This is a genomic window from Streptomyces azureus, assembly GCF_001270025.1.
In the GTDB taxonomy this organism is placed as follows: Bacteria; Actinomycetota; Actinomycetes; order Streptomycetales; family Streptomycetaceae; genus Streptomyces; species Streptomyces azureus.
This window is the reverse complement of sequence record NZ_DF968413.1, coordinates 1-49,422: the sequence shown is the minus strand read 5'-3', so window position 1 is coordinate 49,422 and position 49,422 is coordinate 1. Positions and strand designations below refer to the sequence as shown.

Annotated in this window: 44 protein-coding genes, 1 tRNA gene and 4 pseudogenes; 13 read left to right on the top strand and 36 right to left on the bottom strand. The window is 69.3% G+C overall.

Annotated elements, in window-relative coordinates; genetic code table 11:
- The 12 genes and pseudogenes from AOQ53_RS46910 to AOQ53_RS33925 all read right to left on the bottom strand — a co-directional run.
- Positions 1-339: pseudogene (locus AOQ53_RS46910) on the bottom strand (FHA domain-containing protein); the annotation flags it as partial.
- Between the two features lie 32 nt (positions 340-371).
- Entirely contained in the window at positions 372-1,718 is a 1,347-nt protein-coding gene (locus AOQ53_RS33975; protein ID WP_059423186.1) for a vWA domain-containing protein, read from the bottom strand.
- Between the two features lie 100 nt (positions 1,719-1,818).
- Positions 1,819-3,312 (bottom strand): PP2C family serine/threonine-protein phosphatase, encoded by a 1,494-nt coding sequence (locus AOQ53_RS33970; RefSeq protein WP_059423198.1) that lies wholly within the window; start codon positions 3,310-3,312, stop codon positions 1,819-1,821.
- A 3-nt stretch (positions 3,313-3,315) separates the two neighbouring features.
- Positions 3,316-5,988 (bottom strand): serine/threonine-protein kinase, encoded by a 2,673-nt coding sequence (locus AOQ53_RS33965; RefSeq protein ID WP_408055217.1) that lies wholly within the window; start codon positions 5,986-5,988, stop codon positions 3,316-3,318.
- Positions 5,989-6,005: 17 nt separating this feature from the next.
- Entirely contained in the window at positions 6,006-7,340 is a 1,335-nt protein-coding gene (locus AOQ53_RS33960) for a hypothetical protein (RefSeq protein WP_059423185.1), read from the bottom strand.
- 48 nt (positions 7,341-7,388) lie between these two features.
- Positions 7,389-8,426 carry a glutamate ABC transporter substrate-binding protein gene (locus AOQ53_RS33955; protein WP_174523389.1) on the bottom strand — a complete coding sequence of 346 codons (1,038 nt, stop codon included), beginning with the start codon at positions 8,424-8,426 and terminating at the stop codon, positions 7,389-7,391.
- A 29-nt stretch (positions 8,427-8,455) separates the two neighbouring features.
- The gene (locus AOQ53_RS33950) at positions 8,456-9,892 is read right to left on the bottom strand and encodes a hypothetical protein (protein WP_059423194.1); all 1,437 of its coding nucleotides are present in this window, start codon (positions 9,890-9,892) and stop codon (positions 8,456-8,458) included.
- Between the two features lie 163 nt (positions 9,893-10,055).
- On the bottom strand, positions 10,056-10,496 hold the full coding sequence (locus AOQ53_RS33945) for a GNAT family N-acetyltransferase (protein ID WP_059423181.1): 441 nt from the start codon (positions 10,494-10,496) through the stop codon (positions 10,056-10,058).
- 57 nt (positions 10,497-10,553) lie between these two features.
- Positions 10,554-11,963 carry a Cys-Gln thioester bond-forming surface protein gene (locus AOQ53_RS33940; protein WP_078945637.1) on the bottom strand — a complete coding sequence of 470 codons (1,410 nt, stop codon included), beginning with the start codon at positions 11,961-11,963 and terminating at the stop codon, positions 10,554-10,556.
- A gap of 279 nt (positions 11,964-12,242) precedes the next feature.
- Positions 12,243-12,731 carry a single-stranded DNA-binding protein gene (locus AOQ53_RS33935; protein WP_059423176.1) on the bottom strand — a complete coding sequence of 163 codons (489 nt, stop codon included), beginning with the start codon at positions 12,729-12,731 and terminating at the stop codon, positions 12,243-12,245.
- Between the two features lie 361 nt (positions 12,732-13,092).
- Entirely contained in the window at positions 13,093-15,015 is a 1,923-nt protein-coding gene (locus AOQ53_RS33930) for a GTP-binding protein (protein ID WP_059423174.1), read from the bottom strand.
- A gap of 3 nt (positions 15,016-15,018) precedes the next feature.
- Positions 15,019-16,626 carry a dynamin family protein gene (locus tag AOQ53_RS33925; RefSeq protein ID WP_059423172.1) on the bottom strand — a complete coding sequence of 536 codons (1,608 nt, stop codon included), beginning with the start codon at positions 16,624-16,626 and terminating at the stop codon, positions 15,019-15,021.
- 320 nt (positions 16,627-16,946) lie between these two features.
- On the opposite strand from AOQ53_RS33925, the gene AOQ53_RS33920 reads away from it, so the two are divergent.
- Positions 16,947-17,019, top strand: a tRNA-Arg gene (locus AOQ53_RS33920).
- A gap of 181 nt (positions 17,020-17,200) precedes the next feature.
- On the opposite strand, the gene AOQ53_RS33915 is transcribed toward AOQ53_RS33920, so the two are convergent.
- From AOQ53_RS33915 to AOQ53_RS33870, 11 genes are all read right to left on the bottom strand, one after another.
- Positions 17,201-18,595, bottom strand: a complete 1,395-nt coding sequence (locus AOQ53_RS33915; RefSeq protein ID WP_059423169.1) for a tyrosine-type recombinase/integrase — start codon at positions 18,593-18,595, stop codon at positions 17,201-17,203.
- Positions 18,595-18,792: a helix-turn-helix transcriptional regulator gene (locus AOQ53_RS33910; RefSeq protein ID WP_059423166.1), complete on the bottom strand. Its 198-nt coding sequence runs from the start codon at positions 18,790-18,792 to the stop codon at positions 18,595-18,597. The genes AOQ53_RS33915 and AOQ53_RS33910 overlap by 1 nt, the downstream gene beginning before the upstream one ends.
- Positions 18,789-20,153, bottom strand: a complete 1,365-nt coding sequence (repSA, locus tag AOQ53_RS33905) for a replication initiator protein RepSA (protein WP_078945636.1) — start codon at positions 20,151-20,153, stop codon at positions 18,789-18,791. Before repSA ends, AOQ53_RS33910 begins: the two co-directional genes overlap by 4 nt.
- Positions 20,146-20,331, bottom strand: coding sequence for a hypothetical protein (locus tag AOQ53_RS33900; protein ID WP_059423162.1), 186 nt, complete (start codon positions 20,329-20,331; stop codon positions 20,146-20,148). The genes repSA and AOQ53_RS33900 overlap by 8 nt, the downstream gene beginning before the upstream one ends.
- An 88-nt stretch (positions 20,332-20,419) precedes the next feature.
- On the bottom strand, positions 20,420-20,743 hold the full coding sequence (locus AOQ53_RS33895) for a hypothetical protein (RefSeq protein ID WP_059423161.1): 324 nt from the start codon (positions 20,741-20,743) through the stop codon (positions 20,420-20,422).
- A gap of 25 nt (positions 20,744-20,768) precedes the next feature.
- Positions 20,769-20,924 (bottom strand): hypothetical protein, encoded by a 156-nt coding sequence (locus AOQ53_RS43215; protein WP_099054752.1) that lies wholly within the window; start codon positions 20,922-20,924, stop codon positions 20,769-20,771.
- Positions 20,925-20,935: 11 nt separating this feature from the next.
- A complete protein-coding gene (locus tag AOQ53_RS33890) occupies positions 20,936-21,127 on the bottom strand; it encodes a mobile element transfer protein (RefSeq protein ID WP_059423159.1) in 192 nt (63 codons plus the stop codon).
- Between the two features lies 1 nt (position 21,128).
- Positions 21,129-21,323 carry a hypothetical protein gene (locus AOQ53_RS33885; RefSeq protein ID WP_059423157.1) on the bottom strand — a complete coding sequence of 65 codons (195 nt, stop codon included), beginning with the start codon at positions 21,321-21,323 and terminating at the stop codon, positions 21,129-21,131.
- A 19-nt stretch (positions 21,324-21,342) separates the two neighbouring features.
- Positions 21,343-22,008, bottom strand: a complete 666-nt coding sequence (locus AOQ53_RS33880) for a DUF2637 domain-containing protein (RefSeq protein WP_078945635.1) — start codon at positions 22,006-22,008, stop codon at positions 21,343-21,345.
- An 84-nt stretch (positions 22,009-22,092) separates the two neighbouring features.
- Positions 22,093-23,448: an FtsK/SpoIIIE domain-containing protein gene (locus AOQ53_RS33875; protein WP_059423153.1), complete on the bottom strand. Its 1,356-nt coding sequence runs from the start codon at positions 23,446-23,448 to the stop codon at positions 22,093-22,095.
- Between the two features lie 2 nt (positions 23,449-23,450).
- Complete coding sequence (locus AOQ53_RS33870) at positions 23,451-23,804, bottom strand: SCO3933 family regulatory protein (protein WP_059423151.1); 354 nt, start codon at positions 23,802-23,804, stop codon at positions 23,451-23,453.
- Positions 23,805-24,224: 420 nt separating this feature from the next.
- Here AOQ53_RS33870 and AOQ53_RS33865 point away from each other — a divergent pair, with 420 nt between their 5' ends.
- Positions 24,225-25,268, top strand: a complete 1,044-nt coding sequence (locus AOQ53_RS33865; RefSeq protein ID WP_201785094.1) for a tetratricopeptide repeat protein — start codon at positions 24,225-24,227, stop codon at positions 25,266-25,268.
- Here the strand turns inward: AOQ53_RS33865 and AOQ53_RS33860 are convergent.
- From AOQ53_RS33860 to AOQ53_RS42055, 7 genes are all read right to left on the bottom strand, one after another.
- The gene (locus AOQ53_RS33860) at positions 25,252-26,046 is read right to left on the bottom strand and encodes an NUDIX domain-containing protein (RefSeq protein WP_078945633.1); all 795 of its coding nucleotides are present in this window, start codon (positions 26,044-26,046) and stop codon (positions 25,252-25,254) included. The genes AOQ53_RS33865 and AOQ53_RS33860 overlap by 17 nt on opposite strands.
- A gap of 1,376 nt (positions 26,047-27,422) precedes the next feature.
- Positions 27,423-28,967 (bottom strand): AAA family ATPase, encoded by a 1,545-nt coding sequence (locus AOQ53_RS40055; protein ID WP_063889042.1) that lies wholly within the window; start codon positions 28,965-28,967, stop codon positions 27,423-27,425.
- Entirely contained in the window at positions 28,967-30,577 is a 1,611-nt protein-coding gene (locus AOQ53_RS42075; RefSeq protein ID WP_078945632.1) for a restriction endonuclease subunit S, read from the bottom strand. Before AOQ53_RS42075 ends, AOQ53_RS40055 begins: the two co-directional genes overlap by 1 nt.
- A complete protein-coding gene (locus tag AOQ53_RS42070) occupies positions 30,574-31,974 on the bottom strand; it encodes a class I SAM-dependent DNA methyltransferase (RefSeq protein ID WP_078945631.1) in 1,401 nt (466 codons plus the stop codon). Before AOQ53_RS42070 ends, AOQ53_RS42075 begins: the two co-directional genes overlap by 4 nt.
- 921 nt (positions 31,975-32,895) lie before the next feature.
- A complete protein-coding gene (locus AOQ53_RS33850) occupies positions 32,896-33,447 on the bottom strand; it encodes a helix-turn-helix transcriptional regulator (RefSeq protein ID WP_059423147.1) in 552 nt (183 codons plus the stop codon).
- Positions 33,448-33,714: 267 nt separating this feature from the next.
- A complete protein-coding gene (locus tag AOQ53_RS33845) occupies positions 33,715-34,020 on the bottom strand; it encodes a hypothetical protein (RefSeq protein WP_059423145.1) in 306 nt (101 codons plus the stop codon).
- Positions 34,021-34,609: 589 nt separating this feature from the next.
- Complete coding sequence (locus AOQ53_RS42055) at positions 34,610-34,888, bottom strand: hypothetical protein (RefSeq protein ID WP_078945628.1); 279 nt, start codon at positions 34,886-34,888, stop codon at positions 34,610-34,612.
- 78 nt (positions 34,889-34,966) lie between these two features.
- On the opposite strand from AOQ53_RS42055, the pseudogene AOQ53_RS33835 reads away from it, so the two are divergent.
- Both AOQ53_RS33835 and AOQ53_RS33830 read left to right on the top strand, forming a co-directional pair.
- Positions 34,967-35,722: pseudogene (locus AOQ53_RS33835) on the top strand (GntR family transcriptional regulator).
- A gap of 51 nt (positions 35,723-35,773) precedes the next feature.
- A complete protein-coding gene (locus tag AOQ53_RS33830) occupies positions 35,774-36,022 on the top strand; it encodes a DUF7660 family protein (RefSeq protein ID WP_059423141.1) in 249 nt (82 codons plus the stop codon).
- A 380-nt stretch (positions 36,023-36,402) separates the two neighbouring features.
- Here AOQ53_RS33830 and AOQ53_RS48240 read toward each other — a convergent pair whose 3' ends face one another.
- A complete protein-coding gene (locus AOQ53_RS48240) occupies positions 36,403-37,011 on the bottom strand; it encodes a 6TM ABC transporter family protein (protein ID WP_059423138.1) in 609 nt (202 codons plus the stop codon).
- On the opposite strand from AOQ53_RS48240, the gene AOQ53_RS45010 reads away from it, so the two are divergent.
- Positions 36,984-37,208 (top strand): hypothetical protein, encoded by a 225-nt coding sequence (locus AOQ53_RS45010; protein ID WP_167745795.1) that lies wholly within the window; start codon positions 36,984-36,986, stop codon positions 37,206-37,208. The two genes, AOQ53_RS48240 and AOQ53_RS45010, sit on opposite strands and share 28 nt — an antisense overlap.
- A gap of 132 nt (positions 37,209-37,340) precedes the next feature.
- Here the strand turns inward: AOQ53_RS45010 and AOQ53_RS48235 are convergent, their stop codons facing one another.
- Positions 37,341-37,649 (bottom strand): histidine kinase, encoded by a 309-nt coding sequence (locus AOQ53_RS48235; RefSeq protein ID WP_167745794.1) that lies wholly within the window; start codon positions 37,647-37,649, stop codon positions 37,341-37,343.
- A 145-nt stretch (positions 37,650-37,794) separates the two neighbouring features.
- Between AOQ53_RS48235 and AOQ53_RS33820 the strand changes: the two genes are divergently transcribed.
- A complete protein-coding gene (locus tag AOQ53_RS33820) occupies positions 37,795-38,760 on the top strand; it encodes a D-2-hydroxyacid dehydrogenase family protein (protein ID WP_059423135.1) in 966 nt (321 codons plus the stop codon).
- Between the two features lie 80 nt (positions 38,761-38,840).
- On the opposite strand, the pseudogene AOQ53_RS48230 reads toward AOQ53_RS33820, so the two are convergent.
- The 4 genes and pseudogenes from AOQ53_RS48230 to AOQ53_RS33805 all read right to left on the bottom strand — a co-directional run.
- Positions 38,841-38,988 (bottom strand): annotated as a pseudogene (locus tag AOQ53_RS48230) (IS481 family transposase); the annotation flags it as partial.
- Between the two features lie 89 nt (positions 38,989-39,077).
- Complete coding sequence (locus AOQ53_RS33815; RefSeq protein ID WP_059423133.1) at positions 39,078-39,944, bottom strand: tyrosinase family protein; 867 nt, start codon at positions 39,942-39,944, stop codon at positions 39,078-39,080.
- Complete coding sequence (locus AOQ53_RS33810) at positions 39,928-40,311, bottom strand: tyrosinase family oxidase copper chaperone (RefSeq protein WP_408055216.1); 384 nt, start codon at positions 40,309-40,311, stop codon at positions 39,928-39,930. The genes AOQ53_RS33815 and AOQ53_RS33810 overlap by 17 nt, the downstream gene beginning before the upstream one ends.
- 329 nt (positions 40,312-40,640) lie before the next feature.
- Positions 40,641-40,922, bottom strand: coding sequence for a hypothetical protein (locus AOQ53_RS33805; RefSeq protein WP_059423129.1), 282 nt, complete (start codon positions 40,920-40,922; stop codon positions 40,641-40,643).
- Positions 40,923-41,405: 483 nt separating this feature from the next.
- On the opposite strand from AOQ53_RS33805, the gene AOQ53_RS33800 reads away from it, so the two are divergent.
- The 7 genes and pseudogenes from AOQ53_RS33800 to AOQ53_RS33770 all read left to right on the top strand — a co-directional run.
- Positions 41,406-42,617 (top strand): glycosyltransferase, encoded by a 1,212-nt coding sequence (locus AOQ53_RS33800; RefSeq protein ID WP_059423127.1) that lies wholly within the window; start codon positions 41,406-41,408, stop codon positions 42,615-42,617.
- Positions 42,614-44,086 carry an exopolysaccharide biosynthesis polyprenyl glycosylphosphotransferase gene (locus AOQ53_RS33795; protein ID WP_059423125.1) on the top strand — a complete coding sequence of 491 codons (1,473 nt, stop codon included), beginning with the start codon at positions 42,614-42,616 and terminating at the stop codon, positions 44,084-44,086. The genes AOQ53_RS33800 and AOQ53_RS33795 overlap by 4 nt, the downstream gene beginning before the upstream one ends.
- A gap of 4 nt (positions 44,087-44,090) precedes the next feature.
- Positions 44,091-45,449, top strand: coding sequence for an O-antigen ligase family protein (locus AOQ53_RS33790; RefSeq protein WP_059423124.1), 1,359 nt, complete (start codon positions 44,091-44,093; stop codon positions 45,447-45,449).
- Positions 45,446-47,083, top strand: coding sequence for a murein biosynthesis integral membrane protein MurJ (gene murJ, locus AOQ53_RS33785; RefSeq protein WP_059423122.1), 1,638 nt, complete (start codon positions 45,446-45,448; stop codon positions 47,081-47,083). The genes AOQ53_RS33790 and murJ overlap by 4 nt, the downstream gene beginning before the upstream one ends.
- Positions 47,067-47,843, top strand: a complete 777-nt coding sequence (locus AOQ53_RS33780; RefSeq protein ID WP_078945626.1) for a polysaccharide deacetylase family protein — start codon at positions 47,067-47,069, stop codon at positions 47,841-47,843. Before murJ ends, AOQ53_RS33780 begins: the two co-directional genes overlap by 17 nt.
- Positions 47,844-47,852: 9 nt before the next feature.
- Positions 47,853-49,064, top strand: a complete 1,212-nt coding sequence (locus AOQ53_RS33775) for a glycosyltransferase (RefSeq protein WP_408055215.1) — start codon at positions 47,853-47,855, stop codon at positions 49,062-49,064.
- Positions 49,061-49,422 (top strand): annotated as a pseudogene (locus tag AOQ53_RS33770) (lipopolysaccharide biosynthesis protein); the annotation flags it as partial. The gene AOQ53_RS33775 and the pseudogene AOQ53_RS33770, both read left to right, overlap by 4 nt.

Genomic DNA, 49,422 nt, shown 5'->3' with positions numbered 1-49,422 from the left:
GGTGTACGAAGTCGCCGTGTTCGTCAGGAAGTTCCACCGGCACTCCTCGCAGAACGGTGCGCCGCCCTCACGCGGCGTACGGCACTGCGGGCAGAGCTCGGGCTCGGCGTTCGGTACGGCGGACAGGTGCGGAGGGCGCCCGCCGGGCTGTCCACCGGGCCCGCCGGGCCCACCCGGGCCGCCGGGGCCACCCGGACCGCCGGGGGGCGGGAAGCCGTAGCCGCCGCCGGGCGGGGGCGGCGGGGGAGGAGGCGGAGGCACGGCACCCGCCATGCGGTGACCGCAGACCTCGCACCAGTCGTCGGAACCCGACTGGTGTCCGTTCGGGCAGGTCGGCATGTCGGCGCGTCCCTCCTTCGATTCCTTCTAGGTCACTTCTTCACGCGAACAGTCTTGGTGGACCGGGTCTCGAGCGTCATCTCGTCGGCGTCTTCGACCTTCGTCTTCAGTCGCACAGTACCGGTCGCGGCATCGACCACGTCCACCACCTTCGCAAGCAGTTTCGCAGTATCGGCGTTCCCGGAGGCACTCGCGAGCTGAACGGCCCGGCCCAGTTTGGCCGTTGCTCCGTCCATATCTCCCGACTTACGAAGATCCAGCCCTTGTTGGATGACTTGCGCCAGTTCCGCCTGCCCGGTGTAGTGGGCGACCTGGGGGTTGATCGACGTCGAGGCGACCATGTCGTCCGTCCACACGGCACGGACCAGACCCTGCGCGCCGAGGTTCTGGACGGTGCCGTCGGGCTGCGGAATGACCAGCGAGATCCGGGCCGCCAGCATCTCCTGACCGATGTTCGCGGCCGGGACCTCCACGCATACGTGGTAGTCACGGGACTCGTCCCCCCAGGAACCCAGGGGGTAGTCGCCGGCGCGCGGGCCCGCCTCGGTGCGCCGGCCGGTCAGTTCCTCGACCGTGGGCGCGACCTGCTTGACGAACTTCACTGTCGTGTCGACCGGGGTCCACAGCCGCAGGGAGACGTCCGCGACCTCCTTGCCCATCGCCGTCTCCATCATCTGCGTGAAGTCGGCGGCAAGTCCGGCCGGGTCGGCGACGATGTCGGCGGTGCCGAGCAGGGCGGAGGCGATCCCTGTGACTTCTTTCACTTCCCAGTCGGTGCCCACGCCGCGCGCGTCACAGGTGAAGCGCCCCGCGCACGCGTCGAGCGCGGCCTTCAGGTCCTGAGGCGTCTCGTGTTCGTTGCGGCCGTCGGTGAGCAGGATGCCGTGCCGGATGGCGACGTCCGCGGAGGTCAGCAGGCGGTCGGCCAGTTTCAGCCAGGTGCCGATGGCCGTGCCGCCGCCCGCGCTGAGCGAGCGCAGCGCCCGTTTGGCCTGCTCGCGGGTGGTGGCGTCGGCGACCGCGAGGCGACCGCCGCCCGGGTATACCTCCTTGGCCGCATGTGTCCCGCCGATCACGGCGAAGTGCACGCCGTCGCGCAGGGTGTCGATCGCGGCGGCCGTGGCGTCGCGGGCGTTGCGCATCTTGGTCGCCGGGTAGTCCATCGACCCGGAGCAATCGACCATGATCGCCACGGCCGCGGACGGGCCCTGACCGGGCGAGAAGAGGTGGGGCGCCGAGACCGCGCTGCCGATCGTGCCGCCGCCGGTCGCCGTCACCGTGACGATGGCGTTCACTTCGCCGGCGCCCTCCGGCAGGTACTCGTTCTGGTACACGTCCACCGAGAACTGGGGCACGTTCGACTTCGAGAAATTGGCCATGCCTGCTTCGATCCCCCTCGAAAGCCCCCACCGGAGCGGGGTGATGACGGTAGGCGGACCGGTCCCCTCCGGTCCGCTGAGGCATCCCCGTAACGCGGCCTCAGGCCGATCCTGCCCCCTGCGGGACGGCCGGGAACGGCACAAGGGCCACTGTTACGTTGTCGTGGCCCCCGCCGTCCAGGGCGTGGCCGACGAGCACCCGGGCGCTGTGCAGCGGGTGGGCGGCGGCGTCGAGCGGGACGACCCGGGCCATCTCCTCGGCCGCCTCCGCGTAGTTCCACAGGCCGTCGGTACAGACCACGACCACGCCCGGCCGGTCGGGCTTGAACGCGGCGGTGTGCGGCTCCAGTTCGTAGGCGTCCGCGCCGAGCCAGCCGGTGATCGCGTGGGCACGCTCGTCGGCGTAGGCCTCGGCCTCGCTCATCAGGCCCGCGGCGACCATCTGCGCGGCCCACGAGTCGTCCTCGGTGAGCCGGGCGGGGGGTGCGCTCCGGTCGACCGGGACCCAGTAGGCGCGGCTGTCGCCGACCCAGCCGACGATCAGCAGGCCCGATGTGACCACGGCACCGACGATGGTGCACGCGGGGGCGTTCTGGTGCGGGGCGTGCTCACGGGCCGTGGCGGGTTCGGCGGCGAGCGAGTTGACCGCGCGCGAGGCGGCGATGATCGCGTCGTGCATCGCCTGCTGCGGGTGCGTGCCGCGTGGCAAGGCGGCCAGCAGCGTCTCGCTCGCCGCCTTCGACGCCGCCATCGAGGCGTCGTCGGGGCGGGTCGCGGAGGAGACGCCGTCGCAGACGATCGCCACGGAGGCGGGCGAGCCGTCCGGCAGCGCGGTGCTGCCGATGGCGAACGCGTCCTCGTTGCGGTGGTGGCGCAGACCGCGGTCGCTGACCGCGGCCACCGGGCCGGACTCCTGCTCCATGTGGTCCCGTTCGCGCGGCTGGGCGTGGCCGCAGTTCTCGCAGTAGCCGTCGTCGTCCACGCGGCCGGCCCGGCAGGCCACGCAGACCTTGCCGCCGGCGCCCGGGGCCTGGGCCGCCGGGTCGGCGGACACCCGTGGGTCCGGTGCCTGGAGGAGGTACTCGTCGGGCTGCTGTGCCTGGTAGGTCTCGGACTGTGCCGGATATCCGTCGGGCTGTGGGGCGTAGCCGCCGGGCGGCACGGGGTGTCCCTCGGCGCCGCCGGGCGGCACGGGATGGCCCGCGGCCTGAGGCGGATGGTCGAAGCGGACGCCCGCTGCCGGGGCCGGCGGGGCGCCGGGGGGCGGGGGTGTGTCCGGGGGCAGCGTGGAGCCGCCCGAGTCCGTGCCCTGAAGGTCCGTCGGCAGGTGCGCCGCTTGCGATCCGCCCGCGCCGTCCGGCCCGGGGGCGGGCCAGCCCGCGCCGTTGGGCGGCACCGACGGCGGTTCTGGATACGCACCGGCGGCCAAAGCGCCCTGTCCGGGCACCGAGCCGTTCATGGTGATGGTCGGGTTGTCCTCCGGCCGTGCCGGCACGGCGGACAGGTCGTATCCGCACGCACCGCAGAAACGGTCACCCGATTCGAGGGGTTCCTCGCAACTCGGGCAGGCGGACAACTGGGGCATCTGCGACATCAACTACACCCACGTCCGGGGGCGGTAACGATTGGCACGTTCCACCAGGTCGATCCTCTCCTCGCCGCCCTGCGCCAGCCGGGCCAGCGTGCGGTACGAGCGTTCCAGTCCGAAACGCAGGCCCCGCTCGTCCAGGCCGCTGCCGAGCAGCGTCCGTCCCCCGGCGGCGGGAGGGGCGGAACCCTGGCCCCCGGAGAGTACCCAGTCCAGCGCGCAGCCGAGGACTTCGGCCGACAACTGCTCGCGCCGCGCCGGGTCCAGACCGTACGCCTCCAGGGCCTCGACCTGCGCCGCGGCGGACGTGAGGTCCTCCAGGAACGGTACGTCCGAGGCGATCGCCGTGCGCTGCCGCAGCCGCGCCCGGACGGCGGCCACGCGCGCGGCCGTGTAGTGGATGGAGGACTCCGGGACCGACTCCAGCGTCCGTACGGCGCTGCGCCGGTCCCCGGTCGCCAACTGCACCCGGGCCAGCCCGAACGCGGCGCTCACATAGCTCGGGTCGGTCGACCACACCAGCCGGTAGTACTCGGCGGCGTTGTCGAGCTGGCCCAGCACCTCCGCGCACTGGCCCAGCGCCAGCTTGGGCGCGATCTCGCCGGGGAAGGCGTCGTAGATCGCGTCGAAGGCGAGCGCGGCGCCCTCGTCGTCGCCCGTCACCAGCGCGGCCACGCCCCGGTACCAGACCACCCGCCAGTCGTCGGGCCGCTCCCCCTCCAGCGTGACCAGCGCCTTCAGCGCGGCGGCCGGATCACCGGTCTCCAGCCAGGCCCGGATCTGCCGCAGCCGCGTCTCGATCGACGGGGCCGGAGCGGCCGCGAGGGCGCCGAGCAGTTCGGCCGGCGCGGAGGTCATCAGCCCCGCCAGGAAACCGGCGTTGGGGTCGGACGGGTCGACGCGGGGGACGGGGAGGGCGAGGGCGGCGGCGGGGGTGTCGACGGGTTTGACGAGGCTGTGGGGGCTGGGGAGGCTCTGCACGCCACTGTGGCCGCCTCCGGGGCCCGGCCCTGTCCTGGCTCCTCCGGCGCCGACGGGAAGCTGGGCGGCGGCGTGGGGTTGGGAGGGGACACCGGGCAGCACCGCCGCGGTCGCGGAGTGCCGCCGTTTCCGCACCACCCTCGCCCCGAGCCTGGACACCTCACCGTCCAGCTTCGGGAACAACTGCGTGTCCGTGACCCGCAGCTCGGGCCCGAACAGTGTGGACAGGGCGGGCCGGGCGCGGCCCGTCTGGAGGGAGACGACCTCCCGCAGGACGCCCGTCAGCTGCTCGGTCATCTCCTGCGCGGAGGCGAACCGGCGGGCCGGGTCGGGGTCCGTGGCGCGGACCAGGAGGCGGTAGAACGACTCGTACTGCCGGAAGACCTCGATGTGGTCCGGGTCGGGCAGGGAGTCGACGTAGACGTTCGTGTAGCCCTGGAAGTCGAAGGTCAGGACGGCCAGGGTGCGGGCGACGGTGTAGAGGTCGCTCGCGACCGACGGGCCGGCCTCGGCGACCTCCGGCGCCTGGTAGCCGACCGTGCCGTAGATGGCCGACTCCTCGTCGTCCATCCTGCGGACCGCGCCCATGTCGATCAGCTTGAGCTGGTCCTCGGTCTGGATGGCGTTGTCGACCTTGAAGTCGCAGTACAGCAGGTTGCGGCTGTGCAGATGGCCGAGCGCCTCCAGGGCCTCCAGGCCGTACGCGCAGGCCTGTTCCACCGGCAGCGGGTCACGCCTGCCCTGCGGGGTGCGGCGGGCGTTGGCGATCTCCTTCAGCGACTTGCCGCCGACGTACTCCATGACGATGTAGCCGTCGAGGGAACCCGTGCGCTGGTCCAGGTGCTCGACGAAGTTGTAGATCCGCACGATGTTGGCGTGCTCGATCTCCGCCAGGAAGCGCCGCTCGGAGATCGCCGCGGCCATCGCGTCCTGGTCGCCGGTGTCCAGCAGCCCCTTGAGGACCACCCAGCGGTCGGAAACAGCCCGGTCGACGGCCAGGTAGATCCAGCCCAGGCCACCGTGCGCGAGGCAGCCCACCACCTCGTACTGGCCGTGCACGACGTCCCCGGCCTTCAGCTTCGGCACGAACGAGTACGGATGGCCGCACTTTGTGCAGAAGCCCTCCGTACGGCCCGGACGGTCGCCGCGCGCCCGGCCCACCTGGGCGCCGCAGTCCGAGCGCGAGCAGAACCGCTTCCGCTCGGGCACTTCGGGGTTGTCCAGGACCATGGCGCGCGGGTCGGGCCGCGGGATCGGCGGGACCTGGACCAGTCCGGCGCCCAGCCGGCCCCGGGACGAGGAACCGGCTGCGGAGCCGGAGCTGCGCACCGACACCGAGCGGCTCGTCGCCTTGCCCGACAGGGAGCGCGAGAGGCGCCCCGACACCGAGCGGCGGGACTTCGACGACTGGGACGACGTACGGGAACTGCGGCTGCTGGAAGGGGAGCTGCCGCCGCCCCCCGAGCCGCGGGAGCCGCCCTTGCCGCCGGCGGTGATGCCGGTCGGGGGCGACCCGACCATGCCGTTCGACGCGACGACGGGGGCCAGGCCGCAGGTGTCGCAGTACAGTTCGCCGCCGCCCACGTCTTCGTAGGTGCCGCCGCAGGCGGGGCGCTGGCAGGTGCGTTGCGGCTCACCCCGCGTTTCGCCCGGTGACTGGCTCGGCGGTTCGTTCGGTGGTTCGTTCGGTGCCTGACTCACGGACTCCCCCTTGTCGCTCATGCGCCCGGCCCCCTCCGGTCGTCCTCCGGCACGCCCTGGTCCGGCACCCGCGGACCGCCGAGCAGTTCCGCGGCGGCCTGCTGGTAGCGCAGCACGGCCTGTTCGGCGGCGCGCAGATCGCAGGGGGCGCTCCACAGCATGCGGCGCGCCTTCTCGTACCGCTCGACGAGCAGCGTGTCCTCGGCGAAGCCGTGCCTGGCGACCTTCGCCTTGTACGCGTCGAGCCGGCCACGCAGTTCGGCGCGGACCGCCAGGGGTGCGGTGACCGCGGTCAACGACTCGCGGGCCCGCAGCAGTTCGTCCTCCGCCTTCTCCTCAAGCGACTCCAGGAGCGGCGACAGGCGGTGCCACTGTGCCTGTCTGCGGTACTCCGCGGCCGCGGCCAGCTGCTCCTGCAACGCGGTCGGCGGTCCGCTGACGACCGGTACCTCCGTCGCCGCGATCTTCGCGAGGACCTCGCCGCGGGCGGTGCGCGCCTCGGCGAGCGTACGGTCCGCGCGGCTGAGGACGTCCCGCAGTCTGACGATCCGCTTCTCGGCGTCCTGCCGTACGGTCAGGACCGCGTCGATCTCCCGGCGTACGTCCTCCAGGGCGCGCGCCTCACGGTCGTACACCGTCGTGTCCGGCCTGCCGCCGCCCGGGGCCGAACTACCCTCCGCCGGCTGCCAGAACGCCAGCGGGTCGGACACCACCTGCTCGCGCAGCTTCGTGAGCGTGCGGGTGATGCGCTCCAGGTCGTCGCCCGCCGGGTGCTCTCCGGGACGCACCCCGACCGAATGCGCCAGCCGGCGGGTGCGCTGGAGCTCGGCCGCCAGCAGATCGATCCGGGCGGGCAGCGCCGACCAGACCGCGTCGGCCGCGACGACCATGTCCAGGCTCGTCGCGTACAGCTCGTTCATCCGGTCGACGAGGGTGCCGAGCGAGTAGCGTTCGCTGAGTTTGTTCGCCGTGCCGTGCAGGGTCGGGGCGTTGGCCGTCGCGGTGACGCTGCCCGCGACCGTGACCGACTCGCCGTTCAGCAGCTCCGTCAGCTCCACCAGGTCCTCGCGGCTGGACCAGCGGCGGCGGGCGCGGATCTCCCGGGCGGTGCGCAAGGCGTCCGTGTACGCGTCGAAGTACGTCCACAGCAGCGTGATCGACGCCTCCGTGGACGTCCAGCGTTCCTGGGTGACGCCGGTGAGCTCGGCGCCCTCCAGGAGTCTGCGGCCCGCGTGGTCCTGGAGGGCGAGGAGCGAGGTCTCGATCGCCTCGTGCTCCGCGCCGAGCCGCGCCAGCGCACGGTCCACCTCGTCCCGGTCCATCACCGGCCCGGTGGATCCCGTGACGCCCATCGATCACCTCTCGCTGCGGTTGTGCCGGTTGGGGGGGCGGTGCGGTTGTCAGGTCGTGCGCAGGTACTGCGGTGTCGGTGGTTCCGACTTCTCCGAATTCTTGCCCAGTGTCGCCGACAGCCATTTGTCGTACGACGCCTGCCAGCCGTTCGCGGTGTCCTTGCGGTAGTCCACCAGGATCTGGTTGACCCGGCGTACCAGATCGTCGGCGTCCTGCTTCATCGCCACGCCGTAGTACTCGGCAGTGAAGGCGTCACCCTTGAGCTCGACCGTCGGATCCTGTGCCGCCTGGCTCGCGGCGAGCGCGCCGTCGGTGACCACCGCGTCGGCCTCGCCGAGCTGGAGCCTGACCAGGCAGTCGAGTTGGTTCGGGACGGTCGTGGAGATGTCCGTGGTGGCGGGGAGTTTGCCGTCCTTCTTGTCCGCTTCCAGCGTGGAGTACGCCGTGGAGCCCGCCGCCGTGCAGATCCTCTTGCCGGCGAGCGTGTCGTCGTAGCCCTTGATGGACGAGGCCTTGGGGGCCAGGACATGCTGTCCCGTCTTGAAGTACGGCGCGGAGAAGGCGACGTCGTCGATGCGCTCGCAGTTGATCGTCATCGTGCGCACGACCATGTCCACGCGGCCGTCCTGGATCGCCGGGATGCGCTGGTCGGTGGGGATCGCCTTGAACTGGACCGCCCGCGGATCACCGAGTATGTCCTCGGCGATGCGGTGGACCAGGTCGATGTCGAAGCCCTCGAGCTCCGCGGTCTTGCCGCTGTTGGGGTTGCGGTAGCCCCAGCGGTAGCTGTTCTGGTCGACGCCGACGATCAGCTTGCGCTTGTCGCCCTGGCGGTTCTTGATCGCTTGGATGGTGTCACCGTCGGCTGAGGAGGGCGACAGGGTCTGTTTCTCGGGGGCTTCGCAGTCCTCTTCGGCCTTGTCGGCCTTGACCCGGGCCGACTGGGCGACGGCCTGGCCGTCCACGCCTTTTGGTCCGGACAGCGGGACGCACAGTGCGAAGACGGCCACCAGGGCGCAGACGACCGCCATCGCGGCCACCCCGCCCCAGCCCTTCAGACTGGCCCGCAGACGTCGTGCTCGCATGGTCACGCCCCCTTTCACCAGTGTCCCGTTCATCGGTACTCCGACAGCCTGCGGCCGATGCCCAGCACCGCGCCCGCTGCGCCGAGCACCGCGAGGACGGCCGCGCCTGCCGACAGGCCCGTCAGGGCGTCCCGGCCGTCACCGGCCGCGCGTTTGAACTCGGTCTCCTCGTGCGCGAGTGCCGTGCGCAGGTTCTCGTCGACGCCGTCGAAGCACTCGCCGGTCGCGTTCTCGGTGCCGATGACCTTGTCCAGCGCCTGCTGGTAGTTGCCCTTCTCGTCCTGCTCGCGGGCCGCGGTGTGGCGCTTCTTCCACTCCGTCATGTTGCCGACGGCGGCGGTGACGGGGCTTTCGCCCGACGCGTCGTCGGCGAGCTCGCCGGCGGCCGCCAGGTACTTGCCCAGGGCGTTGATGTCCGTGCGGAAGTCGTAGTCGTAGGCGTCGTAGGTCTCTTCGCCGACCTTCTTCGTCTCGGCTCCGCGGGCCACCAGGGTCAGATTCTCGTTGCCCCTGGCCTTGAGGGAGGCGATACGGGCGTCGTGCAGCACGTTCAGGGAGCGGACGCCGTGGTCGTAGGAGTCGTTCAGGCCCGCGCGGGCGACGCTGTGGCCGACGACCAGCCAGAGGAGGACCACCGTCGCGGTGGCCGTGGCGGCGACCAGGCCGTGGTTCAAAACGCGGTTGGTGCGCTGGTAGTTGCGGTGCTGGGCCCAGGCGAGGGCGGCCAGGGCGGCGATGCCGAGGGCGATGGCGGCCCAGGGGTAGGGCGTGGCGTCCGCGTAGTCCGCGCGCAGGCGCTGGTTCTCCTTCTTGTACAGGTCCTCCGCCGCCGGGAGCATCTCCTGCTGCATCTTCTCGTTGGCGTAGCGGAGATAGGCGCCGCCGACCGGGAAGCCCTGGCGGTTGTAGGTGCGGGCGCGTTCGACCAGGCCCTTGTACTCCGGGAGGAGTCTGTTGAGCTTGGCGATGGTCGCCGCGGACGGGGAGTCCGGGTCCGAGTTGGCGGCGGCGTTGACGAGTTTCTCCGCAGCCGTGCGGATGTCCTTCTCGTAGCGGTCGCGGGAGGCGGCCGTCTCCTGGCCGCCGGCGAGGAAACCGCTGGAGGCGGCGGTGTTGGCGTCCGCGAGGGAGCGGTAGATGTCGGCCGCGTCCGAACTGAGGGGCTGGCTGCTGGTGAGGACGTCATCGGCGGCGGCCGCGCGGTCGGTCATCTGCCAGGCGGTGACGGCGCCGAAGGCGACGACGAGGAGCGCGAGCAGGGCGCCGATGATACGGAGGCGGCCGGGCTCTGTGGTGGCGGCGGCACGGAGTTGGTCCAGCCCCTCGGCGAAGGCGGTACGCCGGGGCTGAGGCTCCGCAGAGCCGTGGGGGGCTTGGGCCGGTGGTGCCGGTTGGGCCGGCACGGCCGGGAGGGTGGGCAGGCCCCGCCCCGTTGGTCGTGTGCTGCTCGTCGGCAGATGTGTCACTGTGACCTCCCCCATGGTCATCCGTCGCCGCAAGTATCCCTTCCGGCACTGACATCCGCACCGGCCTTGCCTCGATCTTGGTCTGATCGCAGCGCGAGGCACCACCCCTTGCCCCGAAACACGTCAGGGGAATCGGTTCGGTTCCCGTCGGGAATGCGCACAGCTACTCCACATAGCGGCGAAACCCTTGCGCCAGCGCTTTGAAGCCGCACGCTTCGTAGAAGCTGTGCACGTACTCGTCGTCCGCCGCCAGCAACTGCACCTTGTAGCAGCCGGCCGACTCCCCCAGCCGCACGGCCGCCTCCATCAGGCGACGCCCGACGCCCCGCCGCTGGAAGCGGCCGGCCACCACCATGTTCTCCACGAACAGGATGGCTCGACCGCCGCGGGTGAGATTCGGCATCACCAGGCAGTCCACCGTCCCGGCCACGACACCCTCGGCCTCGGCGACCAGGACGGTCCGCCCCTGCTGCCCGGATATCGCCACCCAGACGGCATCCGCGGCCGCCTGGGACAACGGCGCGTCGTCCGGGTTCAGTTCGCCGAAGAGGCCCAGCAGCGCCGCCAGATCCGCCTCGACTGCCGCCCGTACCGTGATCTTCATGGGTTGAGCGTAGAGCGAGGGGCTGCCCGGGCAGTGGCCTTCAGCGGAGCGTGACCGTCAGTCCCCCGCCGGTGTCTCCCCGCGGCGGAGCACTATCAGGGTCGTCCCGCCGATCAGGACCAGGGCGATGGCGATGCCTGCGATGAGAGGGGTGACTCCGGAGCTGCCGGTTTCGGCGAGGTTGGTGTCCGTCGCCGTGCCGCCCACCGAGGCCGGGCTCGGTTCGCTGAGGGTCTGTGTGGCCGTGCCGGTCTCGCTGCCCTGTATCTGGCAGTCCAGCATGCCGGTGAAGCGCTGGGTGAAGCCGCCCGGGCCGTGGATCGTGAAGTCGTACGCCTGGTCCTCCTGGAGCGGGACCGTCACGGTTCGGGACTCACCCGCGGCGATGGTGTGATCGAGTCCGGCCAGCTCGAAGGTGAACGGCTCGTCGCCCTTGTTGGACGCGATGATGTCCACGCCACCCTCGGCGCAGTTCTTCGCCGCCGACAGTGCCGGGATCGGGCCCTCCTTCGCCCAGGTCGCCCCGGCCGTCGCCGACACCGTCGACTCGCTGGAACCGGCCAGGATCTGCGTCTGGCTCCGGCTCTCGGAGGCAAAGGCCCGGCCGACCGGCACGGTGGTCGAGGCCTGCACGGTCAGTTCCGCCGTGCCGGCCGCCGCGTCCTTGGGCACCTCGAAGAACACCTGTCCGCCGTCGGACGTGGAGGTGACGGACTTGCCCTGCTTGTCGACGATCCGGACCCCGCTCGTGGCGGCGTCCGCAGGCGGGCTCACCGTCACGCTGCCGGCGTCGGTGCGCACCGTCACCGGGCCCAGCCGCTCCCCCGGCCGGCCGGAGACCGCCGGCGGGTCGAGGGTCAGCGAGGCCCGGGGCTCGGGCAGGCTCCGGGCGTTCTTCTCCAGATGGTCCGCGAGCTGCTCGGCCTGCGGGTCGAGGGCGTCGACGGCCACGTCGTCCGAATAGCGCCAGATCGCCACCTGCGTGCCGGCCGCCGCGTCCTGCTCGGTCAGCGCACCGCGGACGCCCGCCTTCCGTGCCAGCGCCGCGAGATCGTTCACCTGCGGGTAGGAGTTCTGGAGGATCCAGCGGATCCGGCCGGCGTCCTTGTTGGCGCCCAGGGACGTGCCGCTCCAGGGCGTCTCGTGGTACTTGGCGTCCCGCTGCGTCGGGTTGTGCAGGTCGACGCAGTACGTCTGGAGCATGCCGCCGCCCTCGACGGACATCTCGAACAGGCCGGCCGACACCTGCTGGTCCCCGGTGTCGCCGTGTATCACCGCGGTGCCGTACGTCTTGAGCCCGGCTATCGTCGCGGTCGCCCCGCCCGCACTGCGCGTGGTCTCCTCGGCGGTCGCCTGGCCGGCGCCGGCCAGCCCGCCCGCGGCGACGAGCCCGGACACCAGCGTCGCGGCACCGAGGCGGGCAGCCCCTCGCCTGCGTACGAACACCGCAGAGAACGAAGCAAACACCAAATTCCCCTTCGAGCAGGACCCGTCGATGTGGGGGGTACGGTCCCACCAGCAGAATCACAGGCCTCACAGGCCGCAAGAGCCCCGAGAGCCATGCCCGGCATCCTAGGTACGCGGCGGACGCCGCTCGCCGGTGAGACGGTCGGACGAGTGATCCGACTCGGAATCGTTATCGCCAAGACCCCTTGTGAGCAGGGCTTATCGACAAGTCCACCGCCGATTTTTCGGTGCGCACTCACCGATAAGCCGCACTTCGGGCAGGCGGGCGGGTGATTGACGTCACGTCAATACGGCGACGCCCGGGGGTTGTTGGGCGGCGGTGTCCGCGGAATCCGGGATCCGATCAGGTGAATCCCCGGGCGGGGTCTCCCAGTTGGGTTCGGCCTGCGTCGGCGCGGACGCCGTCTCCAGCTTGCCTGCGCGGCGGAACGCCGAGGTGCCCCAGGCCAGGTCGTGTCCGATCGCGACCGCGTCGATGTCCGCCGAGGTCCAGCTCTGCCCCTCGCGCACATCGGTCCGCACCTTGAGCCTGCCCTGGACGATCACGGGCTCGCCCACCGTCAGCGACGCCGCCGTGTTCGTGGCGAGCTGCCGGTTGGCCCACACCGTGAAGAAGTTGGTGTGCCCGTCCGTCCACATGTTCTTCTCGCGGTCCCAGTAGCGCGCGGTCACGGCCATCCGGAACCTCGCCGACGGGCCGGACGCCATCTCCCGGTACACCGGTTGCGTCGCCACCCTGCCGACCGCGCAGATCATCGTCTCGTTCATCGCGAACCCCTCCCTCACCCGGACTGCGACACCGGGCCGATACGCGTACGGGCCCGTCCCGTACGGCTGTGTCTGCCAGACTGCCGCCGCCGGGCCGAGCCCGCTGAGCGCTGTGGATCACCGCCCGCCTGTGGACAACGCCGCCACCCGGACGGGTGACGCCCAGTGGTGCGTGCGCCGAGCGATGCGCGACACCGAGTGGCGAGAAACGCCAAGAGCCGAATGACGCCAAATGCGGAATGACGCCAAGTGCCAATGACGCCAAGTGGCGAGTGAAGTGGAGTGGTGAGTGACGCCGAGTGCCATCTGCGGCCCGTCACAACCGCCACGCCGCTCCCTAAGGCACCGTCCCGGCCCGGCATCAGCTCCCCGCCCCCACCACCCTTCCGTACCGCTCCCGAACCTCCCGGTACCGCAGCAGCTCCGCCGCCACCGGATCCAGCACCCGAGCCCTCCCGCACCCGGCCGCCGCCTCCCGCAACCGGCGTTCCGCCTCCAAGCCGTAGCGCCGGGCCGGCCCCCGTGCCGCCATCCGGCAGCTCCACTCGATGAGGGGCCCGCCGACGATGCCGATCACCATCAGCAGCACCGGCACGCCCAGGTTCGGCGACATGACCCCGACGATCTGGCCCAGCAGCCACAGGCCGCCCAGGAACTGGAGGGCGGTCATGGACGCCTGGGACAGTACAGCCATCGGCCACCACCCCGGCCGCGGCGGGCGCCCCGTCGGCACTCCCGCGCGCACGCTCAGCTCGTCCAGCGCCTCGGGCAGCCCCTGGGAGCCGCGGACGGCCGCCTCGCGCACCGCATGCGCCCAAGGCGCGGGCAGACCGGCCGAGGCCCGGTCGGCCACCGTCCGTACCGCCTGCTCGACCCGCTGCCGGGCGGTGGCCTCCTCGTCGGCCTGCGTGCGCGAGGGGAGCCGCCCCGTAGCGGGCTCGCCGCGGTCTTGGTACCAGCGCCACAACCGCAGCCAGGGCGTCCCGCAGGCACGGTTGGCGTTGCGCAGCCACGCGCGTTCGGCGGCCTCGCCCGCCGCCGTGGCGCCCACGGCGTCCGCTAGCCGGTCCGCGAACTCCTCCCGGGCCTGTTCGCTGAGCCCGGTCCGCCGCTGCGTGGCGTAGACGGGCCACAACCGGGCGGCCGCGATGTCCACGTCGGCGGAGATACGGCGGGCCGGCGCCGTGCGCTCCGCGACGAACTGGCCGAGTGCCTCGCGCAGTTCACCGACGCCGTCGCCGGTGAGCGCGGACAGCGCGAGCACGGTCGTACCCGGCTCGCCGTACTCCCCGAGGGCGATGCCGTCCTCGTCGAGGAGCCGCCGCAGATCGTCGAGGACCTGCTCGGCGGCCTCCCCGGGCAGCCGGTCGATCTGGTTGAGGACGACGAACATGACCTCCGCGTGGGCCGCCATCGGCCGCAGATAGCGCTCGTGGAGGACGGCGTCGGCGTACTTCTCCGGGTCGACGACCCAGATGACCGCGTCGACGAGCGCCAGGATGCGGTCCACGTGCTCGCGGTGCTGTACGGCCGCGGAGTCGTGGTCGGGCAGGTCGACGAGGACGAGTCCGCGCAGCTGGGACTCCCCGTCCCCGGTCGGCAGCGGACGCCGGCGCAGCCGGGGCGGGATGCCGAGCCGTTCGATGAGGCTCGCGGCTCCGTCGCTCCAGCTGCACGCGATGGGCGCCGCGGTGGTGGGACGGCGTACTCCCGTCTCCGAGATGGCCACCCCGGCGAGCGCGTTGAACAGCTGTGACTTGCCGCTGCCCGTGGCGCCCGCGATGGCGACGACGGTGTGCTGCCCGGAGAGCCTGCGCCGCGCGGCCGCCTCGTCGAGCACCCGGCCCGCCTCCGCCAGCGTCCGGCTGTCGAGCCGGGTGCGGGAAAGCCCCACCAGTTCGCGCAACGTCTCCAGCCGGGAGCGCAACGGCCCGTCGTACACCAGCGGGGACACCGTCGGCGGGGCGGCGGTACGGCTGTCGACCACGGCGTACTGGTTTCCCGCGGTGGTCTCGTCGACCCGCCGCGCGATGAGCCCGTCGTCCCAGGCGGCCGAGGAGTCCGTACGGGAGTCTGTACGGGCGTCCATGCGGGCATCCGTACGGGAGGAGGAGTCGCCGCCCGGCACGCGCGCGTGGGCGTCGTCCGTGCTCTCGCCCTCGGAGGCGTTCTCGGGCGCGCTCTCAGGTGCCTGCGCCGATGGGTTCTCGGCGGCTCTCGCCTCGTCCGCGTCGCCCGGCTGGTCGGAGCGCTCGGTGTGGTCCTGGTCAGTGACGGCGGTCACCGGTCACCTCTCCTTCTGCAGTACGGACAGGGCGGCGATGAGTTCGGCCTGGGGCTCCGGGTGGATGTCGAGGGCGTCGAGCGGGGCCAGTCGGCGCTCGCGTTCGGCGTGCAGGACCCGGTCGACGTGCTCGGTGAGCAGCCGTCCGGCCCGGTCGCGCAGCCGCAGCGCTCCGTGGGCGCCGATCCGCTCGGCGAGCCCCTCCCCGGCCGTCCGTCCCCGGCGGCCGCCCAGCAGGGAGGTGGCGACCAGGGCAGCGACCACCTCTGGGTCGGGCGCGAGGTTCCGGTCGAGCTCGCGCACCTCGTCCTCGGCATGCTCCTCTAGCTCCCGCCGCCACCGCCGTACGGCGAGACCGATCCGGTGTTCGGCGCTCTCCGCGGCGGGTTCGCGGTCGGCGAGCCCGGGTGCGGCCGCCGCGGGTTCGCGCCGCCAGGCGTCGTCGATGCGCTCGTCGGCGGCGGTGACGGCGCACAGCAGCAGCGCGCTCAGGCTCTCCACGAGCGCGTCGAGGAGTTCGTCGGCGGTGCAGTCCAGCGGGAAGGCGCGCCACCGCTTGAGCGCGTCCCCGGCGAGCACCGCCCCGGCCTGCAATCGGCCCCGCACGCGCGAGTGCTCGCTGTCGTACGCCCCGTCGACGGCGGCGGTGAGCCGCAGCGCGGCGGCGTACTGTGCGGCGGCGGCGGCGGCCAGCTCGGGCATCCGGGACTTGAGGGAGTCGAGGACGCCGTACGCGGTGCGGGCCATGACCTGCTGCCGGGCCGCCGGGTCCTGGACCTGGTGGACCAGCCAGGTGCGCAGCTGGGCCACGGCGCTGGCCGGTAGGAGCCCGCCGCCCCAGGCCGACTCGGGCAGTTCGGGCACGGTGAACCGCGGCACCTGCCCGAGTCCGGCCTTGGTGAGCAGGGCCCCGTACTGCCGCGACACCTCGGCGACGACCTGGTGGGGCACCCGGTCCAGGACGGTGACCAGGGTGACGTCGTACTCCTTGGCGGTGCGCAGCATGTGCCAGGGGACGGCGTCGGCGTAGCGGGCGGCCGTGGTGACCATGATCCAGATGTCGGCCGCGCAGATGAGCTCGGCGGCCAGGACGCGGTTGTCGGAGACCAGGGAGTCGATGTCGGGGGCGTCGAGGAGGGCGAGGCCGGGCGGCAGCGTCTCGGTGGTCTCGACGCGCAGCACGCGCGCGGGGTCCTCGCCCGGGAGCAGCAGATCGTCCGTGGGGTCCTGCTGGGGAACCCACACACGGGTGAGATCGGGGAGCACCCGCATCCCGCTGAACCAGTGATGGTCCTCCGGATGGCAGACCAGCACGGGGGTCCGTGTCGTCGGCCGCAGCACCCCGGCCTCGCTGACCCGCCGCCCCACGAGGGAGTTCACCAGCGTGGATTTCCCGGCCCCCGTGGAGCCCCCCACGACGGCCAGAAGTGGCGCTTCGGGGTCTCTCAGCCGGGGCACCAAGTAGTCGTCGAGCTGAGCGAGCAGTTCGTCGCGGCTGGCACGCGCGCGTGGGGCCCCCGCCAGGGGCAGCGGGAAGCGTGCGGCGGCGACACGGTCGCGCAGGGCGGAGAGTGCGTTGAGCAGCTGAGGCCGTACGTCCAAGGTCACCACATGTGAAGAATGCCCAATTTTAGGGGAATTCTGAAGCATATGAGCATGTCTGCGCGCCGACAGAACACAAGGGACGGAAGGGACGACTGGGACACGGGCGCACTCCAGGCATAACGAGTGCACAACACCCGATGCCTCGGACGCCAAAAGCGGTGCACGATTCGTACCTGCCTGCGATTATCAGGACCGCTTCACTGAACCTCCACATCGAGCCACGGAGGCGAAGCAACAGGGACAAGGACGCGGGAGCCCTATCCTTGTCCCCGGCAACGTCACGGATCAGCCCACACCAGGGCACCACGACAGAGGCCACCACACCGGCCCCCGTAGCTCAGTGGATAGAGCAGGCGCCTTCTAAGCGCTTGGCCGCAGGTTCGAGTCCTGCCGGGGGCGCAAGTCTCCGCCCTCCCCTTGGGGAGGGCTTTTTGCTGGTCAGGGTGGGTTCCGACCGACCCGCCGAAGCCCCGGACGCCCTCTTGGTGATCAAGGGCGGGCTCCGGGGCTGTCCGGCTGTTACCGGGTTCTTGCGGGTGGCCGTGTCGAATACGTGTCGAAGTTTCTGCGGGCCGCGAGGTCAGTCGGCGGACGGCCGCTCAGGAAGATCTCCGGCAGCTTCGAGCCGCCTCTTCAGGTCGGGCAGCTGGCCCTCGACGCAGCGGGCGTAGGTCGCCAGGAGCACGGCAACACTGTTTCCGGCCCACTCGGCCACCTGTGCGGGTGGAATCCCGTCGTTCAGCCACTTCGTCAGGCGCGTGTTCCGGTTGTCGTAGACACGCCGTCCGGTGGGTGACTCGAAGACGTGCGGGGGCAGTACGGCCTTTCGGGCGTTGCGCCACGCTCGACGGATGACGGAACCGGCGAGGATGCCGCCCGACTCGCCTTGGAACAGCAGGTCACCTGGCTTGAGCTCTTCGTCCTCGATGTGCTGCCGCAGGATGCGCGTGAGGGCGGGATGCCCCGGGACAGTGCGGGTCTCACCCTCCGCACGGCCTTTCAGGTCGCGTTGTTCGTGGATCTCCCCCGTGTCTGTCCACTGCTTTCCGACCTCGGGGGTCGCGGTGTGGATCAGCAGCTCGCACCACTGGTCGGCAGCGTCGGGCTCGGGCAGGGTCACGTCCTCCACCCGCATCGCTACGGCCTCCTCGGGCCGGGGACCGCAGTAGTACAGCGTGGCGAAGAAGGCGTGAAGTCGCTCGCCGCCGCGTGGCCGGCGCCGTATCCAGTCGAGGATTGCCGCCGCTTGCTCCGGGTTCAGCAGGGACCGTTTGTCCACGGCATTCGTGGTCTTTACAACGGCCGTCGACTCCTTGCCCTTGGGAAGCGGGTTGGTCCGTAGGATGCGCCGCCGGATCGCGTACTTCATGGCGACGTTGAGGATGCGGCGGTTGCGCTTGCGGGACCAGGCCGCCGCTTGCTTGCCGTCGAGGCGCGTGTCGATGGCGCGCAGGACCTGGTCGACCTTCTCCGGGTCCTCCCAGGCCGAGACGGGCAGGGAGTTCCGCTCAACCCATCGGAGGATGGCCACCACGTCTCGGGGTGCGTCGGGGCGTCGGTTGGTGTTGAACGCCCACTCACGCAGGGCGGTGCGCACGGCGGCAGGCGCGAACTGGGTGGGTTTGGCCCGCAGCAGCGCGATGGTGGTCGCCGTCAAGGTCTTGGCCATGTTCTTGCGGCTGTTGCCGCCGAGCTGAGGCCACCGGGCATCCACATACTCGACGGCGAACTTGTACCAACTCATGGCAGCCGACTTGGAGCGGTGGGAGACCGGGAGTCCGGTGGCGATGACGAATGCCTCGCCCTTGCCAGTGGCCCGGATGAGTTCGGAGCGGAAACCCTCCGCGAGCGCAACGGTGTCGAAGGGCTCACGCCAGCGCTTCCCCGCGACCACCCAGCGCACGGTGTAGGTGGTCTTCCGGGCGCCCTTGTAGGTGAGGATCTTGTAGACCTTTACGTCGTACGTCGTCTCCATCAGGCGGCGTCCTCCCGGTCATCGAGCCAGTGATCGAGGTCGCTCCGCCGGATTCTGAGGTCGCCATTCGGGAGCTTGATGCAGCGCGGTGCACGCCTCTTCGCTCGCCAGTCGTAGAAGGTTGAGCGCGAGATGCTCAGCTCCTCGCAGACCTCTGCGAGGGTGAGCATGGAGCGCGACCTGGTGGCCGTGGTCATGAACCACTCCCTTCGCTGAGCAGGGCTTCGCGGGCGGTTTCGCGGTTGGTTTGGATGTCTCGGGCGATGGTGGCGGCGAGGGCTGATTCGCCGGGGGTGTGGCCGTGTCCGGCGTACTGCCAGTCGGCCAGGACCAGGACGGTGTCCGGCTCGCGGTCGTCCAGGCCGAGGGCGGCGTGTTCTTGGGCTGCGCGGTAGTCGGCGCGTGCCTGGCGGAGGGCTCCGAGGGTGGTGGAGTAGCGGCGGGACTTGGAGGAGAAGTGGCCGCGGAAGCCGAGCATGTGAGCCCAGGCCCATAGGCGCCGGTCGGGGTAGAGCGGGTCGAGCTGCTTGCAGGCCTGGATGAGGCGGCGGGTGTGGTCGGGGACCTGGTGGCGGTCGAGTTCGGAGAGTTCGCCGATGCGGCGGTCCAGGGTGCCGGTGTTCTCGGCGGCCTTGGTGGCGTACTTGGCGACGTAGGAGGCGACGGCCTGTTCGGTGATGTCGGAGCCGTCGCCGAAGGCCTTCACGGGCCGGACGTCGAGCTGGGTGCCCCAGCGGAAGGTGCGGGCCGGTTGGTCTTCGGCGGCCGGGACGGAGACTGAGGTGTAGGAGTGCGCGGCAGCTGCTCGGATCGCGTCGGCGAGGAGGTCGACGGTCGCCCAGGAGGGCGGGGCGGTCTCGGGTCCGTCGGGGCCGTCGATGCGGATCACGGCGTGGAAGTGCAGGGCGCCGCGTTTCTGGAACTCGGCGACCTTGCCGTACGAAAGGCGGGCGCACTCCTTCAGGTCCCGCTGTGTGATGCCGGCGCGGGCGGCGATCTCGCGGCGGAGGCGGTTGGTGAAGCGCTGCCAGAGCTGCCCGGCGTGGTTGTTGAACAGCACGGCACCCGCGTAGTCGTACGTCGCCGGGTCCAGGGCGGTGCCCAGTTCCGGGGCGTCCGGGGCGTGGCGGGTGCCGCAGCGGCAGGCCCCCCGGTCGGGCCGGTTGTGGACCCTGCCGAACGAGGGGGCGGTGAGGGTGGCGAAGACACGGGGGTGGTCGCGGACGGTGGCGGGGATATCGCGTCGGTCGTCTCCGGCGAGTCCGGCGCGTATGAGGTGGTAGGTGTCGCCCGCGTAGGTCCAGGCGCAGGAGGGGCAGCGCGAAGCGCGGCGATTCCCGCAGGCGACGCGGAGACGGCCGCCCGGCTCGTTGGCGGTGGTGTAGTGGTGCAGGGTCTGGCCGGTGGTCTTGTCCTTGGTGAGGGTCCAGCCGGTGAGGTGGATGGGGTCGGCGCAGCCGCCGGTGCGGCGGATCTGCTCGTGCCAGCGGTGGTAGTCAGAGGCCGAAGCCACCCTCAGCAGGTCGCCGAGGGTGGTCGGGTCGAGCAGGTCAGGCACGTGCACCCTCCTGGACGCGGCGGGCGGGGACAGTGCCCTGGCCGTTGCAGGCCCGGCAGGCGATGGTGAGCGTGGGCAGGTGGCCGTGCTGGTCGCGGCTGCCGGTGGTGATGGCGACCGTGGCGAAGCCGTCGCAGTTCGGGCAGATGCGGGCTGCCGGTGAGGTGCGGTGCGTCATGCTGGGAGTTCCTTCCGGTTGTGAGATCGGACAGGGACGGCGCCCGGGCGGCGGAGACTTGGCGGTTTCAGGGCCGCCCGGGGGCCGGTCAGCGTCGCTTCGTTTCCGCGGCGATGAGTGAGCGCAGGACGACGGCGCAGACGGCGACCGAGGCGCCGGTGACGGCGACCGCCAGGAGCATGGAGACCAGAACGGCGCCGACGACCAAGACCACGGCGGTGCCGCCGCCGACCAGGGCCAGCGCGGTGCCCGGGGTGAGCTGCACCGTCGGCCGGGCAGGCGCGGGGGCCGGGGCCACCGGGGCACGCGGCGGAGTCTGGGCGGCCGGGACGATGGTGGTCGGCTCGACCACGGCAGGCGGCGTGACGTGGCCGGTCGGCGTGGGCATGGTCGGGATCCTCGGACGGAACATCAGCGGTTCTCCCTTACGGGGGCGGTTACTTGATGAAGGCGTCGATGGCGGGGGCAAGGACGCTGTCGGCGAGGAGGAAGCCACCGAGCAGCAGGACGGCGATGAGCCAGGCGGGCGGGCGGATGAGCTTGACGCCGAGGTAGCCGACGACGAGCAGCGCGAGCCAGAGCGGTACTTCCATGGCGTTGCCTCCTAGCGGACGCGGCAGCGGTGGGTGCGGGCGGCGAGCTGGGCGGCGGACTGGCTGGAGTAGTCGGAGGACCAGCCGCAGCGGTCGGTGGTGCACACGGCGGCGTACTTGGTCTGGCCGTGGCGGTCGCGGTGGGTGCCGATCTGCACCGGGCCGATCCGCATCACGGAGTGGAAGTGGTCACGAGCGGGCATGTCAGTCGGTCTCCTCTCGGGTCAGTGCCGAGTCGGGGAAGGCGGCGCGGATACCGGCGGCGGTGGCCGGGTCGGGGGTGCGGCGGGCGGCTTCCTCGGCGAGCAGGTGAGCGAGGAAGGGCCGGTTCGCGGCGGCCATCTCGCGGGCGGCGTCGAGGTGGTCGGCGACGGTCAGGTCGGCCGGGTCACTGGTCATGGCGTGTCTCCCTTCGATGTCAGGCGAGTTGGGCGACGATGGCATCGGCCAGCTGAGGCGGGACGCCGAGCCGGGCGCGCAGGGTGTCGGTGTCGATCGGCGAACCGGTGCGGGTGCGGTGGTCGTCGGCGACCTTGCGGGCGTGGTCGACCAGCGCGGCCGGGACCGGCACAGCCGGAGCGGGCACGGGCGGGGCGGGCTCGGCGGCGGCAGGGGCCGGGGTGTCGTCGATCGCCGGAACCAGCTCAGGCTCGGGCTCTGGTTCGATCTCGTCCTGCTGGGTGGCCGGGGCTATGGGTGCCGGCGGATCCGGAACCTGCTCCGGTGCGGAGTGGGCGAGGAGGGTGCCGCCCATGAAGGCGAGGGCGGGCCAGGCGGCGACGAGGATGCGCAGCCAGGCCGGGACGTCGGTCAGGTCGAGGAGTCCGGCGGTGGCGATGTTGGCGCCGAGGGAGGCGAACAGGGCGACGATGAACCAACACCAGGCCAGCCGGGACGGGCCATCGGAACGGAGCCGCCGCCAGGAGGCGACCAGGAGCAGATCCACGCTGATCGGGTAGGCCCAGGCTTTCCAGCCGTCCTGTCCGGCAGCGGCGGCCAGGTCGTGCAGGTGGGCGAAGGACAGCGCCCCGGCAATGACGGCCTGGACCAGGACCGCGTCGACGCGGAGAGCGGGGCGGGCCATCACGGCTCCTTCCTGTGATGTGGCATGGCGGGGGTAGGGACCTGGCGCGAAGCGGTCGCGCCGACCGGTGGAGCAGGGGAAGGGTCAGGCGGTGGCGGGGGCTGTCTTGGACAGCGGCACCCGGGCCGAGGGCAGCGCGGCGACGGCGGGCCGGTAGGCGGCCAGGGCGGGCACGTCGGGGGTGCGGTCGGCGTACTTGTTGCAGGTGTTCACGGCCTGGCGCAGCGAGGTGTGCGGGGCGCGGATGCGGTGCCAGCCTCCGGTGGAGTCACCGGCGATCGCGATGCCGCGTGTTTCGGCGGGGATCTGGATGGCGGCCAGGACGGCGTCCGGGGAGATGTCGCCGAAGGCCATGTTGGCGGATGTTTCGTCGTTGACGCGGTGGGCGGTGCGGCCGGTGAGCTGGGCTCGGAGCATGGTGATGCCCTTGCCGAGTTCGGAGCCGAAGCGCTGTCCGCAGATCTCCAGGTAGATGCCGGCCGCGCGGCCGAGCTGGGCGAGACGGACCAGCGCGGTGATGATCCGGTCCCGGCGCTTCTCCTCCTCCTTCGAAGCGAACAGGGCGAGTTCGGCGACCTCGTCGACCAGGACCACGACCGGTACCGGGCGGATGTCGTCGGGCAGATCCCAGATGTCGGCAGCGATCTCCGCATCCGGCACCGCGACACTGATGCGCTGCTCCGCCCGGATCAGCTGGTAGACCTCCTCCATGTGCGACACCAGGGCTTCGAGCAGTTCCAGGGCGGTGTCGGGGTTGTCGGCCAGGGCGGAGAAGCGGCGGGCGAGCGGGAACAGCTCGACGCCTTGCTTGCAGTCGATGCCGACCAAGGCGACGTCCATCGGGGCGAGTGCGGCGACCAGGTTGCGCTGATAGACGGACTTGCCCGACTCAGTGGCCCCAAGGGTCAGGCCATGGGGGACGGCGCGGTAGTCGCGGTAGTGCACCGAACCGTCTTCCCGCAGCGCGACCGGAACCCGCATCGGGCGCGTGTCAGTCTTGGCGGGCATCTGGACCTGCTTGAGCACGTCGTAGCCGGTCATCCGCACCTCAACGACACCCGAGCGGACCTCTCGGGAGGTCACGCCGTACATCCCGAAGGAGTGGCGCAGCCGGTCCGTCGCGGCAGAGACGTCGAAGGCGTCCTGTCCCGGTCGGAGCTTGAGACGCAGGACCAAGCCGGTGCGGGTGGGCCGCAGCCGCAGGATGCGCGGGATACGGGAGTCCGGCACCGGCCGGTTGGCCACCCGGGCCAGAGCCAGCCGCCAGCGCGAGGGCGGAACCGTCAGGCCGCAGGCGTCCATGACCGAGGCGTAGCGGACCAGGACCCGCACCGTGGCGACGAGGACCCCGAAGGTCAGCCAGTACCAGGCGGGGCGCCGCCACCGCAGGAGACCCGCAGCGGCGACGACCACAACCACAGCGACCATGAACCAGGTCATGATCAGGCCGCCTCAGAGGCCGAGCCGGTGGCGGCCAGGGAGGTGACGGCGACCGCGCGGAAGGCGATCCCGTGGCGCTTCTGGCCGTTGAACTCGTTCTCCCACGGCCGGGCGATCAGACCCGTCAGCGCTACGGGGGTGCCCATGGCCAGGTCACTGGAGATACCGGGCTCCGGGACGGTGATGGAAAGGATCTCGACCTCGTCGTTGGCCGCGAACATCACGTCCACGGTCATCAGCTTGACGCCGTCGGCGTCGGTGGCGATCTCACCGGTACGGCGGTCACGGACCTTGGGCTGCGGGGCCTTGGCGACCATCACGGTCGCGCCGGACGTCTCAACGGGAATCTGACGCATGATGGAACTCCCTTGCGAGGGGCGGGAGCGGCGTACTTGCTTGGCGGTGGGTCGCCGCTCTCGTGTATTGACAGATGAATGCAGCAAAGCTGCGGGGAGCGCCCCTACTGGTGCGCACCAGTAGGCTGCATCTGGTGCGCACCAGATGTCAAGCGCCGTCGCTGCTTCGGCATCTCAACTCGCCTTGCTGCGATGGTTCTAGGGAACCGTCTCCGCCAACGCCCCGGTAGCCAACAGGGGTTAACACCTGACGCGTTAACCCCTGCCGACCTGCGGTGATCTCAGGCATGCTGCAATGAGGTCTCTGTAACCCAGGCAGGGCGGCGCCACGTGACGAACGGACTAAAGACAGCAAGGAGCGCACGGGAGTGGTCGCAAGAGCGGCTCGTTCGGGAGATCGAGCGCTATGCGCGACAACACATGCTCGACGTCGCATCAACAGCCAGCCTGCGCGTGTACGTCTCGGAGTGGGAGAACGGCCGGCGCTCCATCTCAGCCCGCTACGCGAAGATACTGCGAGCGCTGCTCGGCATCACAGACGACGAGCTGGCGGGCAGGACAGAGTTGCTGGTGCCTGCCGCCACGACCGACGGATACGACGAACTGATGGGCCGTATCGACGCGGCTCGCAGCATCAGCGTGACCATGGTGAGCACGTTCATGGATCAAACGGAACTGCTCAGGACCGTAGACCGGCAGATGGGTGCAGCAAGCCTGGTCGACCAGATGACGGCACACCTTGCGACGCTTGAGGACGCTCTCACCTTCGCCGTACTGCCCGAGACACGGCGTCCAGTCGCACGTGCCTTGGCTGGAGCAGCGACACTGGCCGCCTGGCAAGCACTTGACGTCGGAGCCATCGAGCGAGCCTGGCGGCACTACGAGTTGGGCAAGCGAGCCGCCCAAGAGGCCGAAGAGCCGATGTACCTGGCACACGCCACAGCCGAGCAGGCCTACGTCCTCTGCGACGCCGGACGCTCACCCATGGCAGTGCAGCTCATCCACGAGGCCCAGCGACTTGGCGGAAAGGCCATGTCCCCACGCCTTACGGCCTGGTTGTACGCCGCCGAAGCCGAGATCTGCGCCCGAGCGGGAATGCCCGACGACTGCAAGCGCGCACTGGAGAGCGCGGCGCGCTCCCTGCCCTCGGGTGACGAAGCCCGTGACCCCGACATGCTGAGCATCTTTCTCAACGGCGGGCACCTCGCCAGATGGCGGGGTAACGCGCTGGCCCTGATCGGGGACGAAGAAGCGGTAGAAAGCCTCTACACCGCTCTGGACACCGCCGACCCGACGTTCATACGGGCCTCCGCAGGTATGCGTTGCGACCTGGCCCAGGCACACATAGCCCGCGGCGAGTACGACCAGGCGCACAAGCACCTTCGCCAGGCCCGCCTGATAGCGAACCGCACCGGGTCCGTACGCCAACGGCGTCGAGTCGAACAGCTCACGCAGCGTTTGTAGGCGGAGCTCCAGCACCTCGTGCGGAGAGGACATGGAGCAAGGCCACGAGCGTGCCGGAGCCCATGAGTTCACCCCGGGCCATGAGGCCAGGAATGTCGGCGAGCGGCACCCAGGCGATGTGCCCGGCCTCCTCCAGATCGGACGGCTCACCAACGAGCTTGGCGCCCTTGCCCACGAAGATATCGTGCGGCGAATCGACCATGCCCACCATGGGCTGATACGTGACCACGTGCTCCAAGGAGTTCGGCCGCCAACCAGTCTCCTCCTCGACCTCACGCAGCGCCGTCTGCAGCGAGTCCTCCCCCTCGTCGACGATGCCGCCCGGGAGTTCCCATCCGAACGAGTCGGGCACGAAGCGGTAGCGCCACATCATCAGGACACGGTCCTGGTCGTCGATCACGGCCGCGATGGCCACGTGATGAAGTTTCACGACATGGTGCTCGAAGCGCTCGACCCCTGGCGGTTCGACGTCGACGAGGCTGAGCTTCACCCAGCGGTTGTCATACAGAGTCCGCTCGCCATGGATCTGCCACGGTTCCACATCAGCCGGCGCCTGCGTCGTCACAGAACGATCCGGCACCCGGTAGGAGCTGCGGCCGTGTACCTCAATCACACTCTCCGCAACGAGCTTGGCGAGCACCTGCCGTAGCGCGGTCCGGCCGATGGCCAGCTCTTCCGACAAGGTCCGCTCAGACGGGAGCTTGGAACCTGGCGGGTACTGTCCCGTCGCGATCCACTCGCGAATCGTGCGGTAGACCCGCTCCGACTTGGGTCCCATCCGGTTAGCACGCTCCCTGTCGTCCTCTTATGTCGGCCGGCACAAGGGTAGCCCGGAGCCCACTCTCAAGAGTAGGCACTGACGACGTGGATGATCAGCAGCCAAGCCGAGGCAGGCGGCGTCAAGAATCTCCCGGGACCGGACAAGATCAACAGCCAAGAGCGCGGTAGAACTTTCCCTACTTCATCAAGGCGGCTCGCTCCGCTCACCGCGCGCGGCACGGCCCCCGGCCGGGCCTGCGCTCCTGTCTCCGCCACGCTCCAGCCCGGCCGACGCCCGTGCCGCGCACAGCAATCAGCCACCCGATGCCAGAGAAGAGGTACGTCGTGGCTAGGGCGGTCGGCTCCACGGCTTTACGGAGCCACTTTGGCGCGAGCCTCGAAGATCATGGCCCCAACGTCGTGCTTTACCGGGCAGGTCCACAGACTGCCCGACGCGCCGCAAGCTTACGGGGCCATGATCACTCGCGCCAAAGCAGCGCCACCCCAAAGCCGCTCCACCACCCTCGTCTACCTGCTCAAGTATTCGAAGGCGACCCGGGCCGCCTCACTTGTCGCGCGGTGGCCCCGGATTGCACACAATGCCACCGCCGAATACTCCCTGCCTCGTTTCAACGATCGCACCAGGTCCGACATTGCTTCTCGATAGCGATCCCGAGCCGACGACTGCTTCGACTTAATCCACCACCTTTGCGCCTTGTCAGCATCATCGCAGAGTTTGAGGATCTCGGCGTATACCGCGCGGCGAGCTTCCACCAAATACACGTGATCCAAATGGTAATATCGGGTGGAAGTGTCGACTTTCTCCTGAGCTGCACTGTCAATGTCTGCCCAATGAGGATTAGCGGACACTTGGCCTGTCTCATCGAACCAGAGCAAAGCTACGTCAGTGGCGCAGCAAGGGTCAATCAGCAGGGGCACCTCCTCGGACAGGATATCGTCCGGGCCCTTAGCCCGTTGAGAGCCTACGAGGATGGGGAAATAGTCCGACTTACCGCCAGCCGTGCCATCGGGGCCCTTACGCCAAGAGTTACAAAAAGTGCAAGCGAAACGAAAGTTCTTATAATCGAAGGCTATCCACCAGTAACCCGGATGGTTCTCACCTCTCACCGAGGACTTCGGTCTGTAATGGTCAACCGCGTTGTCTGAACGGTGATCGCGAGTTTCACAGTACCAACATTTGCCGTTACTCACGGCCGCCAGGTCAGCCTTTAGGTCACGCCAGAGCTTGCCGTTCTCCTCAATGATGCGCGCTCTCTCTTTGGCAGTACTTGCAGCCGCTAGATTCTCCTTCACCTTCCTTGCCGACTCAAGCCACGCAGCGCTAAGACGGAGTCCTACCTCTTCAATGTCAATGAAAATCAAATCCGACCCCCATCAATCATCAACATCAAACAGATCACGCACGATTTCGGCTGCCTCTTGCCTGTTCTGCTCAATCTCTTCGCGTGACAGAACGACCTCGTCCTGCGGCTGGCTCTGTGCGCGGAACTTGGCCCGCAAGAACTCTTGGAATTCTGGGTCGCGGTTTTCGAGCAAGAGCCCAAGCCCCCTCAGCTCATGGCCCAGAGCTGAAAGTTCCTGCTCCTCGTCAGGGGTCAGCACAGACTCTCTCGACGCTAGCTCCCTCTTACGGTCAAGCTTCCTCAGAGTCTCCAGATCCAGTTGCGATCGAAGCCCATAAACATCACTTGTGAGCAGGGCGCCGACACCCATACCCCTTGGATCCTCAAGCGGCTCAAGAGCGACAATCCTGCCGTCTTCTCGACGCTCTAGGATTCTGACCTCATCTTTGGTGAGGCTTGCGACAACCAAAGGGTCATGGGTCGCCATGAGTACCTGAGAGCCTGCATCTAGTCCCCCAAAGTCATGCAAGAACTCTTTGTACTGAACGCTCCAGGCGGGATTGAGATGCGTGTCCGGCTCATCAAGGAGGAACAATGATTCCTCTTCTTTGGTGAACCGCATGAGCCCCAGGACCAATAGCAATTGCTGCTCACCTTCACTAAGCTCTCTAAAGGTCAGCGGGGCATCAGCCTTATTGAGTGACACTCGAATTCTGACATCGTTGATGAGCTCAGAAATGTACGTGCTTTCAAGCGCCTTGAAAAACTCTTGATTGCTTTCATAGCCACTCGCCAACTCCCTGACCTCCTCTAGGCCAGCCAAATAGAGGAACAAATGTTCAGAGCGGATGTGGCTATTGAAACCTGTCCTAACGCGGGTCCTCAAGCGTAGTGGTGCCAGCGAAAGACGGTAGAGGCTATCGAGCAACCCCCTCACGGTACCGCGCGCATTCCAGAAGCGCGGATCACCGTCATTGCTGTTCCATGAAGGCTTCTGCATCACAAACAAAACGGAGTCCAGCCCTTGAATACCGAGGTGATCTCGCAGAAGGGACTGAACTGCCGGGTCATCATCTAGAAAGAATGCGAGAAGCACAAAATTAGAGTGAACATTTCTCGCGTAAAATAGCGGTCTAATCGGCTTGTCGTTACCACCGACCAAGTCTTTATAGAATCGCTCCTGATGAGCAATAAAGTGGTCCTCGAGGCGATTACTTGGGCCGGAGTAGTAACCAAACACGTGCCGCGGCCGGTATCGCGCGCCTGCAGCCCCGGTGAAACGCCCCGTTGGAACGATCTCTCCGCCGACTGAACAGCTAACACGATATCTTCCGTCTTGCTCCCAAGCGGACACCTCAACGTCGTACTGTCGGATAAGGTACCGGATCCTGTAGGCGAAAGAAGGCGCCACACCTAAATCTAGATCGCGAAAGATCAGTGTTATTGCCTCGAGCAAATTCGACTTGCCGGCCCCATTCCTACCAACAAGCACTGAGACACCAGAGGTGCCGTCGAACTCCACTCGGAAATCGCGGAGATTTTTGAATCTCGGAATCTCTACTTCCAGGAGACGCATCAGGACGAGACCTCAAGGAATACGGCAGTGTCATCCGGACGGTGCACTTGCACAAGGCCGTTCCTTTCGAGATCGCGCAGCAGGAAATAGAACTCGTCAGCATCCTCTTCGGTCAATGCCAGAGAAGCATAGAGCTCTTCGGGAGTGGCCCTTGTGCCTGCAGCCCGCAAGGCTTCGATAAGCCTATCTCTGCTTGGTGAAGCCTTCGCTGTCCTCGCGGATACTCGCTTTTTTGCCGCCACTTCTTTCTTCCTGTTCCCTCGCGGAGCTTGTCTGACCTGTGCCCGCAAACTAGATACGAGATCAACTGACGTTCGTGCTCCAGTACGCTCGCTGGAAATCTCCTGTGCCAAAGATCCATATGCGAACGACGAAATCAGGGCGCGCTCAATCGCAGCAGACCGCTTAAGACCCGACTCGACCTTCTCCCGCAGCAGATCCAACTCGGAAATCGCATCATCCAACAGCGACACCAGTTCACGCTGTTTCTCGGCACTAAACAGCGGTACGGGCAATTGCCTTACATCAGCCAGGTTCAAGCCTGGCATGTTGATTCCTCGCATGCGTCCCCGCAGCCAGGTCTGAGCTGTACCACTCGCCAACCAGTGTGCCAGGAAGGAGCTGTCGATTTCGGCACCTGGCCTGAGCCGTGCGGTCCCCTGAGTGATGTGCGCACCATCTAGTTCCTGCGGAACGATGGCTACCCGTGTGTGACGGATAATTCCCAACAACACATCGCCCGGTCGCAGTGCCGATCTTTCATACTTGCGCGCAATTTCCGGACTAGTGCGCCGCAGTTGATCCTCTAGGATCTCTCCCTCGCGGAGATCTTGGCCCCGAATGTATGGCACACCATGTTCATCATCGATGTCTGGCCCGGGTTGGTGAATCCCGTAGACGATTGGCGCGTGCGCATCAACCACCTCGCTGGCCTTCCTCCACTCCCCTCCGGCCAGCTCCGAAGGCGATTCCAAATCGACATGGGTATCGCCCAGGATGATCCGGTCACGAACTTTCCGCGGGAGGTCAGAAACGATAGGCATAGCCTTCTGTAGCGCATCCGTCGTCAGATCAACGAGGTCCTGTCCCTCTCGGGCCCTTTCCACGATTTCCCGCTGAACTTCAAACGGTGGAACGGGGAACGGGAGATTCCGGAATCGCTTGAGCCCGAGATTGACAATGTTGGTCGTACCCCGGGCTAGAGCCGAAAACACACCACTATGCTGATAGGCTCGAAAGACCAGCAGGGCAAAATTTGGATTAATCTCCTCACGGGGCCGGAATCGAATAATGTGATTCTGGAAGTAGAGCTCCTCGACCTCTCCGTTGTACAACGCGGATCGACCAACTAGCTCCCTGCTTTGCCCCTCGCACAGAAGTACGTCACCGGCCTGAAGTTTGTAGCGAAGCCTCGCTTCAGGTGAGAAGGACATGGTAGCGAGGTCTTCCAGGTCCAAGCGGTCATCGAAGACGTTCGCCACTCGCAGATAAGGGCGAACGTCAGGGCCATTGGCTGCAGCAGGAGTACGCTGCTGCCCGGCAATCGCCTCGCCGGCCTCGCTTACTAGGCATGTGGACCAGGCTTCCGGGAAGTTGAGGTTCTCGATCATTCGCTGGCCCCTTGGGGAGTGTCGGCACCGGCGAGACCGTAGGCCCCCAAGATTCGTTCCAGCGATTCGACCGCAGACTTGGCGGTTTCCAGTTCGCTGCTAAGCAAGTTTGTTAGGTCAAGCAGGTTGCCGGGCTCAGTCAAGCTGTCACTGTTGAACTTCTCTGCTTTATCGAGACGTTCCCCATCTGCCGCAATCTCCTCCCGCGTAAGGTAGTGAAAATACTTGCTCGCTTGGCGGGAACTCCTGCCGTTGGCGTCATCTCCATAAGCTGCTACAAAGTCGTCGAGATCTCTATCGGTTAGCTGCCTACGCTTCCCGTATGTAGCACCTCCATTGCGGAGGTTGTAGAACCACGTGCCATCGCTCTTGCCGTCATTCGAAACGAAGAGTACTGAAGTTCTAATGCCGGTTGCGTAGAAAATGCCAGTCGGAAGGCTCAGGACCGTGTGGAGGCGAAATTTGTCCAGCAGTACTTTCCTGATCGAGCAGGCTACGCCAGCCTCGAAAAGGACATTATCAGGTACGACAATGGCCGCTCGCCCATGTTTCGCGAGCGACTTGTAACAGTGTTGGATGAAGGCCAACTGCTTACTAGATGTGGGGAAGTCAAGTTGTTTCTTTTGCTCCGCACTTAGCGAGCCTTTTAGTCCGAAGGGCGGGTTCGTGAGGATGACGTCAGCCGCTGGCTTCAGAGGGGACTGACTCAAAGTGTCAGCGTTCTTGATCTCACCCCGCAGCTCGTGCAATAGGAGATTCATGAGAGCCATGCGCTGCACATCATGGACCAACTCATTACCAGCCAACCGAAGCTCACCGCTGCCCATCGAGCGTGCAAACAGGCCTGCGGCCACTAGGAATCCAGCGGTTCCGGTAGCGGGGTCATATACTACTTCTCCCCCGGTTGGCTTCAGTACCTTCACAAGTGCATCGACTACTGGGCGAGGCGTGAAATATTGACCCGCACCATACCGAGACTCTTGGGCATTCTTCTCAATCAAGCCCTCATAAACGTCACCCAGGCCGTTCTGCCTCGCCCTGTACCAATCAATAGCGTCGATCTCAGCGATGAGCTTATACAGCGATGCACTATTGCGGACCTTAGTGGATGAATCTGTGTAGATTTCCCGAACGATCTGAGACTTTGTCGTGGAAAGGCTTGCGAGGGTGTTCTCGTATACGGAGAGCGCTTGGGACGGAGGCGCCGATCGCAAGGCTTGCCAGCGGCTTTCACGCGGGATGAGTTGTTCGATTTTTAGCTCGTCAGCCAGTTTCAGAAATAGCAGGTAAGACAATTCGTTCAAGTACTCGTGGTATGTGACCCCCTCGTCCCGGAGTACAGAACAGAGGGACCAGAGCCGACGCGCGACGTCTGAAGTGTCTTGCATGTTGGCCATCTCCGCAGCTAGTTACTGGACTTGCTAGGGGACTTGCACGCCCCCCACGCATCACCATCCGTCCGTTTTCGCCTGGTTTACCCTTGTTCGCGACATGTTGGATGATGCACTTGCCTAAATCTTATGCTCCTCCGTGGTCGACGCTCACGTGGGCTCGGCAACCGGTACTCCTGCTGGCGCATGCTGGTACTTCAGAGGGGCCCGAGGTAAGAGTCAACCATTTCTTCCCGGGCGGATGACAGGCTGTCAGCAGTGAATATCTCGCCCTGTCATGCCCTGCTGGAAGACTGTCCCGGAGCAGCGCGTATGGCGTTCGAGGAGGTCGGCGCTAGGCCAGGGGCGTTGTGCTGGTTACTGGCTGCAGACCGGTTCTGCAGGCGGGTGATACCACAGAGGACCCCATAGACGCCGTCACCACGTCGCCGACAGCCCCGCGCACAGACGAAAGCGTGCTCCCCATGGGCGTACTTGGCGGCAGTCGACGTTGTGATGGCCTTTTAGCTTTCGGTCGCGCCCGGCCGTGCTGGACGTACGTCGGCATGCTAGAGGCCCCGACAGCCGGCGACCAATATCACGAGCCATGCAGTCCTCATCCGAGCCAGGCTAAGGGCTCCTCCTTGCAGGTAGTCCCTCCCTCTCCGCGGCGCGCTGGGTATCGCTTCCCAGGGACGCCTAGCGACAACCACGTCGCATGCTGCGGCTCGCCATCGACCTCCGGTCCATGACCTATCTGTGGACGAACGCGGCTCCCAGTACAGGTACTGCCTATCTGACCTGCTGGAACATGTGGAACACACGCGCCCTCCGGAGCCGTGCGCATCGACCCGGAGTGTCAACCAGAGTCGCTGCCGACCGTGATCATGCTGCCTTGTCTCTGTACGCCTCGACACTCATCGGCTGCCGACCAGCTTCAGCTCTCCGTCACTCCTCCTCAAGGTCTGGGAGTGCGTCGAGCATTGCCTGAGCATCAGGCGCTACTTCCACGCTCGGGTCATTCTTGATGGCGTACTGCTCGGGCAGCCTGAGCTTACGCACCTGCTCCCAGGTGAGGGGCCCTTCGCTGCCCTCGATGTACGCCATCAGAAGCTCGGCGGAGAGCTGGTCCCTCTCCATCCTGATCGTGCGCTTGCGGAACATGCTCATCGCCATCTCAATCATGACCGATAGATCCGCCTCATCCACTTCCCGGAGTACGGAGAGAAGGGTTCGCAGGCGCTCGGGCACGGTGTCGTCGGGTCGGACGCCGCACCACTGCTCGGCCACCATTTCCGCGACGCGGCGCTGTGGCACCTCCAGGGCCTTGGCTAGGTACGGGAACAGGCCCGGCTCCGGAGGATTCTCGATCTCGTTCCACCGCACCTTGTTCCACCAGGTCACTGACCGCTTGAAGTCGCAATCGTGAGCCATCTCCTGGTACGTCTTGCCCGCTTGGGTGTTGAGCCGGGCCACCCGCTCGCTGAATGCGTTCGCCATGGCGAGAGCATCAGCTCAGGTTTACAAGTTGTCAACTCTCGTTGATGTCAATTGGCTTTTCTGCTAGAGCACTTCACCCAGCACCGCTGGCGCGTTCCTGACGGAGACGTCGGCACGGCTGCCCCCTGCCGCGGTCGGCCGCTCGTGGGGGGCCTTCAGCGCTGAGTGGCCAGCCCTCGCGCACCGGCGGCCCTCCGTCGAGGGCCGTCGGCCTTGCACATAGCTGGAGACAGCCAGGTTCATCCAGAGCCCTATGCTGCCTGCTACTCAGTCCCGTCTGCGGTGCCCAGACGCGACCGGCCTGCGTCCGCGGCTGGTCGCTACGCGCAGCACGCCCCGTAATGCGCTGGTCAACTGGGCGGCGAGAAGGTGCAGCTCCTCCAGGTCTTCGGTGTCGTCGTCGAGTACCTGACGTGCGTGCTCAAGCAGTTGGGACGCCATCCCAAGCTGGTACGCCTCGATGTGGTCCGCCAGGCGGGACACGTAGCCCCCTTGGTCACCCGTGCTCAGATAGCACGGCTTGCCGTCCGGCCCCGCCCAGGGGAGAAGCCTCAGTTCGTCCTGTGCCGTCATCCCTTTACTCGCCCCTCGGTGGCCTCGATGTTGAGCGCCGGCATGCCGCTGGATGTCGAGTTCGCTGCGTCGCCTCCGGGCCAGGGCTGGCCAGATACCGCGTGGCACAGGCAGCCGCAGGCCTCGTAGATCAGGGGGAGGTCGACCGGCGCCAAATCCGGAGTAGATTCCGCGCAGGCCTGGTGCGTGCCGATCTGGCAAGCAGCCGAGCGGTACGAGGTAGCTGAGATGTCCGAGCCGAGAATCTGCCGCCGCGAGGACGTCACTGAACCCCCAGGAGATTCGACCAGGCGTCGGTCGACAGGTAGGGAGCAATGACGACCGTCGGGCGCCGTCGGGTGCGGTCTTCTCGCGCCAGCACGTACGGACGGACGAGTTCACTGTCCTCGCCCCTGAGCAAGTGTCGATGGCTCGGCTCGTCGACGGCCTGCGCGAGGGCGACTGTCGGCTCGTCAGCGGATGCCGGGGAAACGGGGTCGATCAGTGGTCGCGAGGGCCTTAAGGTGCGGCGGTGCCTGCCCTTGGGGGCATGCCGCGCTCTGGCGAGAGCAACGGCGCGACGGATACGGTTGAGCATGCTAGTCAGTTCCTATCGCTGATGGCTTGGTCCCCCGACATCGCTCGTCGCGGGGACCGCTTTGCGTACGACCGCCCAGAGCGTGCGGTCGTTCAGGCTGGTGGCGAGCAGCCCGAATCGATCGGCCTCGGCCACCACTTCCAGGACCTCCCGCCATAAGTCGGTGGAGAGAGACTCCGGCACTGCCGCTTCGACCGACGTGTGCCGGTCGTGTTCCTCCACGCGCGCGGGAAGTCCGAGGTCGGACAGCTGGGCAGCGATGGCTGCCGCGCGAACTCCCGAAGCGGGCACAGGGCAGCCTCCGTCACCGACGATCACTTTGAGTGAAGTTAGTTAACTAGATTAGAGCTAGTGGACTAGATTTTCTATATGCCTGAGCAGCCGCCCTATCTCCGCATCGCCGACGAACTCCGGCGGCGGATCGCGGAACACGTATGGGAGCCCGGGGACCGCCTGCCCTCCCGCGCCCAGATCGGCCAGGAGTGCGGCGTGGGCGAGAACGTGGTCCGCCGGGCTCAGGAGCTGCTGATCTCCCAGGGTGTGCTGGAGGGGCGCGCCGGTTCGGGCACCTACGTCGCCGAGCCCCGACAGCGGGTCCGGGTCGTCCGGTCATCAGCGCGGGAGCAGCCCAGCGGATCACCCTTCCGGGCGGACATGAAGGCCCTGGGAAGACAAGGCGATTGGGAGAGCCGGACCGAGGCCAAGGTGCCGGCTCCGGCGGACATCGCTGCGCGGCTCGGCCTCGCCGAGGGCGATCTGTGCGTCCGGACCACGTACGAGTTCCTTGCCGACGGCAGGCCGGTGCAGCTGTCCACGAGTTGGGAGCCGTACGACCTCACCGCCGGCACTCTCGTCGTCCTCCCCGAGTGAGGGCCGCACGCCGGGGCGGGAGTCGTGAACCGCATGGCCGCGATCGGCGTCACCGTCAGCCACGCCGTAGAGCAACCGGAGCCGAGGCAGGCGACCGCCGAAGAGGCGTCACTGCTCGGTATCCAGAAGGCCGCTCTCGTGACGCACATCCGGCGGACGTACTACAGCGACGACGGGCGGCCCGTGGAGACAGCGGACATCGTGGTGCCCGCCGCTCACTGCGAGATCGTCTACGAGATCCCGATCAACCGCTAGCTCCCCTCACCGGGCGGCTCCGGCTTTGCGCGCCAAGTAGGGTCCCCAGACATGACGACTTCTCCTGATCACGTCGACAGCAGAGAAGACCTGGCAGCCTTCGTTCGTTCCTTGCGTCGCAGTCACGCCGAGAACGGAGGCTCATGGGAGAACGCGGACCTTCCGAGCTTCCTGGACGCCCTGGCCGCCTGGATGGATGACGCCGACGGCTGGTACCGCAACACCGGCCGGGAGTTGCCGCCCGGCGGCGATTGGGCGTTCTTCGCGCGAGCTCTGCAAGCGGCGACGACGTACGAGTAGTCCGAGCCGCGTCGAATGCGTGTCGAAGGCCAGACGATGACGCGCGCTGCACGATAAGAGAAGCAGGTCAGGAGGGGCATGACCCCAGACCCACCAAGCGCCTTCTAAGCGCTTGGCCGCAGGTTCGAGTCCTGCCGGGGGCGCAAGTCTCCGCCCTCCCCTAGGGAGGGCGTTTTTCGTGTCGGTGCTTCCGTCGGCGTTGAGACGACCTTGTGGCGGGTTTGCTCCTTGCTCGCCTGTTCGACGTCACATGTCATTGGTTCGAACGTGACGCGACCAACGGGGGGCCTCGTCGTGCTGCACGAGAGAACGGGCGACGGCAGATCCGGAGGCCCCGACCGTATTCGTGTGCTCCTGGCCGAGGACGCTCCGCTGATCCGTCAGGCGCTGACCGCACTGTTGTCCCAGGAATCCGACCTGGAGGTCGTCGCAGCGGTCGACCACGGTGACCTCATCGTCCCCACCGCCCTGCACGCCCGCCGGACATGGCGGTCCTCGACATCGACCTGCCCGGCATAGACGGGATCTCGGCCGCGGTGGAACGGCAGGCCCGGCTGCCCTTCTGCCGCACGCTGCTGCTGGACGCTACCCGCGGCCGGCACGACCGACACCGCCGCGCGGACGAGTACGGCCGCGACACCGCCGGCCTCGGCCGCGGCCCCGACCATGCGACTCACCAGGTCGCCGGCGGTGGTGCGGGGTGTGCCCGGCCCGGTCCAAGAGACCAGGGTCCCGAGCATCGAGCGACGCAGCAGGGCGGTTCCGCGGACGGCGCCAGCCCCGGCGGCCAGCTCGAACAGGGCGTCGGCCGCGGCCATGGTGACGACGGCCGCCAGGCAGCCGATCACCCACCCGCTGATGCCCGCGCCACCGTCGAGTGCGGAGTCCAGGGCCTTGCCGAGGAAGGCCGGGAACAGGATCTGGGCGGTGGTCGAGAAGACGGCCGTAATGACCAGTACGGATGTCCAGACGTCCCGAGGCGCTGCCACTCCTCGCCCATGCAGCGATCGAGGACCTGCCGCGCGACGTCGTGGTGCCCCAGATGGCCCAGGGCGTACGCCACGCCGTGCAGCCCGTCGTAGAAGCCGAGCCGGGCCCGCTGCTCCTGTCGCGACGCGCGCTCCAGCAGCCACTGTTCGTACGGCGGGTAGCGGCCCGCGCCCGCTGTGCCGCAGCGCGTTGGTGACGCCCTCCCGGACCACGATGGCCAGCGCCTCGTCGACCGGCCCCGGCAGCAGACGCCCGGCCAGTTCGACGGCGGCACCGACACCGAGGGACTCCAGCAGCCCGGCCGCCGCCCGTGCCTCCCGCTCGAGGCTCAGCATGCGGTATCCGGCGGACACCGCCCGTACCTCCGACAGCGCATGCCGGGCCAGGGCCTGGGTGCGGACTCCTCCTCGGCGCGCAGCGGATCGCTGCGGACCAGCCACCGGATCTGCTCGCTCTGCAATGCCACCGCCGTCAGCGAGTATCCGAACAGATCGTGCAGGTCACGTGCGAAGCGCAGCCGTGACCGAGGCCACGAAGAATCCGACCGGCACCAGAAAACACGATGGCCCGCGCGACGCGCGGGCTTCCCCCGTCCCGCCCCATGTCCCCCCTCGTGGAAGGGTTTTGAAGCGTTCACGATGTGCCCACACGTGAGGATGCGCCACGGCCGACCGGTTGATCGGGTGACAGGGGCCAGGCTTCCCGCACCGCCGCCCCAGCGCGATCATGATCCCTGGAACCGAACCGTGGGCCCGGACCACGGGCCGTGAAAGGGGCGTGACGTGCGGCTGCGCTGTGCTGTGCTTGACGACTATCAGAGGGTGGCGACGGAGATCGCCGACTGGTCGGCGGTCGCGGACGACGTGGAAGTCGTGTCCTTCGACAGGCACCTCGCCGACGAGGACGCCTTGGCCGCCGCCCTGGCCGACTTCGACATCGTGGTGACCCTGCGCGAGCGCGTGTCGTTCCCCGGGTCGGTGTTCGCCCGGCTGCCCCGGCTGAAACTGCTCGTCGCCTCCGGCATGCGCAACTCGGTCATCGACTACTCGGCCGCCGAGGCGCACGGCGTCACGGTGTGCGGCACGGCCAGTTCCTCGACTCCGCCCGTCGAACTGACCTGGGCCCTGCTGCTCGGTCTCGCCCGCGGCATCGTCGAGGAGAGCGGCGCCCTGCGCTCCGGCGGCCCGTGGCAGAGCACGGTCGGCGCCGACCTGCACGGCCGGCGCCTCGGACTTCTCGGCCTGGGGAAGATCGGCAGCCGCGTCGCCCAGGTCGGCCTCGCCTTCGGCATGGAAGTCCACGCCTGGAGCCAGAACCTCACCCGCGAGCGCGCCGGCGAGGTCGGCGTGGAGCTCGCTCCCTCCAAGGAAGACCTGCTCGCGAACAGCGACTTCCTCTCGGTCCACCTCGCGCTGAGCGACCGCACCCGCGGCCTGCTCGGCCCCGCCGAACTCGCCCTCCTGAAGCCGACCGCGTACTTGGTCAACACCTCACGCGCGGCCATCGTCGACCAGGACGCCCTCCTCGCCGCCCTGCATGAGGGCCGGATCGCCGGCGTCGGCCTCGACGTCTTCGACATCGAGCCCCTGCCCGCCGACCACCCGATGCGCACGGCCCCCCGCCTCCTGGCCACGCCGCACCTCGGCTACGTCTCCCGCGCCAACTACGCGACGTACTACGGCCAGGCGGTCGAGAACATCCGGGCCTACCTGGCCGGTTCGCCTGTGCGATTCCTCTCGGCAGGTTAGGTGTACCGACCCGCAGGGTTGTCGACGCGGCTGATCGGTGGGGGTGCGCCGAGTACGGTGTGGCGACGGCGGTGGTGGCAGGCCCGGCGGTTCAGGCCGTGCCGGACCAGAATGCGTGCACGGTCGAGGCGGGCAGGGCCGGGCCGATGGGCCGGGTCCCGGGCCTGTGCCCGGTCCGCAGGCGCAGACGCGGGCCTCGACCGCGGCGGACGTCCGGTGCGGTGTCGTGCGACCAGGGACCGTCTCCCGGATCACCCCGGGACCGCGGGGCGGCCAGGCACTGTCACTCGGAGTCGGGCTGACCCCGGACGAAGGCCCTAGGCGTACCGGTAGATCCCGCTGTGATCCTCCAGTTCACCGGGCGTCACGTCCCACGGCGGCAACTTCTCGTGCCGTGCGACGATCCGGCCGCGCTGGGCGTCGCCCCGGGCGAGCGGCTTCGCGGGGAGATAGCGTGCGCCTCGGTGCCGCCGCTGCCAGCGGGACCAGAGGAGGTCGACGAAGGCGTGGTGCATCCAGAAGACGGGGTCGTTGACGGAGGCGCCGCCGACCATGTGGCCGCCGACCCAACGGTGGACCCGGTTGTGGGTGTGCCACGAAACGGCGCCGCGCCCTCGCCCCCACCCCTCCAGCTTGTTGCGGAACCCCTTGGCGGACGTGGAGTTCCAGGGGGCCGTGTCGTAGACGGGGTCGTCGAGGGCCCGCTTCACATCGCCGGCCGTGGGCAGGGCGATCGGGTCCCGGGAGCGGCCGAGGTCGCGCGTGAGGAACTCGGTTTCGGTGATTCCCACCTTGATCGTCCACTCGCCGTTGCGGTAGGCGAAGGGGCCGGTCATGACCTGCCGGTCGGACCGGCGCCCGGTGCCGCCGAGCAGGTCCTCGGTCCACGGTACGGCCGTGGGCATGCGAGTGCGCGTCCAGTCCCAGTACGGCACGGTCACCGACTCGTCGACCCGGCGCAGCGCGTCCTCCAGGTCCAGCAAGAACCTGCGGTGCCAGGGCAGGAAGGAGGGTGCCATGTGGGCTGCGCGCAGTCCGCGTTCACCGTCGCCGACGTAGTACTCGATGTGCGTGCGCACGAACTCGTCGTACTCGCCGCGGCGTTTGACCTCGAGCAGCGCGTTGACGAACCGGCGCCGCTCGGACCGGGTGAAGGTGCTGACGTCCTTACGCGTGTACACCATGGTGATGATCCCCCTCGATCGCCTTGCCTCCGCCCGGCGTACGGCGGTGCTCCATGCCGCTGCCCCTGTCGTCCGGAGCGCCCAGTTGTTCGGTGGGGCCGAGTTCGTCGACGGCCGCGCGCGCGGCGGCGAGCGGGGTCGGATACGAGCAGTAGTGGTCGACCATGCTCATCCAGCCGCCGTCCGCCCGCCGCATCAGATGCAGCGGCCGCCCGTCCACGGTGACGTGCCACGCGCCGGAGCCGTCGCCCCCGGACCGCCCGTCGCCGTCGCTGACGCCGACGATGCGGCGCCCGCGATACGTCTCGGCGAACCGTGCTTCGTCCGCTCCGGCCGGCCTCGACGCCACCAGGAATGGCGCGAACACCCCACCGACCGCCGACGCGGACAGCCCTCGCAGCACCCACCGCCGTCCCGTGGCACGCGGGAGGCCGGCGACGGTTGACGGGCGGTCGTCAGCGGGCCCGGCCTCACTGTGTACCGGTGGACACCGGGGTGGTTCTTTGGTTCGCAACGGTCTGTCTCCTCCTCGTCACGGCAGACACCTGACAGCCATGTGGCACACAATCCAGGGGCCGATCCCGCACGCGACGGAATCGGCCCTGGGACGGTCACAAGCGCCCGCTCCACAAGTCCAGCAGAAAGCCCGGATAAAGGTCCGAGCGAAAGCCTGAGACGAAAGAGCGCCCGAACCGCTCAGACGTGCAGGGTGCGTCCGTCCAGCACCTGGCTCTGGGCCTTCTGGGTCAGGGTGTCCTTCGCGCCCTCGACGGCGTCGGGCAGGAGACCGTTCTTCCCCGTGTCGAGCCCCTTCGCCTGGTCCAGCAGCCTCAGGTCGGCCGGGTCCTTGGCGAGCTTGTTCACCACTCCGGTGACGTCGGGCTTGATGTCCACAGCGTCCAGAGCGACGGCGGGAGCGGCGATGCTGGCCACGACCATGGAACCGGCAATGACGGCGGCAGCCTTCAGAGACTTCATCGTGTTCCTTTCTTCGGCAACTGGAAAGTCACCAGGGAGAATTGCTTCATCGCCTCTAACGAGCCCCGGACGCCGCGGAAACCCTGTGCACAGAAAATTCCGGCACCCGCGAGCAATCTCACCCGAATGAAGGGCATGTCTTATCTGGGTTTCTCATCCTCTTATGAACGCGAGGCCTTGCGCCTTGCGCAGATCGGGAGCGCACCGGCTCCGGCGTGGGGCACCCCTCCCCTGCCGACAGGGCGGCAACCCGACGTAAGACAGGGAGATTTCAACACACCTACCCCACTTGCCCGGTACGGGCGAGAATCCTGGATAGAGTGATGTGTCCTGATTCAGTCACAAAGTTGATGTCCATCGCGAAAGGGCAACGCCGGTCATGCGTCCCGCCCGGGGTCTTTCCACTGCGACACGCACGGGGATCCACCTGTCCGACGGCCCGTCAGGGCGGGACGCCCGCCTTTCACGTCGTCCCGCACAGTGATGACCGTCCGGCCTTCGGGGTCGTTGCGCACCGCGACACGGGCGGCTTCGCCACGCGTCCTCCATGTGACCCAGCCGGTGGACGGCGGCGTCGCCCGAGTGGTCGCCGAACTGGTGCGTGCGCAACGTGCGGCCGGTTTCGGCGTCACGGTCGCGTGCCCCGAGAGCGGCCTCGCACAGGCACTGCGGGAACTCGGCGCGAGCGTACGGCACTGGCCCGCCACGCGGGCGCCGGGACGGTCGCTTCCCCGTGAGGTGCGCCGGCTCGCGCGCGTCGTCGACGAGGTCCGGCCGGACGTGCTGCACGCGCACAGCGCCAAGGCCGGGCTCGCGGCCCGGCTGGCGGTACGGGGGCGCATCCCGACGGTGTTTCAGCCGCACGCCTGGTCGTTCGAGGCGGTCGGCGGGGTCACGGCGGCGACCGCCGTGGTGTGGGAGCGGTGGGGGGCACGGTGGGCCGCCCGTGTGGTCTGCGTCAGCGAGGCGGAACGCGAGCGAGGCGTGCGCGCCGGAGTGCGTGCCCACTGGCGGGTGATCCCCAACGGTGTCGACCAGGCGCGCTTCCATCCCACCGCCGTCGCCGCCGCACGAGCCGCCCTCGCGCCGCTCGCCGGCCTCGATCCGGCCGCTGCGCTGGTGGTCTGCGTAGGGCGGCTGTGCCGGCAGAAGGGGCAGGACGTGCTGCTCGAGGCGTGGTCCTCGGTGCTGCGGCGGGTGCCCGGGGCCAGGCTGGCGCTCGTCGGGGACGGGCCGGAGGAAACGCGGCTGCGGCACCGCGCGCCCGAGGGCGTGCTGTTCGCCGGGGCCGTGGCCGATGCCGTCCCCTGGTACCAGGCGGCCGACCTGGTGGTGCTGCCGTCGCGCTGGGAGGGCATGGCGCTGGCCCCGCTGGAGGCGATGGCGTGCGGGCGTCCCGTCCTGGTCACGGACGTGGCCGGGGCGCGCGAGAGCCTGCCGCCCGGTCACCGGGCGCACTGTCTGGTGCCCGCCGGCCGGCCGGGCCCGCTGGGCGACGCACTCGCCCGGGTTCTGCTCGATCCGCCGCTGCGCGAGTCGCTCGGCCGCCAGGGGCGCCGCCACGTACTGACCGCGCACGACGTGCGGCACTCGGCCGAGGCGGTCGCGGCTCTCTACCGCGAACTCCTCGGCGCCGGGCGCACGGTGACCCATCGCGCGGAACACACCGAGTGCAGGGAGTCCATCCGCTCGTGACCGCTGAACGTACCGTCGCTCCCCCCGGCAGCCAGCCGCCGGAGCACGGATTGCCGCCCGTCTCGGTCATTCCCCCGCGCGGGACCGCCGACGGCTTGCGACGCCCCGCAGGGCGACGCCCCGCGGCGCGCCACGCCCCGGGGCTGCCGCTGCTCGCCGTGGACGCAGCCGCCGCGCTCACCGCCGCCCCCGCACTCCCCCACCCCCTGCTGACCGCACCCCTGCTGCTCGCCGTCCTCTGCCTGAACGCACGGGCGGCGCTGTACCGCTCCGCCGCCGTGCCCGCCGTACTGAACGAACTCCCCGCCGTCTGCGCCCGGATCACGGTGAGCTGGTGCGCGCTCGCGGCCCTGGTCGCGGCGCTCTCCCCGGCGCATGCCCTGTCCGTCCGTACGCTGCTGACCGGCTGCGCCCTGCAGGCTGTGGCGAGCTGCGCGGGCCGCGGCATGGTGCACTGGCGCCGCCGCCGGGCACTGGTCCGCCACCCCGCCGCGGCCCTCGTCGTCGGCCCCGCCGCCACCGCCCAGCGCGTGGCCGCCGCCTTCCTGCGCCACCCCGGGTGCGGCCTCAGACCGGTGGGCGTCCTCGCCGACGACCCGGCCGGCGGCGAGGGACTGCCGGTGCTCAGCACCGACGAGGAGGTGCACCGGGCCGTCATCCAGAACGGCGTGCGGGCCGTGCTCATCGTGGGCCCGGTAGGCGAACACGGCCCGCTGCTGCGGGCGTTGGCCGAGTCGGGCTGCGCGTTGTGGGAGGTCAAAGCGGATGCACCGGCTTACGACCGGGCGAGGAGCGCCGCGTACGGCGAGGCCGGACGCACGGTCTGCGACCGGGTCCCGCGTGAGCGGATCGCCGGCTTCTCCTGCCGCCGCCTGGAGGCCGGCCGGAACCGCGGTGGCCCCGCCAAGCGCGCCCTCGACGCCCTGGTCTCCGGGACCCTGCTGCTCCTGGTCAGCCCGGTGCTGCTGGCCTGCGCGCTCGTGCTGCGGGTCAGCGACGGGCCGGGCGTCGTCTTCCGTCAGGAGCGCGTCGGCAGGGACGGCCGCCCCTTCACGCTGCTGAAGTTCCGCACCCATCGCCCGTCCGACGCACACGAGGCCGCCACCCGCTGGAGCGTGGCGGGCGAGCGGGACATGAGCCGCTTCTGCCGTTTCCTGCGCCGCAGTTCGCTCGACGAGCTGCCCCAGTTGTGGAACGTCTTCCGGGGCGACATGTCCCTGGTCGGGCCGCGCCCCGAACGCCCGTACTTCGTCGCCGTGTTCAGCGAGACCTACCCCGGTTACGCCGCCCGCCACCGCGTGCGGACCGGCATCACCGGGCTCGCCCAGATCCACGGGCTGCGCGGCGACACCTCCATCGAGGACCGCGCCCGGTTCGACAACGCGTACATCGACGACTGGTCGCTGTGGCAGGACGTGTGCATCCTGCTGCGCACGGCCGCCACGCTGGTCCGCCCGACGGGGAGCTGACCAGGTGAGCCACGCATCCGCCCTGCCCGCCGCGCGCCGGCTGACGCCCGTCCTGCCGGTGGTGGCGGTGATCGCCCTGCTCGCGGTGCCCGTCGCGCCGGGCGGTGAGGGGGGCGCGACCCCCGCGGACGCCGCGTCCGGTGTCCTCGTGATGTGGTGCGTGGTACGTCTGCTGCTCCACCGGCGGCGCCCCCTGTCGCGTACCGCCGCCATGGTGCTGGGCCTGCCCGTGGTCGGGTTCGCGGTGGCGGCGACGGTGACCGCCGTGCCGGGCGAGGCGGTCACCGGCTTCGCGCGCTGTCTGCAGGTCTTCGTGCTCGTCCCGGCCGCCGTCCTGCTGCTCATCCGTGACCGGCGCGACGTCCGGCTGCTGGCCTGGGCGGTGGTGGGCCTCGCGCTGTGGCAGGGAGCCGTCGGGGTGCACCAGTACGTGACCGGGACCGGCGCCTCGTACATGGGCCGGGAGGTCCGCGCCGTCGGCACCTTCGGGCCGGGCGACGTGATGGCGATGGCGAGCGTGGTCGCCTTCGGACTGGTGTGCGCGGTGGGGCTGGCGCTGGAACCCGCGCCGGTACGGAGGGAGCACCTCCCCGCTCGAGCGGAGCCGAAAGCTTGGTGGCGGGTGTGGGCCGTGGTCTGTGCGCTGCTGCTGGTGGTGCCCCTGGCGGTGTCCTTCAGCCGGGGCGCCTGGATCGCCACCGCCCTGGCCTGCGGGGCACAGCTGGTGCTGGCGGGCATAAGGCGGGCGGTGAAGGCGGGAGCGGTCGTGGCCGCCGTCGCCGTCCTCCTCGTCGGCGGGTTCGGTGTCGGCTCCGCGCTGCTCCAGGAGAGGTTGAGCACCATCGGGCAGGTCGCCGACGCACCCGACCAGTCGGTCACCGACCGGTACACGATGTGGGCGGCGGCCGCCGGCATGTGGCGCGAGCGGCCGCTGACGGGCGTCGGCCTCAAGGGGTTCCCCGAGCACCGCGACGGGCACGCCTCACTGGCCCTGTCCTCAGGCAGCGACACCGAGGGCGCGGGCGCGGCGTACCGGAAGCAGCCGCTGCTGTCGCCGCACAACATGTACCTGCTGGTCCTGAGCGAGCAGGGACTCGTCGGGCTGCTGGCGCTGGCGGGGAGCTGGCTGGCCCTGCTGGTGCTGGGGCTGCGGCGGCTGGTCCGCGTGCGCAGGGCGCAAGGCCCCGGCCTCGACTGCGCGCTCATCGCCTGCGGGCTGCTGATCTGGCATCTGATCGACTTCGCGTACGCCGACATCGGCGGGCCCACGACCGTCCTCACCGCCGTCTGCTTCGGGGTGACGGCGTGGTGGGCGCTGGCGAGTGACGACCCGGCCGCCTCCCGGAAGGCCGTGGCGCGATGACGATCACCCCTCCCGACGCCAGGGACGCCACGCTCCCCCCGGCACGTGCCGGCACGGGCACCGGCAGCCCCGGCCCCGTCCCGCGGGGCTTCCTCGCCCGGGCCGCCCTCGTCACCGTCGTCCTCTCCCTGGCCGGTGCGCTGCTGGGCCTCGGCCGTGACCAGGCGCTGGCGCACCTTTTCGGGGCGGGGAGCGAGACGGACGCCTTCCTGGTCGCCTGGACCGTGCCGGAGTTCGCGGCGACGCTGCTGATCGAGGACGGGCTGGCCTTCGTCCTCGTACCGGCGTTCAGCGCCGCCGTGGCCCGCCGCGCCCAGGGCGGTACGGGCGACCCGGTGCGCGCCCTGGTCCGCAGTACGCTGCCCCGCCTGTCGCTGGCGTTCGCCGCCGTGTCGGCGCTGCTCGTCTGGGGCGCGCCGTACGTGGTCGAGACCCTGGCGCCGGGGATCCCGGACCCGGAGTTCGCGGTGGACTGCACCCGGCTGACCGGCACCTGTGTCCTGACCTTCGGTCTCGCCGGTTACTGCAGCGCCTTCCTGCGCGCGCACCGCCGGTTCGTCGCGCCCGCGGCCATCTACGTCGCCTACAACACCGTCATCATCACGGCGATGTTCGTCCTCGGCGCCCGCTGGGGCGTGAGGGCGGCGGCGGTCGGCGTCGCGGTGGGCGGGGCGCTCATGATCGTTACCCAACTGTCCTCCGTGGTAAGCCAGTTGCGCCGCAAGCGGGTGTCCCTCCCGGCGGACGTGACGGACCCGGCGGACCGGCACGCCATGAATCTCGCCCTCATCGTCACCGTTCTGCTCTTCGCCCTGTGCCGCCAGTCCCAGGTCCTCATCGAGCGCTTCCTGGCCTCCCCGCTCCCCGCCGGCGCCATCTCGCACCTGAACTACGCCCAGAAGGTGGTCCAGATGCCGATGGTGCTCGCCCTGATGCTGTGCACGGTCACCTTTCCGGTCGTCGCGCAGGCGCTGGCCGAGGGCGACACCGAGCGGGCCCGCCACCGCGTCGAACGCGACCTCTCGCTGGTGTCGTGCGTGGTGCTGCTCGGCGCCGCGGCCGTCGCCGCGTGTGCCCCGCATCTGGTCCACCTGCTGTTCCAGCGGGGTGCGTTCACCGCGCAGGACACCGCGGCCACCGCCGCCGTCATGCGCGTCTACGCCCTCGGGCTGCTCGGCCACGCACTGGTGGGCGTGCTCGTCCGGTCGTACTTCTCGGCGGGGCGGCCCACCTGGTACCCGGTGGCTGCCATGGCCGCCGGGATCGTCACCACGTCATGGCTCGGCGCGGTGACGGCCGGCTCGTGGGGCGTGCTGGGGATCGCCGCGGCCAACGCCGCCGGCATCACCCTCACCGCCCTGATCCTGCTGTGCGGCATGAGGACGCGCGGAGTTCCGATCCGCACGCGGCCGGTGCTGACCGAGATGGGCAAGCCGCTGCGGGCCGCGGTCGTCGCCTGCGGTGTGGGCGGGTTCTGCGCGGGCCGCGTCGACTCCCCCGCGCTCGGGCTCGCGGCCGGTGGCACGGCCGTGACCGTCGTCTTCCTCCTGCTCGCCCGGCCCTTGGGCGCGCACTACCTCGCACCCGCACTGCGCACCGTCTCCCGGAGGCTTCCGCATGCCCGTTTCCGCTGACCGCGGCCCTTCCACCACCCCTGCGCCGGTCACGCCCCCGCCCAGATCCGGTCCTCCCCCGTGGGTGGCGATGTACCACTCCGTGGGCGACTGCTTCCACGACCCGTACCGCGTCACCGTCTCGCCCCGCCGCCTGGACCGGCAGCTGGGCTGGCTGCGCCGCCGGGGCCTGCGCGGGGTCGGCATGCGGGAGCTGCTCGCCGCGCGGGCCCGGGGCGCGGGACAGGATCTGGTGGGGCTGACCTTCGACGACGGGTACGCGGACTTCCTCACGCACGCCCTGCCGCTGCTGCACCGCCACGGCTGCGGCGCCACCCTGTTCGTGCTGCCGGGCAGGCTGGGCGGCGACAACGCCTGGGACCCGCTCGGCCCGCGCAAGCCGCTGCTGTCGGCGGAGGGCATCCGGCGGGCCGCCGCCGAGGGGATCGAGATCGGCTCGCACGGCCTCACGCACGTCGACCTGACCCGGGCCGACGACGCGCTCCTCCGCGCCGAGGTGAGCGACAGCAAAGACCTGCTCTCCGACATGACCGATGCTCCCGTCAGCGGCTTCTGCTATCCGTACGGGAAGGTCGACCGCCGCGTCGTCGACGCCGTGGAGAAAGCGGGCTACGCCTACGCCTGTGCCACCGACCCCGGCCACCTGGCGGGCCCTCTCGCCCTGCCACGTGTCCACGTCGGCGAGCGGGACACCGCCTGGCGGCTGCACCTCAAGCGGGGACTGCACCGGCTGCGCAGCCACCCCGTCGAAGGAGTGTGAGCCTCCGCGATGCCCGCGCTGAAGGCCCTGCACATCATCACCGGCCTCGGCGTCGGCGGTGCGGAACAGCAACTGCGGCTGCTGCTGCGCCACCTGCCCGTCGACTGCGACGTCGTGGCGCTCACCAACCCCGGCGCGGTCGCCGAGGGCCTTTCGGCGGACGGCGTCCGTGTCGTCCACCTGGGCATGTCCGGCAACCGCGATCTGACCGCCGTGCCGCGCCTGGCCCGCCTGATCCGGTCCGGCGGCTACGACCTCGTGCACACCCACCTCTACCGGGCCTGCGTGTACGGCAGGATCGCCGCCCGCCTGGCGGGCGTCCGGGCCGTGGTGGCCACCGAACACTCCCTCGGCGCCTCGCAGATGGAGGGCCGCGCCCTGACCGCCGGCGTGCGTGCGCTGTACCTGGCCAGCGAGCGGCTGGGGCACGCCACGGTCGCGGTCTCCTCCACAGTGGCCGACCGGCTCACGCGCTGGGGCGTACCCGAGCCGCGCATCGAGATCGTGCCCAACGGCATCGACGTGGCCCGCTTCCGCTTCGACCCGGTCACCCGCGAACGCACCCGCCGCCGGCTCGGGTTGCCGGAGAGCGTGTACGTCGTCGGCGGCATCGGGCGGCTGACCGCGGGCAAGCGGTTCGACGTCCTGATCGGCGCCCTCGCCCGACTCCCCCGCGACTGCGTGCTGTTGCTGGTCGGCGACGGCCCGGAGGAGAAGGTGCTGCGGCGCACCGCCCGACGGGCCGGAGTGAGCGACCGGGTGATGTTCACGGGCGAACGGCCCTACCTGCCCGACGGCACCTGCGGCCCCGACCTGCCATCGCTGACCTCGGCGATGGATGTGCTCGTCTCACCGAGCCCCGACGAGGCCTTCGGCCTCGCCGTCGTGGAGGGCCTGGCGGCAGGGCTGCCAGTGCTGTACGCCTCCTGTCCGGCCGTCGAGGATCTCCCGCCGCGCCTCGCCGCCGGGGCCCGCCGGGTGCGGGGCGGCGCGGACGCGTTCGCCCGCGCCCTGACCGAGACACGCGCCGTGACCGAGAAACGCGTCCTGCCCGAGACCGGGGCCCGGGCCGAGGCCGGCCGGTCGCACCCGCCGGTCCGCCCGGCCGCGGCCGCCGCCCGCCACTACTGCATCACCCGCAGCGCCACACGGCTCATGGACGTGTACGCGGCCGCCCTCTCCTGCTCGTCCCCGTCACCCCTGAAAGTGATCCCCCGATGACCTCCACCACCTCCAAGGCCGCACCCCCGGCACCCCCGGCCCGGCGGCACCCGGCGCTCCGGCGCCTGAACGCGCTGCCGCCGTGGTCCCTGCTCGTGGCCGGCACCCTCGCCGGAGGGCTCGCCGCAGGCGCGTACGGCGCCCTCACGCCGCCCGCCTACTCGGCCACGGCGTACGTCATCGCCGTACCGACCGCCACGTCGGACCCGCAGACGGCACTCGGCTTCGCCCAGGCGTACGGCCGGGTCGCCACGCAGCCCGCGGTGCTCGGGGACGCCCAGGTGCGGGCGGGCGTGCCGGTGAGGACGCTGCGGGAGAGCGTGCGGTCGGCGACCTCACCGGACGCGCCGATGCTGGC

Bases quoted from the DNA above. Each gene is read 5' to 3' on its own strand.
- AOQ53_RS33890 (WP_059423159.1), bottom strand. From the start codon at position 21,127: ATGCCCGCTCGTGACCACTTCCACTCCGTGATGCGGATCGGCCCGGTG.
- AOQ53_RS33830 (WP_059423141.1), top strand. From the start codon at position 35,774: ATGACGACTTCTCCTGATCACGTCGACAGCAGAGAAGACCTGGCAGCC.
- AOQ53_RS33875 (WP_059423153.1), bottom strand. From the start codon at position 23,448: ATGACCTGGTTCATGGTCGCTGTGGTTGTGGTCGTCGCCGCTGCGGGT.
- AOQ53_RS42070 (WP_078945631.1), bottom strand. From the start codon at position 31,974: ATGGCCAACATGCAAGACACTTCAGACGTCGCGCGTCGGCTCTGGTCC.
- AOQ53_RS33910 (WP_059423166.1), bottom strand. From the start codon at position 18,792: ATGACCACGGCCACCAGGTCGCGCTCCATGCTCACCCTCGCAGAGGTC.
- AOQ53_RS33815 (WP_059423133.1), bottom strand. From the start codon at position 39,944: ATGGTGTACACGCGTAAGGACGTCAGCACCTTCACCCGGTCCGAGCGG.
- AOQ53_RS33960 (WP_059423185.1), bottom strand. From the start codon at position 7,340: ATGGGCGTCACGGGATCCACCGGGCCGGTGATGGACCGGGACGAGGTG.
- AOQ53_RS33975 (WP_059423186.1), bottom strand. From the start codon at position 1,718: ATGGCCAATTTCTCGAAGTCGAACGTGCCCCAGTTCTCGGTGGACGTG.
- murJ (WP_059423122.1), top strand. From the start codon at position 45,446: ATGACGATCACCCCTCCCGACGCCAGGGACGCCACGCTCCCCCCGGCA.
- AOQ53_RS43215 (WP_099054752.1), bottom strand. From the start codon at position 20,924: ATGGAAGTACCGCTCTGGCTCGCGCTGCTCGTCGTCGGCTACCTCGGC.
- AOQ53_RS33955 (WP_174523389.1), bottom strand. From the start codon at position 8,426: ATGCGAGCACGACGTCTGCGGGCCAGTCTGAAGGGCTGGGGCGGGGTG.
- AOQ53_RS33895 (WP_059423161.1), bottom strand. From the start codon at position 20,743: ATGTTCCGTCCGAGGATCCCGACCATGCCCACGCCGACCGGCCACGTC.
- AOQ53_RS33845 (WP_059423145.1), bottom strand. From the start codon at position 34,020: ATGACGGCACAGGACGAACTGAGGCTTCTCCCCTGGGCGGGGCCGGAC.
- AOQ53_RS33870 (WP_059423151.1), bottom strand. From the start codon at position 23,804: ATGCGTCAGATTCCCGTTGAGACGTCCGGCGCGACCGTGATGGTCGCC.
- AOQ53_RS33915 (WP_059423169.1), bottom strand. From the start codon at position 18,595: ATGGAGACGACGTACGACGTAAAGGTCTACAAGATCCTCACCTACAAG.
- AOQ53_RS33780 (WP_078945626.1), top strand. From the start codon at position 47,067: ATGCCCGTTTCCGCTGACCGCGGCCCTTCCACCACCCCTGCGCCGGTC.
- AOQ53_RS33775 (WP_408055215.1), top strand. From the start codon at position 47,853: ATGCCCGCGCTGAAGGCCCTGCACATCATCACCGGCCTCGGCGTCGGC.
- AOQ53_RS33885 (WP_059423157.1), bottom strand. From the start codon at position 21,323: ATGACCAGTGACCCGGCCGACCTGACCGTCGCCGACCACCTCGACGCC.
- AOQ53_RS33935 (WP_059423176.1), bottom strand. From the start codon at position 12,731: ATGAACGAGACGATGATCTGCGCGGTCGGCAGGGTGGCGACGCAACCG.
- AOQ53_RS33800 (WP_059423127.1), top strand. From the start codon at position 41,406: ATGACCGTCCGGCCTTCGGGGTCGTTGCGCACCGCGACACGGGCGGCT.
- AOQ53_RS45010 (WP_167745795.1), top strand. From the start codon at position 36,984: ATGTCCAGACGTCCCGAGGCGCTGCCACTCCTCGCCCATGCAGCGATC.
- AOQ53_RS33970 (WP_059423198.1), bottom strand. From the start codon at position 3,312: ATGTCGCAGATGCCCCAGTTGTCCGCCTGCCCGAGTTGCGAGGAACCC.
- AOQ53_RS33805 (WP_059423129.1), bottom strand. From the start codon at position 40,922: ATGAAGTCTCTGAAGGCTGCCGCCGTCATTGCCGGTTCCATGGTCGTG.
- AOQ53_RS40055 (WP_063889042.1), bottom strand. From the start codon at position 28,967: ATGCGTCTCCTGGAAGTAGAGATTCCGAGATTCAAAAATCTCCGCGAT.
- AOQ53_RS33865 (WP_201785094.1), top strand. From the start codon at position 24,225: ATGCTCGACGTCGCATCAACAGCCAGCCTGCGCGTGTACGTCTCGGAG.
- AOQ53_RS33880 (WP_078945635.1), bottom strand. From the start codon at position 22,008: ATGGCCCGCCCCGCTCTCCGCGTCGACGCGGTCCTGGTCCAGGCCGTC.
- AOQ53_RS33850 (WP_059423147.1), bottom strand. From the start codon at position 33,447: ATGGCGAACGCATTCAGCGAGCGGGTGGCCCGGCTCAACACCCAAGCG.
- AOQ53_RS33860 (WP_078945633.1), bottom strand. From the start codon at position 26,046: ATGGGACCCAAGTCGGAGCGGGTCTACCGCACGATTCGCGAGTGGATC.
- AOQ53_RS33900 (WP_059423162.1), bottom strand. From the start codon at position 20,331: ATGACGCACCGCACCTCACCGGCAGCCCGCATCTGCCCGAACTGCGAC.
- AOQ53_RS33945 (WP_059423181.1), bottom strand. From the start codon at position 10,496: ATGAAGATCACGGTACGGGCGGCAGTCGAGGCGGATCTGGCGGCGCTG.
- AOQ53_RS42075 (WP_078945632.1), bottom strand. From the start codon at position 30,577: ATGATCGAGAACCTCAACTTCCCGGAAGCCTGGTCCACATGCCTAGTA.